The organism is Kitasatospora sp. NPDC059795 (assembly GCF_042732175.1).
Classification (GTDB): Bacteria; Actinomycetota; Actinomycetes; order Streptomycetales; family Streptomycetaceae; genus Kitasatospora.
The window spans coordinates 1-56,053 of record NZ_JBHWID010000011.1 but is presented as its reverse complement, the minus strand read 5'-3'; the positions used below and the strand labels follow the sequence as shown (position 1 = coordinate 56,053).

The window sequence follows — 56,053 nt, the reverse complement described above, 5'->3', positions numbered from 1 at the left end:
TGCTTTCCGTCCGGAAGTACCGTCCCTCCTCGCTCGGCTCGCGCAGCGCCGCGGATCCGCCGGACCGGACGACTGCGGAGGACCAGGCGGCGGAGTCGGCGACGAAGCGGCAGCCCAGCACTCCGGGTGCCGAGGGTTCGCCGCCTCCCGCGGTGAGGACCAGGGCGGCGCCGGCGTCGGAGAACCCGTAGCCGGGGAACGCCCGCGCGAACGCCGCCGCGTCGGGGACGTTCAGCCGGGTGGCATCCGCCGCCCGTTCACCGCAGGCGATCAGCACGGTCCGGTACTGCCCCGTCGAGATCAGCGCCTGGGTGAGCTCGACGGCGTTGAGCACGCTGTTGCAGGCGTTCTTCACGTCCAGCGCCGGGCACGACAGGCCGAACTTGGCCGCGACGACGTGTGCGGTGGCGGGCTCCGTGTGGTCCTGGCAGCTGGCGGCGAAGATCAGCAGGTCGATGTCGTCGGCACTGTGCCCGCTCTCCGCCAGCGCTTTGCGGGCGGCGGCGACCGCCAGGTCGGACGGCTGCTCGTCCGGCGCCGCCAGGTGGACGCCCTCGACGCCGGTCAGCTGGGTCACCAGGCCCGGCGGAGGGCTGAACGAGGCGCTCGCGGCGGCGACTTGCGCCTACCGCTCCGCCATGGGAACCCAGGTCTCCGGCAGTTGGACCGCCACCCCGGCCAGCCGTGCACGTACGGTGATCACGCCAGGACCGTAGCGGCCGGAGCACAACCCGTCGGCCAGGCTCCACCATCGTGATTCACGCACTCACCGGATTGGTCCAACCCCTGCGCGGCACCGGCCGACCGGCGCCCCGCCGTCAGAACTCCGGCAGCCCGCAGAGCCGCGCCAACAGCCGCTCCGCCCGCGACGGCGGACCGGACAGTCCCAGCAGCGCACGCTTGACCGCGTCGCCCACCACGAACGGGGCGCAGGCGTCCAGCTCCGCCTCCACCCGCGCGTCCCGGCCGACGCGATACCTCGCTCTCGGGCGGTCCGCAACCAGGGCCCGGTGCACGGCGGCGGCCGCCCGCTCGGGGCCGACCAGACGGGGCCGGTCGCCGAGGGCCGCGGCGACGGCCCGGTAGCAGTCGGAGAAGCGGGGTGAGACCGCACTCGGTTCGGCCAGCGTCCGGACGGCCTGGTCGACGAGTCCGGTGGTGTGGAACCCGTGCTCGACCAGGACGACCCGCACCCCGAACGGCGCCGCCTCCACCCGCATCGCGTGGTGCAGGACGGCGGCGGCCGCCCGGCTGGCGCTGTACCAGCCGAGCAACGGCAGCACCGCCCGCGCGGCGGCCGAGGAGACCGTGACGATCCGTCCGCCACCGGCCCGACGCATGGCCGGCAGTACCAGGCGGGCGATCCGTGCCTGGGCGAACACGTTGGCCTCCATCAGCCGGCGGGCCTGTTCCTCGCTCGTGTCCTCCACGGCGCGGGCCGCCGCGACCGCGCCATGGTTCACCAGAGCCCAGGGACCCCCGTCCGTCCACCGTCGGACGTCCCCCAGCACCTCCTCGCACGCCCCCGGCTCGGTCACATCGAGCTCCACCGCCCGAAGCCGCACCCCACCGTCCCGCGCCCGCGCCCGCAGCCGCTCGACCCCCGCCCCCGTGCTGCCCGTCGCCACCACCTCGAACCCCGCACCGGCCAGCCGCAGGGCCGCCTCCTCGCCGATTCCGTGATCGGCGTCCGTGACGACGACACTCCGTCCCACGTCTCCACCTTCCCGTTCGCCGCTTCCCGCGGTCGCGGATTCGACCGCACGCCCCACGGTCGGCCACCACGGGCACGACCCGGCGCCGGACACGTCCCGGAACACCCGGACGGCCCGGCTCGACGATCGCGGGCGCGCGGAGCGGGTGAGCGGCGAAGGCGCGGACCGGGGTCCGCGCGGCAGCTGGCATGATCAACACATGGTCGAACGAGTGATCGCCGCATGTGACGGAGCAGCCAAGGGCAACCCCGGGCCGGCGGGCTGGGCGTACGTGGTCGCCGACAGTGCCGCCGTGCCGCAGCGGTGGGAGTCCGGGGCGCTGGGGCACAGCACCAACAACGTCGGCGAGTTGACGGCTCTTCAGCGGTTGCTGGCCGCCACCGACCCCGGGGCGCCGCTGGAGGTGCGGCTGGACAGCACGTACACGCGTGACGCCGTCACCAAGTGGCTGGCGGGGTGGAAGCGCAACGGTTGGAAGACCGCCGGGGGCAAGCCGGTCGCCAATCAGGAGCTGATCCAGCGCATCGACGCGCTGCTGACCGGGCGGGACGTCACCTTCGTGTACGTCGCCGCCCACCAGGTGAACGGCGACCCGCTGAACGCCGTCGCCGACAAGGCCGCCAGCGACGCCGCCCGCACCCAGCAGGGCGCGGCCGGCACCGCGGCCGACCTGCCCGAGCCCGAACCGCAGAGCTCTGCCAAGGCCCCGGCCAAGCCCCGCCGCTCCACTGCCGCGAAGGGCACGGGCCGCACCCTCGCCGCCCGGTTCCCCGGCACCTGCCCGTGCGGCGCCGCCTACCCCAAGGGCGCCACCATCACCAAGGTCGGCTCCGGCTGGGGCCACCCGGACTGCGCCGCCACCCACTGACACCCCCTGGCCGGAGCACCTGGATCGGCGCGCCCGACGTCTACCCTTCGAGGGACTTCGCGGCGTCGCGGATGACGTCGAGGACGAAGGCCGGCTGCGAGAGCATCGGCACGTGGCTGCTGTCGACGGCGTGGGTCTTGGCGCCCATGCGCTCGGCGGAGGCCCGCTCCAGGTCCGGGTGCACGGTCCGGTCGTTGTTCGCGACGATGCACCAGCTCGGCTTGGTGCGCCAGGCAGTGCCGGGCACCTGCTGGTCGAACAGGTCGGGGACCGGCACGGCGCCCACGGCCCGGACGAGCTGCTGCTCGGCCGGCGGCAGATCGCCGCAGAAGTCGCCGGTGCCCGACTCCTTGAGCCAGATCCGGCCGTGGGAGACGTCGATGTGATCGAACACGGGTGTACGGGGGAACTTGTTCTGCTGGTCCTGCGAGGTCTCGTCCTCGTCCGGGCCCAGCGCGGCGATGTAGACCAGTGCGCCCACGCGGTCGTGAACGCCGGCCTTGGTGATCAGGGTCCCGCCGTAGGAGTGACCGACGAGCACGACCGGGCCGGGCACGTAGTCGATGGAGCGGGTGACGCATGCGACGTCGCCTTCGAGCGAGTCGAGGCCGTGCTGCGAGCTGGAGACCGCGTGCCCCTCGGCATGGAGCGCGGGGACGAGCTTGTTGAAGCACGACCCGTCGGCCCAGAGTCCGTGGGCGAAGACGATGCTGGCCTTGCTGGCCATGGGTTCCTCATTTCGTCGCCATCGAGCCATGATGATCCGGCTACACCGGGTCGACACGCTATGACTCATCGCAGTCGGCCGCGACTGCTGGCAACCCGGATCGCCGACGCCGCCCGGACGGAGGCCCCCACCGCTGCGACGAGGAGCAGCTGACCGCACTGGTCAACCGATCGCCGTGATCAGCGGCGGGGGCCGGGTGTCCGGGCGACGGGCCGTCAGGGCAGCGCCGGTGCCGAGCAGCCGTGGCGCTCGGCGGAGTGTCGGGCGAACGCGGCGAGGGCGTCGCGTGCCGAGGCGGTCGTCGGTTCGAGGCGGTTCCCCAGGTACACGGCCGTGCCGCCGGGGCACTTCGCGGTCGCCCAGCTGAGGCTTCCGTCAACCCCCGGCTCGTTCGATCCTCGGGCCAGACCGACGCCGTCCTTGGCCTGAAGGTCAAAGGGCGGGTAGTAGGCGGACAGCCTCAGGCCCACGGTCTTGGGGTCGTCGGGCATCAGGACGGCACAGTCCTCGATCGGTGCGGTGCCGTCGGCCGGGCTTTCGCGGACCTGCCCGGCGACCCCGGCGCAGGTGCCGGTCGCCTTCCCCGGCTGGGCGGTCACGATGTCCGCCCGGCCCGGCACCTGCTCGATCTTCCCGCCGAGTTGGGCGCCGCAGCCCCAGATGTCGTTGGCCCGTTGCGCGGTCCGGGCGCCGATCCTGCCCAGCCGGGCGCGTTGCTCGGCCGATGCGAAGTCGTCCTTCGGGCCGTCGGGATCCCGCGTCGGGTCGGCGGTCAGGCTGACGACCAGCTGCCGGCCGGCCTCCTTCCCAGTGCAGGCCAGTGCCAGCACCAGGTGTTCCCGGCCGTCCCCGCCGGCCGACATCACCCCTGCCCACCCTGCGCCCACCGGCACCACCGGCACGCCCTCGGCACGGACCACGCGGGTGCGCCGGAGCTTGAACAGGGCGTCGTACGCCCGCGGAGTGTCCCAGGCAACGTCGACCAGGAGCGACCCGTACCGGTCCGGCGTCGTCAACCCGCAGTTGGCGAGCCACCCGACCGGCGATATCTCGTACCCGCGCAACCGTCCTGCCCCGTCGAGCAGGTCCTTCACCTCGGCGGTGTCCAACGTTCCCCCGCACAGCCCCTGCAGCGAACGCCCGTCCTGCCACCGGTCGTACCCGCCACCGAAGTACCACCCGCTCGGCACCCCCACCACGAGCAGCACCACCCCGAGCCACGCCCACCGCCGCCGCCGGTCCCGCCCCACCACCGGCCGGCCCGGCGGCATCGGCGGGACAGCAGGCATCGGCGGTACCGGCGCGCCGAACTGGTCCGGCGTCATGCTTGGCCCCTCAGTTGTTCGATGGAGAATCTGTAGGCATTGCCGCGGGTGTTGTCGGCCTCACGCTGGAGCACGTTGACGGACGACCCGTCCGGATCGTCACCGCGCTGCCTGGCCCACTCGGCGATCTGGAGCTTGATCTGGCCCTTCGACTCCAGGTCCTGTCGGCCCACTTCGGCCAGGGCCTCGTTGTCGTTCGCCTTCTTGCTGTCGTTCACGACCGAGGTCAGCCAGGTGTCCGTCAGCGGGTCGATGACGTCCTTGGCCGGCCCGGCCGGAATGTCGGCCACCGCCACGATGCTCTGCACCACCTTGGCGTTCCACTCGACGGCGTCGTTGTCGTCGTCGCGCTTGTCGTACCGGATGTCGTCCCGGATCGCGTCGTACACCGACATGGCGGCGGCGCTCTGCTGGATCTGGTCGCGCTGCTGGGTGTCGCTCGCGCCCGGCGGGATGTCCTGCAGCACCTCCGACACCTTGCGGGTCTCCGCGGTGTGCAGCACGGCGTACGCGTCGGGGTCCTCCGCCGCGCCGCGCATCACCCGGATCAGGGTGCCCTGGTTGAGCGCGATGTGCGAGGAGCCGTCCGGCGTGGTGTAGACGGACCCGTTCACCGCGCCGCCGGGCTGCTTGTCGTTGACACTGCCGAACGCCGTATGGGTGTCGTCCACGTAGTCCGCGAGCATGTTGGCGATCGGACCTTCGAGGCCGCCGGGCAGCTTCTCCTCGCCGGCCTCGGGATCGATCGTCGTCAGGGTCGCCTGGGCCACCCGGGCCTGGGCCTCGGTGTGCCGGCGGTCTCCGTCGGCCTGGCCGGCCGGGTCGCCGGTGGCGGCTGCTTCGAGGGCGGGCCCGAGCGGGCCGGAGGTCGCGTGGAACGTCCCGTTCCCCGCGTCGAGGGGCCACTCGCGGTCCTTGAGGAGGTATGTGAGGTGGTCGTTGGTTCCGCCCGGGCCGGGGTCGAGGAATGCGGTCGCCGCGTCCGGGTTGTTGCCGAGGGCGGCGGCGAATCCCGCCATCGGGTCGGCGGTGGTGCCGCGTTCGGCCAGGTGGTCCCAGTTCGCGGCGGCGCCGTCGAGCTGCCACACGTACCCGGTGGTGGCGCCCTTGCCCGCGCTCCGCTCGGTGTCGATCAGCGCGGTGCCGAACTCGTTGAGGAAACCGCTGTCGTACTCGCCGGTGCGCATCAGGCTGCCCATCAGCTGGAACCCGTTCGGGTCGTAGCCGCCGCCCGCCATCCGTTCGGGGCCGAGTCCGATCATCTCCTTCTTCCAGTCGCCCATCGCCTGACTGTGGCTCTGGGTGGCCGTGCCGAGGGTCTCGCCCAGGGAGGCCTGGAGCTTCGCCATCGTCTCCGCCCGCCCGGGTGTCTGGGCTCCGAGCGGGCCGCCGAACGGATCTCCGTACTGGCCGGGGTCGTTGACGCTCCGCCAGAACTCCATGGTGCCGCGCGCGCCCAGGCCGGTGGCGAACGCCTCCGCGAACGCCGGGTCGCCCTTGCGGGTCTCCAACAGGGCGTTGAGCCTGGCGAGTTCGGCCGGTGACAGCTTCCCGCCCTTGCCGGCCAGGTCGAGCGCCTCCGCGAGGTCGCGTTCGGCGGCCCTGGCCTGGTCGAGGTCGTTGAACGTGTCGGCGTTGAAGCCGTGGTCCCGCTCCCCGTTCGGGTCCTGCGCGAGCGCCCAGGCGGTGGCCCGGTCGGCCTGGGTCGCCTGCGCCAGCACGGCGTTGATCTTCGCTGTCATCAGCATGACGGCCTGCTGGCGGGCCAGCAGTTGGCCGACGCCGTCCGCCTGCTGCGCCGCGTCGAGTTCGGGATGCACGTCGACGACCTCGCCGGTGGCCGTGATCCGCAGTTGGCCTGCGGGGGCCTCCTCCTCGACCAGCTGCCGCAGCCGTTTCTGCGCGTCGCGGAACTCGCCCGCCGCATCGTTCAGCAGCGCGGCGAGGTCCGCCGCCTCCTCGGCCGCGGCGTTCAGCTGGTCGGCGGCCCGGCCGACCCGGGCCTGGGCCTGGGCGGCGGCGCTGCCCTCCCAGCCGGCCGCCATCCGGTTCACCACCTGCTGCATCCACTGGTCGTGCAGTCCGAGGTAGCGGTTGCGCAGCGCGCCCCACGCCTCGGCCGCCGCGGTCACCCGGTCGAGCCTGGCCTCTGTCACGGCCTCGAAGGTGAGCATCCGTCACCACCTCCCGGGCGCGGCGGCGACGACGTGGTGCTGCGCGGCGGTCTCGGCGGCGCTGTAGTTGTCGGCGGTGCGCTGCAGCCGGTCGGCGACGTCGGCGAGCAGGTTGCCGAGGGTGCTCTCCTGATCGTCCCAGCGGATCGAGCGCTCCCGCAGGGCCGGGCCGCTGAGCCAGCCCGACAGTGTCACGTACGCGTCGGTGGTTTCCCCGTCGACGGTCGAACCCGCCGCACGGAAGGATGTCCCGATCTCCCGGACGGACGCGGCCCAGGTGCGCATCTCGTCCGGGGACACCCTGAGTGTGCCTGCCGGAAGATCCGGTATTCGTGCGCCGCCGGTTCCGGTGGTTCCGGTCCGGACAGCGGCTATGGACTCGCCCATGTTCCCCCCATGTGCACTACTGCGAGTCGCCGTTCCGATCTCCCCCGTGACGACTCGGTCAGTACCGTACCAACTCCAGGTCAAGGGATCGGCAACGAACGACCAAACTCGAACTCATCGCTGCACGACGCCAATCGGCCCGGCCCCACCCTGCGCACAGGTGGTCGGGGTGGCTGCCTGGGCGTACCTCGCACGGGTGACGACCGCCCGGACCGGGCTCACGTGGCGTCAGTGTCGACAGCTCGCACCGCAGTTGGAGCGCCGATCCGCGACGTTGCGGGGCGCGCTCGTGAGGCTGTCAACAGGCCGCGCCCCCGACCTCGCTGTGTGGTCCGGGTCACACCGCATGCTCTGCCGTCGTGGGTCGCCACACATACGGAAGGCCAGGAGGTCTCGCTCTCCTTGACGCCGCGATCTCCCAGCAGCACCTCGGGCCAAACCCCGGACCCGCCACCGGAATCGGGGGCCGGGACGGCGGCTTCGCCGCCGCAGCCGTCGCGTCGGCGCCGGGTGCGGGCGTGGTTCCGCGGCCTGTCCGAGGCGAGCAAAATCGCCCTGGTCACCGCCGTGTTCACGACCATCGGTGGAGGGGTCTTCGGCTTGGTCAGCGCCACCCTGAACGGCGGCCCGGAGGGCCCGGCCGGCGCGCAGGCGCCGCAGACGCCGCAGACAACGGCTTCCGGCGGAGCGGGAACACCGTGCGGTTATGCCGCCTGCCGGGCGCGACGTCAGCTTCCGGGCCGGATCGGGTCGCCGGTGCGGAGGGTGCCGCCTTCGACGATGCGGGCGCGCAGGCCGCCGCGGTGGAGGAGTCCGCGCAGGACGCCGGGTCTGGTGAGCTGTTCGAGCCGGGCGCAGGGTTCGCTGAGCGCGATGCCGAGCAGGCGCACGCGGTCTCCGACGGTGAACTCCAGGCCCACGAGTTCGGTCAGCGGGACTCCGCGGCACACCACGTTCCGGCGCGCCTCGGAATGGGTGAGGCGGATGCGGTGCTCGCGTTCCAGCGCTGCCAGGGCGTCGATGTCGAGGAGGGAGATCTCGCAGACGCGGGAGGCTCGGCCGGGAGCCCGTCGCAGTTGTGCGTCGCCGGGGCGGTCCTGGAAGTAGCGGTCGCCTTCCAGGCCGCGGCCGGTGACGGCGACGGCTTCCCGCACCTCGACGAGGGGTGCGCCGTGGGTCGGCGCGAGGTGGAGCGAGACCGCCGTGCCCTGCCACATTCAGTAACTCCCTTCTCCTGCCAGGAAGTTGTCCTCGATGGCGTGCAGCGTGCGGAACTGGTCGGCGCTCAGCTCGGCGACGTCCAGTTCCCGGCCGACGAGGTCTTCCAGGAACAGGATGAACTCCATGAAGGCGAGGGAGTCGATGATCCGGTTCTCGATCAGGTCGAGGTCGGCGGGGATCTCGCCGAGCGCGGGGTTGCGGGCACGCAGCCAGTCGACCACCGGCTTGAGGGAGTCATTCACCGTGGCACTCTCCTTCGTGATCGACGTGATCGACGTGACCGGCGTGACCGGCGTGACCGGCGTGATCGGCCCGCTCGGGGCGGGTCTCGTGCAGCGCGCGTCCGTAGTCGGCGCGGATGCGTTCCACCAGGTCCGCTGCGGATGCGGTGGCGGTGATCCGTTCGCAGGAGTCGCCGCAGTACATCGCCATGTCCGCGATCCGGCCCTCGGTGCGGACGGACGGTACGGCGGCGCTGTACCGGGCCACGGGCAGCCGTCGGCCGCCGGGGCCGGCCGCGGTGGCGATGAACCGGGCCGACCGCCGGGGGCCGGGCGCGGTCAGCGCGTTGCGCAGGACCCGGTGGGGCCGGTTCGGCCAGCCGATGTCGAAGACCGTCGTCACCACGGTGTCCGAGGCTCCGGCCGCGACGATCCGGCGTTTGAATTCCGGGTGCGCCTCGGATTCCCGGGCCGCGGCGAAGAGGGTGCCGGCCATCGCCCCGTCGGCGCCCTCGTCAACGGCCCGGGCGAGGTCGGCGCCGGTGGCGATGCCGCCCGCGACGGCGAGGACGGCGTCGGGGTGGTCCCGGCGGACGGCCCGCAGCAGTGGCAGGGCCGGCAGGGTGCCGAGCAGGTGCCCGCCCGCCTCGACGCCCTGGAGCACGACGACGTCGACGCCCGCGTCGAGGGCCCGGCCGGCGGCGTGCGCGGTGCCGACCTGGACCACCACCGGCAGGCCGGCCCGGACGGCCGTCGCCGTCAGGTCCGGTGCGGGCAGCCCGTAGAACGTCACGAACGCCCGCTCCGGCAGGACGCCGAGGGCCGCGTCGAGTTGGGCCCGGCACCGGTCCGGGGCCAGCACCTCGGGCACCAGGTTGATGCCGAACGGCCGGTCCGTCCGCGCGGCGGTGTCGGCGATCAGTCGGCGGACCTGCTCGGGTGGTGCCTTGTAGAGGCCGAGGACGCCGCCGGCGCCCGCCCGGGAGACGGCGCCGCACAGCTCGGGCCCGGCGACGCCGCCCATGCCGGCCTGGAGCAGCGGCAGGGTCACCCCGAGGCGCCGCTCCAGCCGGGTCGGGAGCGGCGCCGGCCCGGTCACTGCGGCGCTCCGACCTCGACCACCGCGTCCCGGGCGGCGGCGAGGTCGCCGTCGAAGCGCAGGTCCAGGACGTGCAGCCAGCGTTCCAGTCCGAAGGCGACGCAGCCGGTGAAGGCGGGCCTGCCGTCGTGCCGGATCGCGCAGCGCTCCCCGAAGAAGTTGCGGTGGTTGTTGAGCGAGGCCACCGCGGTGCCGTCCGGGGCGAGGAACTCCTCCTTGACCGGCGCGAGGACCTGCAGCACGGCGCGCGGGCTGTCGCGCCGGAAGAAGGGGTCACTGGCCGGGGCGCGGTGCAGTTCGATGCCGAGGCGGTCGGCGAAGGCGGCCACCTCCGTCCGGTGGTGGTCCAGGTGCGCGCGGACGGCGTCCTGGCTGCCGAGGCAGACGATCTCGCGCATGGTGAACCCCCAGAGCCGGCGCAGGCCGTCGTGGTGGTCCTCGTTGCGGTAGCAGTGGGCGACGGTGGTCACCAGGGCCGCGTCCCGGTCGAGCGAGCTGTCGGCGAGGTGCAGGAACGCTCCGTAGCAGGCGGCCGAGGGCAGCAGGTGGGTGGCGTCGGCGAGGTCGTGGGCGGGGACCGGGTCGGTCCCGGCCTTGGCGCTGTCCTGGTCGAGCCGGTCGGGCCGGATCCGGCTGACGGTGCTGCCGAGGTGCGGGAAGTTCTGGAAGTAGTCCAGTTTCCGGAGTTCGGCGGCGGGCAGCAGGGGTGGCAGCGTCATCGGCTCGGCGCCGCGGGCGGTCGCCCAGCCCGTGAAGACGTCGTCGAGCGCGCGCAGCAGGCCGGTGGCGGGCCCGCCGAGCGTCGCGAGGCCGTCCTGGACGGACCAACTGGTGCGGGCGGCGCGGTCGGTGTCGGACATCGTCCTCCTCCGGACGGCGGTCGAACGTGCGGCGGTCGAGCGTGCGGGTGGACGGACGTGCGGATGGACGGGCGTGCAGGTGGACGGGCGGGTCGGCGCGGAGCCGGTTCATGTCTCCGGGACGCCGATCCGCCGGAGGAAGTCCCTGGACTTGCGCAGCACCCGCCGGTGCTCGGCCCGGCGCGCCGGGTGGTCCAGCAGGCGTTTGCGGAAGGCGAGTCCGTCCGGAATCCCGGCGTCCCGGTAGACGGCCGGGTTATAGAGGGAGCCGATGCTCGCGGACAGGTAGCCGTCGAGGTTCCGGCCGATGGCCCGGCGGTCGTCCTCGTCCAGTCCGGCTTCCAGCAGCCGTTCCCAGAGCAGGTGGACCAGCCGGGCCCCGAAGGCGATGTGCCGGCTCTCGTCCTGGTGGTGGATCCGGTTCAGCTGTCGGATGGTCGGGTGCAGCCGCTCGTCCGCGGCCAGCCGCACGTTGTAGTGGTCGACGATCTGCTCGAACAGCAGGATGCGGGCGAAGACCAGGAAGTTCTCCCGTGCCGGGTCGTCGGAGGGAACGGCCAGCTTCAGCCGCTTCTCCGGGTAGATCCGTCCGCCGTACTTGAGGCAGAACGTGGCGAAGAACCACATGTGCTCGTTCTCCTCACCGATGAAGTGGTGGAAGAACTCGGACGGGATCTCGAAGCCGGGGGCGTGGATCCGCCGCATCACCTCGATGAGCAGTTCCCTGATGCCGTGGACGTTCAGGCTGTAGAAGTTGACGCTCTCCCCGCGGCCGAGTGCCCGCAGCTGGTCCGGGGTGAGCCGTTCGACGTACTCCGTGCCGTGGACGGACAGCAGCTCGGGCGAGAACCAGGGTTCGTCCTCGGGGAGTTCGGCCGGCCAGTCGAAGGTGGTGTACGGGTTGTAGTAGTCGCTGCTGGCCCGGGCCGAGAGCCGCTCCAGCAGCTGCCGGAACTCGGTGTCGTCCGTCATGCCCGCCCCCCGGAGCTTCGCCAGGCGATGCCGTCCAGCAGCTTGCGGTGGAGTTCGGGTGTGGACGCCGCCACGCAGGACCGCTGGTTGGCGACGTCCAGTTCGGTGAGTGCGGTGTCGCCGAGCGGCTGCCCGTAGGCGTCGGTGATGACGAGGCCGGCCTGCTCGGCCAGCAGCACCGCGGCGGCGATGTCGTACGGGAACAGGTGCAGCACCCGCCCGTTGCCGACCCGTTGGAACTCGCCGAGCAGCGCGGGGTCGTCGCGCAGCAGCCGGTTGCCGATGTCGACGTACGCGTCGAGCTGACCGGTGATCAGGCGGGAGATGGACCAGGTGGCGCTGTTGAAGACGAACACGCCGCCGGTGTTGGCCGAGAGGTCGATGAGGTGCCCGTAGGCCTCGGTCATCAGGTGGGCGGGGTGGCCGTTGAACTCCAGGGACCAGAACATCCGGGAGAGGTCGGTGGTCCGGGTCGGCGCGGGCACGGGGTGGTCGTAGCCGTGTGCCGCCACCCCGGGGGTGCCGCGCTCGGCGTACAGGTGGGCACCGGTCTTCCACTCCATCAGCAGGGCGTGTTCGACGTCCGCGATGCGGGGGCGGTCGCCGAGCCGGGCGACCGCGACGGACACGGTGGCGGACTCCAGGCCGGCCACGGCGGGCCGGGTGCCGTCGATGGGGTCGACCACCAGGAGGTGTTCGGGGCGGCGGCCGTGGGTGCGCAGGCCGCGGTCCTCGGAGAACACGGCGACCGGCAGGTCGTGGTCGACGACGTACTTCCAGACGGCCCGTTCGGCGACGTCGTCGATGCCGAACTGGGCGTCGCCGCCCGGCGAGTGCCCGCGGACGCCGCGGTTCTCGGACCGGGACCGGCCGGCGGTGATCTCGTCGCGGACGAGCCGGGCGAGACCGAGCAGGTAGTCCTTCATGTCGGTCATCAGGTCGCCTCCGCGGCGAAGAGGGTCTCCAGCCGGTCGCAGAGGAGGTCCGCCTCCTCGGTGGTGATGATCAGCGGCGGCCGGATCTTCAGGACGTTCCCGCGCCCGTAGCGGGAGGTGCGCAGGATCAGGCCGTGGTCCATGCCGCGGTGGGCGAGGTGCAGGGTCAGCGGGGTGTCCGGCCGGCCGTCCCGGTCGACCATCTCCAGGCCGATCATCAGCCCGAGGCCGCGGACGTCGCCGATCCGGGGGTGGCGCGCCGCCAGGTCGCGCAGCCGCTCCATCAGGTGGGCGCCGACGGTCCGGACGTGTGCCAGGAACTCCGGGCGGGAGACGATTTCCAGGGTCTTGTCCGCGGCGGCGGCGGCCAGCACGTTGCCACCGTAGGTGAACGAGTGGTACTCGCCGTCCAGGCCCGCGAGTTCCTCGGTGGTGAGGATCGCGGCGACCTGGGCGCCGGAACCGCCCAGGCCCTTGGCGGTGGTGATGATGTCCGGCCGCACGCCGAAGTGGTCGGCGGCGAACATGTGGCCGGTGCGGCCGATGCCGGTCTGCACCTCGTCGAAGACCAGCACGATGCCGCGTTCGTCGCAGATCCGGCGGAGCGCGGCGAGGTAGCCGTCCGGCGGCACGATGTTGCCGCCCGAGCCGGACACCGGCTCCACGACGATGCAGGCCACACTGCCCGACGAGGCGTGGTCGATGAAGTCGTTGATCCGCTCCGCGCACAGCAGGCCGCAGCTGTCGGGGCTCTGCTTGTAGAAGCAGCGCAGGCAGTACGGGTCCGGGACGTGCGTGATGCCGGCGATCTGCGTCGGGAACGGCGCCCGGCGGAACGCCTCGCCGGACATCGCGGTGGTCATCATGGTCTGGCCGTGGTGGCTGCGGAAGAGCGTGATCACATCCCGCCGTCCGGTGCGCACCTGGGCCATCTTCACGGCGCCCTCGTTGGCGGTCGCGCCGCCCGAGACCTTCAGGTGGACCCGGGTGAGGTTCGGCGGCGACACCGCGACCAGTCGGCGCACCAGCCGCTCCACCGGCTCGGTCTGGAACGTCGAGGTGGCGTGGACCAGCAGGTCCGCCTGTTCCCGCATGGCCTTGACGATCTCGGGGTGCCCGTAGCCGAGGCTGAGATTGAACGTCCCCGAGGCGCAGTCGATGTACGCCCTGCCGTCGGCGTCGTAGAGGTGGATCCCCTCGCCGTGCCGCATCTTGTACTCGCTGACCTGGTAGTAGATCAGGTCCTCGATCTTCCGTGCGTCTTCCACAATTCCTCCCGAGGCCGGGCCGGCGATTCCCGAAAAGAATGCGCCGACCCTTGTTCGACGACCGACAGCGCCCCGGAATTGCTCAGGAGGGCAGAATGAAGGTGAAACTCGCCTGCCACCCCTCCGGGGTTTCCTGCACGTCCATCAGGCATTCGGGGCGGAAATACTTGTCCAGCCGGTTCCGGCGCTCGCCGGGGAAGTACAGCATGGTGGTCAGGACGCCGCCGCCGGGCGGCTGCACCTTCACGTGCAGGTGCCGCGTCCGGCCCGGGTACTCGGCCGGCAGGACGGTCTCCAGCCGCCAGTTCCCCTCCTCGTCGGCGAACTGGTGCCCGCGGAGGGTGAACCCCTCCTCGTCGTACACGCCCTCGTCGCCGACCTGCCAGAAGTCCAGCAGAGCACCCCCGATCGGCTTGCCGTCCGGGTCCACGACCCGGCCCGACAGCACCATCGGGGTCCCGGTCGGGACGTCGGACCGGAAGTTCGTCTTGAACGGTGTGGCCGGCTTGTAGTACGGGCCCTCGGTCTGCGCCGGGGTCGGCGGGATGCCGTTGCACTTGACGTCGGGAGTGATGATCAGGACATCGTTCTCGGGGTTTTCTTCCACCGTTTCCTGCCTTCCATCGGGCCGGTTCTGCACCGGCCGCCGAAGAAGCCGACGGAAAAGTCTGCCGAAATTCGGCACAACGCATTCCTGTCCGCTCAGACTGTCTCTCGTGGATGGCCGTGTCAATAATTCGGACGGGCCGGGAATCAGCGCGGAACGGAGCGGGAAAGGACGTTCTCCGCGGCCGCGCGGCGCAGCATGACGGCGCGGACCCGGTCGAACACCCGGCGGTCCGGCGGGTCGGTCAGGATGTCGGCCAGGGCGAACAGGTCCAGGGCCCGGCTGGTGCGCCGCCAGTCGTCGGGCAGCGGCCCGCCGCCGTCCCGGAAGCCGTCCAGGAACGCCCGGGAGTAGTCCGGCGGGTAGTCGTCCTCGAAGCGCAGCATGTTGCCGACGTCCATCAGCGGCGGGCCGCTGAAGGCGAGTTCCCAGTCGAGGACGGCGGCGACCTCCCAGCGTCCGTCGCGGCCCGGCCCGACCAGCAGGTTCTTGGGATTGAAGTCGTTGTGGACGAGCCGGTGGTCGGCGGCGGCGCGGGCGCAGAGCGGCGCGGCCCGTTCGGCCAGCCGGCGCAGCGTCCGGGCGTCCGACGCGCCGAGCCGGGGCGCCGCCCCGCCCGCCGGTGGGGGGCGTCGCTCCGCGACCGCCAGGCAGTGTTCCACGAAGGCCTGCAGGTCGCTCCGGCCGTCCGGCGGCTGCGGAACGAGCGACGCCTCCTCGAAGCGGCCGGGCCGGGGCAGTTCCCATCCGGAGACCAGGGCCAGGGCCGCGCCGACCGCCCGGCCCAGGTCTGCGGCGGCCGGTCCGGAGGCGTCCGCCAGCGCCTCGGTCAGCGGAACACCCCGGATGTAGCGGTAGAGCAGGGACGGACATCCCGTGGCCGCGCCGTCCGGGTCGGCGGCCACCAGCTCGGGCAGCGGAAGCCGCCCGTGCAGGCGTCGCAGCAGCGCGGCCTCGACCTCGCACGTGTTGCGCCGGACCCCGCTCTCCCCGCCGGGCCGGAAGCGGCGCAGCACGTAGCGGCCGTCCGCCTCGGTCAGCAGCAGGATCAGCTCGTTGTTGCAGCCTCCGAGCAGCCGCTCCGCGCACCGGACGCGTTCCCCGGGCAGGGCCTCGCCGTGCAGCCAGGCGCGCGTACCGACGTCGAGCTCGATGGGGCCGGTCGTCACCACTCCGTCATCCTTCCTGCCGTCCACGTGCTTTCGGGCACGCCGCACCGCAGCCCTGCTGTGCCCCGGGGCCTGTCCGGTCGATCGCGCGCCCGGCAGGATCGGCCGGGCAGGCCCGAGTCCCGGCCGATCGCGGACCGCTCCCCGCCGTGCGGTCAGCGGGTGTTGTGCTGCGCCTCGGCCCGGAACGCCAGGACGAGGCCGCCGGCCGGACCGGCCATCGCGCCGAGTTCCGCCGGCACGACGAAGTCGTCGGCGGCCTGTTCGGGCAGCCCCGGATACCCGCCGAGCTGTTTGAGCAGTTCCGCCCGTACGGCGGGAAGCAGTCCGGGGAGCACCGACATGCCGCCGCCGATCACGATCCGCTCGGGAGCGGTGCAGTAGACGATGCTGCGCAGTCCCTCGGCCAGGTAGCCGGCTTCGAGCTCGACCGCCCGGTGCAGCTCGTCCCCGGTCAGCTGCTCCGCGGGCCGCCCCCACCGGTCCGCGACGGCGGTGCCTCCGGCCATGCCTTCCAGGCAGTCGCCGTGGAAGGGGCAGTTGCCCGGGAAGTCGTCACCGGGCCGCCGGCTCACCGCCACGTGGCCCATCTCGGTGTGGACCAGTCCCCTGACGGGCCGTCCGCCGATGATCGCGCCGCCGCCGATGCCGGTCCCGACGGTGAGGTACACGTAGGTGTCGAGCCCTCGCGCGGCGCCCCACCGTCCCTCGCCGAGGGCCGCGCCGTTGACGTCCGTGTCGATGCCGATCGGTACGTTCAACTCCCGTGCCAGCGAGCCGAGTACGTCGACGTCGGCCCAGCCCGGTTTGGGCGTGTCGGTGGTGAACCCGTACATCGGGAGGTCCGGACGCAGCTCCAGCGGGCCGAACGAGGCGACGCCGATGGCGGCCAGCGGACCGTGCCGCTCCGTCGCCCGGCCGAAGAAGTCGGCGACGCGTGCCAGGGTCTCTCCGGGCTCCCCGGTGGGGAACCTGGCCTGGGCCAGCACGTTCTCGGGCGACGTCCCCACCAGGCAGACCACCTTGGTGCCGCCCGACTCGACCGCGCCGTACAGCGCGGGACGCGGGCTCATCCGGCGACCTCCGGCCAGCCGTCCGGGCCTGCCGGGGCGGTGTCGGACCGGATGACGACCTTCATCGCGCCGTAGCCGGTGCCGTGGCCCGTTCCATGGCCGGCGTCGTGGCCGGTGCCGCGCCCCGTTCCGTCGGCCCCGGCGGAGAGCAGCGCGAAGGCGTCCTGGTAGCGATCGAGCGGGAACTCGTGGGTGACCAGCGAGTCCAACGGCAGGTCGCCGATCAGGTCGACCGCGATCGGGAAGGTGTCCGCCCGGTAGTCACCGGCCCCGATCAGGCTGACGCCGTGGTTGGTCAGGTACAGCGGGCTGATGCTGGGCCGGTAGCTGTCGTCGAAGCCCATGGCGACGACCCGGCCGCCGTCTGCCACCAGTCGCAGCGCCTGCTCGACGGCCGCCCCGGTGGTGTCGAACACGATGTCGGGCCGGCGTCCGTCCCCGGCCTTGACCACCGCTTCGAGCGGGTTCGGCCCGCCGGCGTCGACGGTCCGGTCGACCAGCGGTCCGGCGACGGCCAGCCGGTACGGATCCGACTCGGCGATCACCACCCGGCGTGCCCCGCGCGCGGCGACCAGGGCGGTGAGGAGGCCGATCGGTCCCGCGCCCAGCACGGCCACGGTGTCGCCGTAGCCGACGTCCGCGGCGAGCACGTTGTTGAGGACGCAGGCCAGCGGCTCCACCAGCACGGCGCGCCGGAAGGCGAGGGCGCCCGGCAGCCGTTCGGTGAAACGTTCCGGCAGCACCACGTGCTCGGCGTACGTGCCGTCGCGGTCGACGCCGACCTCGGTGCCCCGCTTGTTCCGGCAGTGGTTGGTCGCACCCCGCCGACAGGGCGGACAACTGCCGCAGTACAGCGTCGGATTGACCACCACCCGGTCGCCGGGACGGACGGACGTCACGTCCGCTCCGACCTCCTCCACCACGCCGACCGACTCGTGTCCGAGGACCACTCCGGGCCGGGCCGGGAAGCGGCCCAGCAGGATTTTGCGGTCCGTCCCGCAGATCCCCGTCCCGACGACCCTCAGCACGACGTCGTCTCGCCCGGACGCCTCCGGACGCGGATGGTCCCGTAACTCGACGGGATGCGGACCGGAATCGGAATGGAAACCGGGACCGAGATATACCAGAGCTCGCACGGCGTCTCCTTGGGGGCCGATGGGCCTACCGCTATCGGGTGCCTGTCACCGATCTGGCTTGCAAGGCGTTCACTGTAGCCTGCACCGTCCTCCCCCGAACCGCCCGTATTTCGGTCATCGTCGGACACCCCCGACCCGTCAGGGGGCGTACGCCCGGCGTGATTCCCGGATCGCGCGCCGAACGGAATTCGGCCCGGTCGGCCCGGCCGAAAAAGACCACGCAGCACAGCCCCACGTTCCACCACCGCCCCGCCCCGGCCTCGCCCACACGCCGGACCTGGGCCTGCCCCGCCCCGCAGCCGGCACCGGGCGGGAGTGGCAGCCACTGGTGAGGTCATTGGGATTCCGGCGGATCACCGTGGTGGCGAGAAATCCGCTCCCGCCCGATCCGATCGGAATCCGGGAATCCTTTCTCCAGCGCCTGCTGCGGCCGGCGGTGGAATTGTGCGTTGCGGTGTCCGCAAGGCCACAAGGGGAAGGGCAACAATGGTGATGACTGCGTGAAACCACGCATTCCGAAGGGAGCTTGCCGTCGTCATATGACGACAGCTTGCCCCCACCCGCCCCGCCCGCAGTACGACCCACCGGGCCGTGATCTTCCACCAGCGGCACTCGGTCCACCGGCCCCCATTGCTGACCCGACCGGATGGCAGCCCGTCCACCCCGGGCGCGGCGGGGTGTCGCTGCGCCGGGGGTGGTCGGGGCCCGGGCTAGGTTCTGGTCCGTGACCGGTAATGACGCGGTCCTGGCGTTGATGGTCGCGACGGCGCTGGGCTTCGATTTCACCAACGGCTTCCACGACACCGGCAACGCGATGGCGACCTCGATCGCCACCGGGGCGCTCCCGCCGCGCGTCGCGGTCGGCCTTTCGGCGGTGCTGAACCTGGCCGGGGCGTTCCTGTCGACCGCAGTGGCGGCGACCATCGCCAGTGGTCTGGTCGCCGCTCACGAGGTCACCCTGACCGTGGTGTGCGCCGGTCTGACCGGCAGCATCCTGTGGAACCTGGCCACCTGGTTCCTCGGGATCCCTTCCAGCTCGTCGCACGCGCTGATCGGCGGGGTGATCGGGGCGACGGTGGCGGCGGCCGGCCCCTCGGTCGTCAAGTGGCAGGAGCTGGTCTCCAAGGTGATCGTTCCCGCCCTGCTGTCGCCGTTCGTGGCCGGCGGCGTGGCCGCCATCGGCACGGTGCTGGTCTACCGGATCACCCGTCGCGTTTCCGAGGGCGCGCGTGGGCACGGTTTCCGGCTCGGCCAGATCGGCTCGGCCTCGATGGTGTCGCTCGCCCACGGCACCAACGACGCGCAGAAGACCATGGGCGTCATCACCCTGGCCCTGATCGCCGACGGCGCGCTGCCGACCGGGGCGAATGCGCCGACCTGGGTGATCGTCTCCTGCGCGCTGGCGATCGGCCTGGGCTCCTACGTCGGCGGCTGGCGGGTGATCCGCACCCTGGGCAAGGGGCTGACCGAGATCGCGCCGGCGCAGGGGATGGCGAGCGAGTCCGCGACGGCCGCCGTGATCCTCTGTTCCACCGACTTCGGCTACCCGTTGTCCACCACGCACGTGGCCACCGGGTCGATCGTGGGTTCGGGGATCGGAAGGAACGGCGCCGAGGTGCGCTGGCGGCTCGCCCGCCGGATGGCGACGGCCTGGCTGTTCACGCTGCCCGCCTCGGCGCTGCTCGGCGCGGTGGCTTTCTGGATCGCGGACGGCATCGGCGGTACGGCGGGCGTGGTGGTCGTCTTCCTCGTGCTCGTGGCGGCCTCGGTCGCGTTCTTCGTCGCCTCCCGCCGTCCGGCCGTGACCCCGGAGAACGTCAATGCCGCCTGGACCGGCTCGGTGATTCCGACGCCTCCCGCCGACGAGGCCGTCCGATGAACGCCTGGATCAACCTGGGCGCCCTCGCGAAGATCGTCCTCGTGGGCCTGCTCACCGGCGCCGGGCTGCCCGCGCTGTTCGCCTGCGCCCTGTGGCTGCTCAACCCCCTCGGCCCGGCCGGCGAGGACGCCGCCGCCCGGCCGACCGCCGGTCCGGCCCGCCGCGCCCTCGCCGGACTGATCCTCGCCCTGGTCCTCGCGGCCATCGGCTGGGGCATCTCCGTCATCGTCGACCGGAGCTGACCGGCCGCTTCAGCGGCCACCCGAACCGTCTCCGATCTCAATACCGTTGACCAGTACCAGAGCTGATTGGGCGTCACTATACTCACCGGCGGTGGACGGCACGCCGTCGTGACGGGCCGCCATCTCGACGCGAGGGGTCCCCCCATGACCACAAGCACCGACCGCCCAGTGGCCGACGTGGAGTCCGCCAACATCGCGCGAATATACGACTATTACCTGGGCGGGCTCTACAACTTCGAGGTGGACCGGCAGAAGGCCGAGCGGATCAGGACGATGCTGCCCAGCGTCGAACTGCTCGCCCGCGCGAACCGGGACTGGCTGCGCCGCACGGTGCGGTTCCTGCTCGCCGAGGGTGTGGACCAGTTCATCGACATCGCGTCCGGGCTGCCCACCGCCGGCAACGTGCACGAGGTGGCGCACGCCCGGAACCCGAAGGCCCGGGTGGTGTACGTGGACCACGAGCCCTCGGCGGTGCTGCACGGCGAGGAGATCCTCGCGGACGAGCCGCTGGTGGCGATGATCGAGGCGGACGGCCGGTTCCCGGAGCAGATCTGGGAGCACCCCCGGGTCCGCGAACTGATCGACCTGAGCCGCCCGGTCGGCATCCTGATGGGCGGCCTGCTGGTGTTCGTCGAGGACAAGGACGACCCGGCCGCCCTGGTGACCCGCTACCGGGACGCCTGCGTGCCCGGCAGCTACCTCGCCATCTCGCACCTCTCGGACGAACTGGCCGACGACGAGACCCGCGCCCAGGTCGGCCGGATGACCGACGCCTACCTCGCCGGCGTGGGCCAGCAGCTCTACACCCGCCCCAAGGACGTGATCGCGTCCTGGTTCGAGGGCATGGAACTCGTCGAGCCGGGCCTGACCCTGATGGCGGACTGGCGCCCCACCCCCGGCCAGGAGGTCGACGCCCAGACGCCGTCGAAGGCCCTGGGCTACGGCGCGACCGCCCGGATCCTCTGACCCGCGGACGAACCCCGGAAGCCCCCGCCCACCACGGCGCGGGGGCACCGGCGCCGACGGCGACACCGCCGCCTGCCGGCGCCCTCGACCTCTCCGCGTCCTGCTCGTGGCGGTCAGTCCTGGCGCCGCGCGCGGATCAACTCGGCGATCCGCCGGACGAGTTCGCTGTCGCTGCGGGCGGCGCCCTCGGCCGCGAGCGCACCGAGGCGTTCGGCCGTGACGGTGTCGTAGGCCGTCTCGGCCTCCCCGCCGGGGACGTGCGCGTACGCGGCGTCGGCCCGGAAGCCGACGACCGCGTCGACGGCCTTGGCGATCAGGAAGGTGAGCAGGAACGAGAACGCGGCCATCGCGAGCACCGCGAGCACCTGCTTGCCCAGCAGGCTCCAGCCGCCGCCGTAGAACAGGCCCTCGCGGCCGCTGATCCGGGCGGTGGCGAACAGGCCGACCATGATCAGGCCGGTGACGCCGCCGACGCCGTGCACGCCGACCACGTCGAGGGTGTCGTCCACGCCGAAGCGGTACTTGAGGGTGACGGCGAACGCGCAGACCAGGCCGGCCACCAGGCCCGTGATCACCGCGCCGAGCGGGTTGATCTCGCCGCAGGCGGGGGTGATGGCGACCATGCCGGCCACGCCCGCGGAGACCACGCCGGTGGTGCTGACGCTCCCGGTGCGCCACTTCTCGACCAGCGGCCAGGTCACCATCGCGGCGGCGCCGCCGAGTTGGGTGTTCAGGAAGGCTGCGGCGGCGGTGCCCTGGTCGTTGAGCGCCGACCCCGAGTTGAAGCCGAACCAGCCGAACCAGAGCAGCGCGACGCCGATCACCACCAGCGGGATGTTGTTGGGCCGTCCCTCCCGCCGGGCCCAGCCGCGCGGGCCGCGCAGGGCGATCGCGACGGCCAGTCCGGCGGCGCCGGAGTTGAGTTCGACGGGCAGGCCGCCGGCGAAGTCGAGCGCGCCGAGCTTGTCGTGGATCCAGCCGTCCGGGGAGAACACCCAGTGCGCGGCGGGCGCGTAGACGATCAGCAGCCAGAGCGGGACGAACACCAGCCAGCCGCTCATCCGGGCCCGGTCGGCGACGGAGCCGCTGATCAGGGCGACGGTGACGATCGCGAAGCCCATCTGGAAGGTGGCGTAGATGTAGGTGGGGATGGCGCCGGTGAGGGTGGTGAGCTGGATGCCGCGGAAGAACGCCCGGTCGACGCCGCCGATCAGGCCGGCCCCGCCGACGTCCGGCCCGAACGCGAGGGTGTAGCCGAGCGCCCACCAGACCAGCGTGCCGAAGGCGAGGGCGGCGAAGCTCATCTTCAGCATCATCAGGATGTGCTTGAGCCGGACCAGGCCTCCGTAGAAGAACGCCAGGCCGGGTGTCATCAGCAGGACCATGGCGGTGGAGGCGAGCAGCCAGGCCGTGTCGCCGGAGTTGTAGGCCGGGGGCATCGGCGGGGGCGCGGAGAGCATGGGCATTTCCTCGGCACTTTCTCGGGGAGGACGGACGTGGCGGCCGGTTCGGCGCTCAGGTCTTGCGCAGGGGCGGCGCGGGCGTGCCGGTGAGCAGCAGGCGGACGGCCCGCCAGGCGGCGTCGAGGGCGGCCGCGGTGCGGATCGGGCTGTCGTCGAGCAGGCGCAGCCAGGCGCCGGACTCCTCGGGGAGGGTGGAGACGCCGTAGGTGGGGCACCGGCCGTCGAGGGCGCGGTGCAGGGTGTCGGCGATCTCGCCGGCGGGGCGCAGGTCGCTGACCACGAACAGGGTGGCGAGGTGGTCGTGTCCGGCGAACACGGCGGGGCCGGTGACGGTGCGTCGGTCGCCGTCGGGGACCAGCCGCTGGGTGTCGACGGCGAGCAGGGTGCCGTCGGGCCGGGTGATCTCCAGGTCGGTGGCGACGACGCGGTAGTCGTGGCGTTCGCCGCGGGCGAGCCGTCCGGCGGTGAGGGTCTCGCCGAGCACCGCGGTCGCGCCGGGGGCGACGGTGACGGTGGTGCGCTGGTAGTAGCGGGCGTCGCGGAACGGGATCAGCGGGTCGGGCAGGTACTCCAGGTACGCGCCGTGTTCGGCGGTCAGGTGGACGAGTTGGCTCGCGTAGTCCTGTTCCATCCGGAACACCTTGGTGGCGGCCTGCGTGGTGAGGTGGACGCGGGTGCCGGGGCCGCAGTGCACGTCGATCCGGTAGCGGTCGGCCTGGGTGATGCCGCCGCCGGTGGCCATCAGGAAGAGGTAGGCGTCGCCGGGGCGGGCGGTGTCGATCCGCAGCGGGCGCATGATCTGCAGCGGGGTCTTCTGGTAGCGCTCGACGAGTTCGGTGCGGCCTGCGCGCACCTGGAAGGCCAGGTCGAGGATGCCGACCTTGGCGGGCGAGCCCGGCGGGAGGGTGTCGGGGCGTGCGGCCCAGCCGGCCACCTCGGCGGGGAGGCGGCCGGTGCTCCAGTGCGCCGGGTCGAGCCGGTCGACCGCCGGGCGGCGTGCGGCGTGGGCCGGGTCGGGGGGCGCGGGGTCCGGCGCCCGGTCGGCCGGGTCGGGGCGGTCGGTGGTCACGGTCGGCCGGGGCGGGGCGGAGGTCATGTCAGATCAGCGCCTTGCGGCGGCCGCCCAGGAACGCGGCGAGGTCCTCGATGCCGGTGCCGTCGAGGGAGTTGGTGAGGATCACGGGCCGGCCGTCGCGGACCTTGTGCGCGTCGGACTCCATCACGCCGATGTCGGTGCGGACGTACTGCGCGATGTCGATCTTGTTGATGACCAGCAGGTCGGACTCGGTGATGCCGGGGCCGCGCTTGCGGGGCATCTTCTCGCCCTCGGCGGTGTCGAGGACGAACACGAAGACGTCGACCAGGGCGGGGCTGAAGGTCAGGGTCAGGTTGTCGCCGCCGGATTCGTACAGCAGGGTGTCGACCTCGGGGAAGCGTTCGAGGAGTTCCGCGCCGGCCGCCAGGTTCATCGTCGGGTCGTCGCGGACGGCGGTGTGCGGGCACGCTCCGGTCTCCACGCCGACCACCAGGTCGGGGTCGAGGATGCCGGCCAGGGTGCGGCGGACGTGCTGGGCGTCCTCCTGGGTGTAGATGTCGTTGGTGATCACGGCGGGCCGGTGGCCCCGCGCGACCAGGACCGGCACCAGCGCCTCGATCAGCGCGGTCTTGCCGGAGCCGACCGGCCCGCCGATCCCGATCCGCAGTACGTTGTCGTCCACTGTGCTCCTTGGGCTGTACGGGGCCGCTTCCGGGTCGTCGTCGATCCGCTGGTCCGGCCGGTGGTGGGTGGTGTGCGGGGCGGTGTGCCGTCCGGCGGCCGCCCCGGCCGTTCCCCGGGCCCGCCGGCCCGGGTGGCGTTCGGTCAGCTGGCGAACAGGCGGGCCTCGGCGCGCTCGTGACGGCCGGACATGATGTCCGACGCGAAGGCGGTCGAGCCGAGGTCGGCCGCTTCCCGGTGCAGTGCGGCCCGCACGGTCTCCTCGATGACGGGGGCGGCGCCGCGCAGCAGCACCTGGGCCTTGCGGTGGTCCGTGAGCCGCAGCCGCAGGGCGGCCCCGGCGAAGCTGGCGCTGAACGCGAACAGGTCGGCGGCCACCGCGTGGGCGGCGGGGACGCCGGCGGCGGCGTACACCACGCCGGCGGCGACGGCCTGACAGCCCGGGACCCGGCGGTCCGTCACCAGCCGCAGGTAGTCGGCGATCACGGGCCGGTCGAAGACCTCGGCGGCCAGGTCGAGCAGTTGGCGGCCGGTGCGGGTGGCGGCCTGGCGGATCTCGCGGCTCAGCTTGCCCGCGTGCAGCCGCCGGTCGACCTGCGCGACGGCCTGCAACTCGCCGTCGGTGGCGGCCCGGTGGGCGAGTGCCAGGGCGGTGGCGTCGCCGGGTCCGACGGCGTGCCGGAGCAGGTCGGCGAGCAGCGCGGGCAGGGTGTCGGGGGTGACGGCGCGGGCCTGTGCGTAGCCCTCCAGGCTGTGCGAGAGGGTGTAGAAGCCGCTCGGGAAGGCGGAGTCGGCGAGTTGCAGGCCGGCCAGCAGGGCGGGCAGTCCCCCAAGCTGCTGCTCGGGGGACTGCCCGGTGCGGTCCGGGTTCCGGTCCGGGCTGGGGAGCATCCGCTACACCACGAAGTACAGGTGGTTGAGCGGCAGCGATTCGGCGGGCTCGATGGTGGCGACCTCGCCGTCCAGGGTGACCTTGAAGGTCTCCGGGTCCACCGCGACCTTGGGCAGCGCGTTGTTGCGGACCATGTTGTGCTTGCCGATGACGCGGGTGCCGCGCACCGGCAGCACCGTGCGGTGCAGGCCGAGCTCCTCGGGGACGCCGGCGGCGATCCCGGCCTGCGACATGAACGTGACGTGGGTGGCCTGCTGGGCGCGGCCGAACTGACCGAACATCGGCCGGTAGATCACCGGCTGCGGGGTGGGCAGGGATGCGTTGGGGTCGCCCATCTGCGCCCAGGAGATGATCCCGCCCTTGATGATCATCTTGGGTTTGGCGGCGAAGGAGTGGATCGGCCAGAGCACGATGTCGGCCAGCTTGCCCGCCTCCAGCGAACCCACGTAGTCCGAAATGCCGGTCGCGATGGCCGGGTTGATGGTGACCTTGGCCAGGAAGCGCAGCACCCGCTGGTTGTCGTTGCGGGCGCTGTCGCCGTCGAGCGGGCCGCGCTTGTCCTTGCAGTGGTGCGCGGTCTGGAAGGCCCGGGTCACGGACTCGCCGACCCGGCCCATCGCCTGCGAGTCGGAGGAGAACATGCTGATCACGCCGAGGTCGTGCAGCACCGATTCGGCGGCGATGGTCTCGGCCCGGACCCGGCTGTCGGCGAAGGACACGTCCTCCGGGATGTCGTGGTTCAGGTGGTGGCAGACCATCACCATGTCCAGCAGCTCGTCCACCGAGTTCTTGGTGTAGGGCAGCGTCGGGTTGGTGGAGGACGGCAGGATGTTGGGCTCGCCGGTGACCCGCAGGATGTCGGGGGCGTGCCCGCCGCCCGCGCCCTCGGAGTGGAAGGTGTGGATGGTGCGGCCGTCGATCGCCGAACGGGTGTCCTCGAAGAAGCCGGACTCGTTCAGGCTGTCGGTGTGGATCGCCACCTGCACGTCGTGCCGGTCCGCCACGCTCAACGCGTTGTCGATCACCGCCGGCGTCGCGCCCCAGTCCTCGTGCACCTTCAACGCGCAGGCCCCTGCGGCCAGTTGCTCGTCCAGTGCGCCGGGCAGGCTGCCGTTGCCCTTGCCCATGATGCCGATGTTGACCGGCACTTCCTCGCACGCCTGCAGGAACCGCGCGATGTTGAACGGGCCCGGTGTGCAGGTGGTGCCGTTCGTCCCGTCCGCCGGGCCGGTGCCGCCGCCGATCAGCGTCGTGATGCCGTTGGTCAGCGCCTGCTGCGCCTGCTGCGGCGAGATCAGGTGGACGTGGGCGTCGATCGCCCCCGCGGTGGCGATCAGGTGCTCGCCCGAGATCGCCTCGGTGCCGGGCCCCACCACCAGGTCCGGGTGCACGTTGTTCTGGGTCTGCGGGTTGCCGGACTTGCCGATGCCCGCGATGAAGCCGTCCTTGATGCCGATGTCGCACTTGACCACGCCGAGGATCGGATCGATCACCACCACGTTGGTGATCACCGTGTCCAGTGCGCCCTGGGCGGCGGTGGCCTGCGGGTCGGAGCCCATGCCGTCGCGCATCGACTTGCCGCCGCCGTACACGATCTCGTCGCCGTACAGGCCCTCGCTGAAGTCCTTCTCCACCTCCACGATCAGGTTGGTGTCGGCGAGTTGGAACCGGTCGCCGACCGTCGGCCCGAACATGTCGGTGTACTGCTGGCGGGACAGGGTCGGCATCAGTGGGCGCCCTTCTTCTTCGTGGGGTTCTGCGGTGCGTCCTGCTGTGCCCGGGCGCCCTGGAAGCCGAGTTCCAGAGCGCGGTGGAAGGCCTCGATCCGGGCGGGGTGCGAGACGACGGAGCCGTTCAGCAGGCCGCTGAAGCCGACCAGCCGGCCGGTGCCGCCGTACTCGCACAGCTCGACCTCGCGGGTGCCGCCCGGCTCGATCCGCACCGAGGTGCCGGCCGGGATGTTCAGGTGCATGCCGAGCGTCTTGTCGCGGTCGAACCGCAGCGCCGGGTTGACCTCGAAGAAGTGGTAGTGCGAACCGACCTGCACCGCCCGGTCGCCGGTGTTGACCACCTCGACCTTGACGGTCCGTCGGCCCGCGTTGATCTCGATCTGTCCATCGCCGTACAGATACTTGCCGAATGTCACTGGTGACTCCTTGCACCCGTCGCCGCGAGGGGACGGGCATCCGGGGACGAGTGGGTGTGCTGCGCCTGCGGGGAGTGGTCGGGGGACCGGCCCTCCCCCGGGCCGTGCCGGTGGTGGTGCTCGTGGTCACCGGGTCCGTGGTGGTGGTCGTGGTCCGCGCCGGGCCCGTGGGTGTGGGCGAGGCCGTGCCCGTCGGCGGCGACCAGCGCCCGCCCGATCCCGTCGTCCCGGTTCTCGCGCAGCCGCCGCACGGCGTCGGCGGCCCGCGCGGACAGCACCGCGGCCAGGGCGGCGGGGCCGAGCAGCGGCCCGGCGTCGGTGACCGACACGCCGTCAGGGGCCGTGGCCCGCCCGGGCGGCAGGAAGGACGCGGACAGCACCGCGACCGCACGCGCCCCGAGCAGGGCGCAGCGCCGCACGCCCTCGCCGGCGTCGAGGTCGTCGCCGAGCAGCGCGGTCTCCACCAGCCGGTGCCGGCCGTGCCGCTGCACCAGGTGGGCGACCCGGAACAGCTCGGCGTCCTGGTACGGGTCGGCGCCGGGCGCGGTGAGCAGCAGCGCGGCGGCGGTGGGGACGGTCGCGGCGGCGGCCCGCAGCCAGCCGACCAGGTGTTCGGACGTGCCGAAGGGCGCGGCGACGGCGACGCCGCCGCGCAGGTCGGGTGGCAGGGCCCGGACGGTTCGGGCGGTGTCCGCGACCAGTTCGGGGTCGCGGCCCAGGGTCATCGGGACGACCGCGACGCCCTGCCGGGCGGGGTCGGCGGCGAGGGCCCGGTACAGTGCGCGGCCGGTGCCGACCACCGCGGTGTCCGGGCCGGTGAGGTGGTGCAGGGCTGCGCCGCCGGCGGCTTCGTGGCCGCAGACCGCGAGCACCCGGATGCGGTCGGCCACCGGTCAGCCGCCGATGGGGTCGTGCACCGAGACCAGCTTGGTGCCGTCCACGAAGGACGCCTCGACCTGGAGCAGCGGCAGCATCTGCCGCACCCCGTCCATGCAGGCGTCCGGGCCGATGACGTGCCGGCCGAGTTCCATGCAGTCCGCGACGGACTTGCCGTCCCGGGCGGCTTCCAGGATCGCCTCGGTGATCAGGGCGACCGCTTCGCTGTAGTTCAGCTTGAGGCCGCGGCCCTGGCGTTTGCGGGCCAGGTCCGCGACCACGTAGACGACGAGCTTGTCGATCTCGCGGGGGGCGAGGTTCATCGGGGACGCCTTCCTCGGAACGGGGGTTCGGTCTGGGTGGGGGGACGGTGGCTGCGCGTGTGTCGCCGGGCGCCGGACGGCCGGCGGGTGCTGGGGCTGCGGGCCGCCCTGCCCCGGCGCCGGGGTCGTACGGCGGCGGGGCGTCAGCCCGCGGGGGCGGGGCGCAGTCTGGGCAGCAGTGGGACGGCGGCCATCAGCGCCCAGGTGGTGAGGATGAACGGCCAGGTGAACGTGTGGCCGTGGAAGGGTTTGAAGAGCGAGGTGATCGCGGCGGTCAGGCCGGTGGACAGGGCGGCGCCGAACAGCGCGTAGCCCGCGTTCCACGGGGTGCCGGCGAGGAAGACCGCGCCGACGGCGATGGCGACCAGGACCGCGTTGTAGCCGTAGATGCCGTCGGCGATCTGCGCGGTGGGCGCGCCGAGCGCCCAGGCGGCGACGATCCCGGCGATGCTTCCGAGCGCCGCGGCGAGCACCACCCGTACCCCCGCGCAGGCCAGGCCGACCAGCATGATCAGGCCGACGTACCAGCTGTTCACCAGGAAGATCTGGGAGACGTTGGTGAAGAAGGCGTGCCACAGGTCGGAGAACGTGATGCCGGTGTCGCCCACGGTCGGGTTGGCCGCCGGTGCCGGGGCGCCGTGCCAGATCCGGGCGAAGGACGGCGCGCCGAGCACCATCACCCCGGAGACCAGGCAGAACGGCGCGGTCAGCGGCGTCAGGCCGTAGGGCTTGGCCAGCACGGCGAGGGTGGCGGTGAGGACGGTGCACACCACGCACCCGACGACCGTGAGGATGTAGGTGGCGACGTGGTGGCCGAGGAAGGTCACCAGCGCGATGCCGGTCAGGCAGCCCGAATACCCTTGCAGGCCCTGGGAGATGGATCCGCGGTCGACGTCGAAGGCGTAGGCGGCGGCGGTGGAGATCAGGGTCCCGAGGGTCGCGAAGAGCCCCGTCCTCCAGCCGGCCGCCCAGAGCCCGGCCAGGATGAACGCGCCGGTGAGCAGCTGCGGTTGCAGGTCGACCTGCCCGACGCCGCGCAGCGAGGAGACCAGGTACGTCAGCGGCTCCCGTTCCAGGATCGGCACGGGGCCCGATCCGGAGCCATCGGGGTCACTTTGCGTCACGTCTTCTCCTGGAGGTCACAGGAAGGCCGGATGACCTGAAATACGGTGATGTGCACCGAAACTGTCCGGCAGTCATGTTTAGCCCGGACGCCTGTCCGGGCGGGTGCCGTGGCGGTCGGTGGTCACCGATGTTCGCCTGTACGGCCCACGTTCGATCCCGAAGAAGGGCGCGTTCCCGATGACCAATCCGTACTTCGGCGCGGCGGACCACCCGGTCCGGCCGCCCGGCCACGCGCATTCCGAGCACGCCCCGGGCGGCTGGTTCCCGGTGGTGCCGGCGGTCGGGGTGGGGGGCGCGCTCGGCGCGGCGGCCCGCTACGGGATCGAGCGGCTCTGGCCGACCACCGGCACCGCGTTCCCCTGGCCGATCCTGCTGATCAACGCCGTGGGCTGCCTGGCCATGGGCGCGCTGCTCACGGTGCTGGCGGACCGCTTCCCCGGCGCGAAGCGGCTCGTCGGCGCCCTGCTCGGCACCGGCTTCCTCGGCGGGTTCACCACGTTCTCCCACTACACCGACAACATCCGGCTGCTGGTGCGCGGCGGCGCCCCCGGCACCGCGGTGGTCTACCTGCTGGTCACCGTGCTGGCCGCGTTGGCGGGCGTCACTCTCGGCGTGTTCGCGGCCCGCGCGGTGGTCGGTGTCCCGGCGCACCAGGAGGCCGCGGGTGCTCACTGACTGGCTGCTCGTCCTGGCCGGCGGCCTGATCGGCGCGCCCGCCCGCTACCTCACCGGAGTCGCCGTCAAGTCCCGCGTGCACAGCCCGTTCCCGTTCGGCACGCTCACCGCCAACGCCGCCGCCTGCCTGCTGCTCGGCTTCCTCTCCGAGGCCTTCCTGCGCGGCCGCCTCGGTACCCACCCCGCGCTCCTGCTCGCCACCGGCTTCTGCGGGGCGCTGTCCACCTGGTCGACGTTCTCCTACGAGGTCTTCACCCTGGCCTCCATCCGCCGGTTCGCCCTCTCCGGGCTGTACCTGACGGTCACTGTGCTGCTCGGCACCGCCCTCTCCTTCGCGGGCGCGGGCATCGCGAGCGCCCTGTGGTGACGGCCCGGCCGGGTGTTCAGGGGGTCGCGTCCGCGGGGGCGTCCGGGCCGCGCGCGATCTCGGGCGGCATGCGCAGACCGTAGCGGGCCCGACCCCCGCTCGAATAATCCGAACGAGTGAATCCGGCGGCGGCTTCGGGCAGCGTGGCGGACCGCCCCGGTGACGCGTTCCCGGTCGCGCCGGGCCCGGTCCGGCGGCGCTCCGGCGGCCCGGCGCGGGGGTGGTCGGCCGAGGCGCACGGGGATCGAAATGTCCCGGTTCGGCACGGGCTCGCCCGGACGGGAATCCGCTTGAACGGGGTGCCGGAACAGCGCCATCATCGGTCGCCGCCCACTCGCACGAGGATCGCCAACTCGACCTGGATCATGCCGAGTTGGGGTGCCTCGGCGAGTCGTGCCCGCGCTTCCGTGTGTCCGTGCAGCGCTTCGCGTCTGGAGGATCCGTGGCCTGTTCCCCCACCCCGACCATCCGCCCCCGACCGCCCGCCCGAGGGGCCCTGACAGCCCGCCCGGAGGTGGGCGCGTGAGTGCGACGACGACGTCGGCCGAGCCGGCCGACGAGGAACTGACGTGGCTGGCCGACGGCCGCCGGGTCGAGGCGATCGAGGCGATCGGCGTCAACGCGATGGCGCGCCGGCTGCCGACGCTCGTCGTGCGCGCCTTCCGGCTCGGCTGGCGCATCGACCGCACCTCGGTCGCGCTGCTGCTGGCCTGTCAGGCCGTGTCCGCGGTGCTGGGCGCGGCCGGCCTGTTCGCGACCACGGGCACCATCTCGGCGCTGTTCGGCCCGGGCCCGGTCGGCGACAAGCTGACCCGTGCCGCGCCGTCGATCCTGGTGATCGCGGCGGCCGCGGGCGCCCGGGCCCTGCTGGGCATCACGATCCGGACCGTCACCATCCACCTGTCGCCGCGCATCTCCCGGGAGGCGGAGGCCGCGGTGCTGCGCGCCACCGTGGCGGCGGAGCTGACGGCGTACGACCACGCCGGCTACAACGACGAGCTGGACGCCGCCGACCGCGGCGCCGAGGTCTGCGTCGACATCGTCGGCGAGGCGCAGAACCTGCTGGCCTCGCTCGCCTCGCTGCTCGGCGCGGCGGGCGTGCTGACGGTGCTCCACCCGGCGCTGCTGCCGCTGCTGGTGCTGGCCGCGCTGCCGCAGGGCATCGCCTCCGTCCATTCCGCCCGGGTGCAGTTCCTGGCGAACCGGGCCACCATCGCCGATCGGCGGGTGCTGGGGAACCTGCGCTGGTACATCCACACCAAGCGCAATGCGGACCAGGTCCGCTCCGACACCATGGGCGAGTTCCTGCTCGCCAAGTACGACGAGGTCGGGCGGCGGCTGAACGTCGTCTCGCGGGCCGCGGCGATGAAGAGCGCCCGGGTGTCGGTGGTCGGGGCGGTCGCCTCCGGTCTCGGGTCGGCGCTGGTGTGGGCGGCGATGCTGTGGCTGGTGAGCACCGGCCGGATGAGCCTGCCGCGCGGCGGTGCGGCGGTGTTCGCGCTGGCCGCGGTGGGCACCAGCCTGCGCGGCATCGTCGGCTACGGCGCGGACCTGTTCCGCACCGGCATGTACCTGGACGACTGGTCGAGCTTCCTCGACACGGCGGGCGGCCACCGTCCCCGCCGCGGCGCCGGGACGCCCGGGGCGCCGGACCGGATCGAGGTGAAGGACCTCTCGTACGCCTACCCGGCGTCCGACCGCAGGGCGCTGGACGGGGTGAGCCTGCACGTGGCGCGCGGCGAGATCCTGGCCCTGGTGGGCGAGAACGGCTCCGGCAAGACCACCCTGTCCAAGCTGCTGGCCGGCCTCTACCTGCCGGACGGCGGCTCGGTGCGCTGGGACGGGCGCGACACCCGCGACCTCGATCCGCACGCGCTGTGGCGGCAGGTCGCGGTGGTCCCGCAGGACTACGCGCGCTGGCCGATGACCTGCCGGGAGAACATCACGCTGGGGCAGCCGACCGCCGAGGGCGACGAGGCGGTGCTGCGCGCCGCGGACGCCTCGGGTGCGGCGGACGTGGTCGCCAAGCTCCGCCGGGGCCTGTCCACCCTGCTGGCGGTGGAGTGGATGGGCGGCGAGGAGCTGTCCGGCGGCCAGTGGCAGCGTCTGGCCATCGCCCGGGCGTTCCACCGCGAGGCCGGGCTGCTGGTGCTGGACGAGCCGACCGCCGCGCTCGACCCGCGCGCCGAGCACCGGATCTTCCAGAACCTGCGGGCGGTCGCCGAGAAGCGGGCGGTGGTGCTGGTCACCCACCGGCTCACCAACGTGGCGGTCGCCGACCGGATCCTGGTCCTGGAGGACGGCAAGGTGCTGCAACAGGGCACCTTCGCCGAGCTGGTGGCCGACCGGACGGGCCGGTTCAGGGAGTTGTGGGACCTGCAGAACGAACGCACGGGCCTCCCCCGGCAGCGCCGGCCGTAGCACGGCCGCCGACGCCCCGCCCGCCGTCCTTCCGGGGCGGCGGGCGGGCGGGTGAATCGTGCGCGCCGACGCCGGGCGTTCGGCGTGTTGGCATTCGAGCTGATTGTCGGAGTCCTAGCCTCCCGGGGGAGGTGGTCACAGATGGTGATCGGAGCGTCACATTCGGACGCCGCTGTCAGGTCTTCACGGCGGCACACACGCGGGCGGTGGCACGGCTCGCGTCGCTGGTGGGGCGCTGCCGCTCTGGGCGGGGTCGTGGTGGCGGGGTCGTCGCTGTGGTCGGTGCCTCCCGCTTCGGCGGCGACGGTGGACATCCGCACGGTGTGCACGGCCTCGACCACCTCGGGCACGACGATCACCCTGACCGGCCACTGCGCCACCACGGACAACCTGACCGTCCCGGACGGCTTCACCCTCGACGGCGGCGGCCACACGATCACCGCGACCGACCCGTCCCCGGCGAACCCGCTGCTGGGCGCGGTGGTGAGCAATGCCGGCGCGACGATGACCATCAAGAACCTGACGGTGCAGGGAAGTTACCTGCCCCGGGCGCCCGGCGACTCCACCACGAACGCGGCGTTCTTCGGCATCAGGTTCCTGTCCGCGTCGGGGTCGCTGTCGAACGTGACGGTCACCGGCATCACCCGGCACCAGACGTACAACTTCGGCCAGGGCATCACGGTGGACGCCACCGCCGGAGGCCCGCAGACCGTGACGGTCACCGACGTCAAGGTGTCGGACTTCCAGAAGAACGGCCTGACCGCCAACGGCGCCGCGACCATGAACGTCACCGGCTCCACACTGGGCCCGCCGGACGAGACCGTCCCGCTGCCCGCGCCGCCGATCACCGGCAACATCGCGCAGAACTCGGTGCAGTACTTCAACTCCAGCGGCAGCTTCACCCACAACTCGGTGGTGACGTACACCGCCAACAACTCGGTGAGCAGCTCCACCGGGATGCTGCTGTTCACCGCGGACAACGTGACCGTCGACCACAACACGTTCACCGGCCCGAACGGCGCGGACATCGGGATCAACGTCACCGGCGGCACCGACATCGTCATCTCGTACAACGACATCGACCGCTCCCCCGTCCAGCCGCCGCTGCGCGACTTCTGGGGGTACGGCGTGGCGGGCTACAGCGGCGCCGCATCGACCACCACGTTGATCTGCAACACCTTCTCCGGGTGGAACCAGAACCTGTTCGGGGGCCTGACCCAGCCGCCGTGCGTCATCACCCCCCGGCTGAAGGACGGGACGGTCGGCGTCGGCTACTCGGACGTGGTCGAGGCGGTCACCGAGAACCCGAACCCGGAGTTCACCTGGACGGTCGTCGCCGGCGACTTCCCGCCGGGGCTGACGCTGAACCCGGACGGGACGATCACCGGCACCCCGACCACCCCCGGCAGCTACACCTTCACCGTCCAGGTCTCGGACCCGGTCGACGGCACCGCGACCCGCCAGTACACCATCGTCGTCTCCGGGCAGGCCCCGGGCGTGTCGCTCGCCAAGACGGCGACCGCCACGGACGACGACGGGCGGCCGATCGACGAGCTCACCGCGGCCGGTGACGTGGTGACCTACCGCTACGACGTGACCAACACCGGCAACGTGCCGCTGGGCGGGCTGACGGTCGACGAGACCGGGTTCTCCGGCAGTGGGACGCTCGGCCCGATCACCTGCTCCCCCACCGCGCTGGGCGACACCCTCCCGGTGGGAGCGTCCACCCACTGCACCGCGACGTACACGGTCACCGAGGCCGACATCGCCGGCGGCGGGTCGCTGCGGAACACGGCCACCGCCTCCGGCGTGGGCCCCGACGGGGCCAGGGCCACCTCCGACCCGGCGAGCACCTCGCTGCCGATCGTCGCGGCCGGTCCCACGCCCACCCCGACGCCGAAGCCGACTCCCGAGCCCACCAAGTCTCCGGGCCACCAGCGCCCCGGGGGCCCGGCGGTCGACACCGGCGGGTCGCCGGCCGACACCGCCGGCGCGCCGTCCACGGCGTGGCAGGCCGCCGGCGCGGTGGCGCTGCTGGTGACCGCCGCGGGCCTGACCACCGTCGCGCTGCGCCGCCGGAGCCGCCGCTGAGGCAGCGAACGCGTCCGGTGCGCCGCCCGCCGACCCTCCGGGGCCGGCGGGCGGCGCCGTCCCCACCCCGGAGGAGGAGCAGCGCCCATGACCGCGGAACGCCACGACGACGCCCCCGGCAGCGGCCGGTCGCGGCGGGCCGGCCGGCTGTTGCCACTGCTGATCGCGGCGTCGCTGGCCGGCGCCGCGCTGCTGGGCCGCAGCGCCCTCGGCCCCCACCCCGGGCGGGCCGCGCCGGCGGGCGTGGACATGAACGGCAGGCCCGTCCAGCTCGACCCCGGCGGGGGTCTGGCCCCGCAGCAGCGGCAGCAGCAGGACGCGAAGCCGGAGGGCGCGGGCCGGTTCGTCGTTCCGTCGGTCGGGCTGGACGTGCCGCTGGGGACGATGAACGAGGTCGCGGGGTCGGTGGTGCCGCCCGGGTTCGCCTCCGCCTTCCTGATCGTCAACCTCGGCGCCCCGACTTCACCCGCGACGGGCACGGTGTACGTGGCGATGCACTCGCTCCGGTGGGGTGCGGTCGGCCCCGGCAACTACCTGTTCGCCCCGGAGACCGGCACGTCGAAGGTCGCACCGGGCGCGGCCGTCTTCGCAGGGGGCGTCCGCTACGTGGTCGACGGGGCCACCGCCGTCCCGAAGGCCGAGCTGCCGGACGCGGACGCGATCTGGGCCGACGTGCCCGGCCGGCTGGTGGTGCTGACCTGCCTGGAGCGGCCCGACAACTCCCCGGCGGTGGACAACTTCGTCATCGTCGCGCACCTCGACCCGTCCGGCGCGGACCCGCGCTGATCCGACCCCCCCGGTGTCCAATGTCCGGCATCCGGTTCGGTGTTGGGGCCGGCGGGTAGGAGCCCCGTGGGCCACGCCCCGGACGGTGCGCCCGAGGCGTGCGCGGGGTGAGTGGCCGCCCCGGCGAAATCTGGTGACCTCCCGTGGCCTCCGACGGAACGGCCCGCACAGCCCCAGCCCCCTCGACGCCCCGGCCCCCGTGGCGGCGGCCCGGGCTGGACGAGGTGCGGCGGCGGGTGGACGGGGTGCTCGACGCGTTCGTCGACCGCAAGGCCGCCGAGGCCCGCCGGGCCGGGCTGCCCGACGACGTGCCGGTCGCCCTGGCGGCCTTCGTCGGGGCGGGCGGCAAGCGAATCCGTCCGCTGCTGTGCGTGCTGGGCTGGCAGGCGGCCGGCGGCACGGGCGCGCGGGGGCTCGACCGGGCGGTGCAGGTGGGGGCGGCGTTGGAGATGTTCCACGCGTTCTGCCTGCTCCACGACGACGTGATGGACGACTCCGCCACCCGGCGCGGGCAGCCGACGGTGCAGCGGGCCCTGGCCGCCCGGTACCGGGCGGGCCGCTCCCGGGAGCTGGCGGACGCCGTCGGCGCCGGCGCCGCGATCCTCGCCGGGGACCTCGCGCTGCTCTGGTCCGACGAGCTCCTCCAGGATCCCGTGCACGGCCCGGACCCGGCCGCCGCCGCCCGCCTGCGGCCGCTCGTCGGGCTGATGCGCGAGGAGGTCATGTACGGCCAGTTCCTCGACCTGATCGCGACGGGCCTGCCCACCGCCGACACCGGGCCGGCGCTGACCGTGATCCGCTACAAGACCGCCAAGTACACCTGCGAGCGGCCGCTCCAGCTCGGCGCCGCCCTCGCCGGGGCGGACGAGACGTTCCAGCACCGGCTGAGCGCGTTCGCGCTGCCGCTGGGAGAGGCGTTCCAGCTGCGCGACGACCTGCTCGGCGCGTTCGGCCGCCCCGAGCAGACCGGCAAGCCCGCCCTCGACGACCTGCGCGAGGGCAAGCACACCGTCCTCGTCAGCCTCGCCCGCCGGTCCGTCACCCCCGCCCGGGCGCCGCTGCTGCACGCCCTGTACGGCAACTCCCGGCTGGACGAGGAGGACGCGGGACGACTGCGGGCACTCCTGCGGGACACCGGCGCGGACCGGGCCGTCGAACGCATGATCACCGAACGGTACGAACAGGCGGCAGCCGTCCTGGACGGCCTGCCGGTACCCGCCGAAGTGCGGGAGCAGCTGCGGGTGCTGGCCGACACGGCCGCCTGGCGGACGTCCTGACCGGCGAGTCGGCGGGCGCGGGCCGGTACGGGCGGTGGCCGGTGCGGGCGGTGGCCGAACACGGTCGGTGGCGGAATGGCGGTCGTTTCGGCGGGGTGATGCTGCGTCAAACTCCTTGCATGGCGAGCTTTCAGGCAAGGAAAGCCATTGGCGACGCCCACGAGCGGCGTGTCGCCCAGGAACTCGAGAACCGCCGGTGGTCCGTGAGCGCATGGGGCCAGGGGATCATGGGGGAGCCGATCCGGCGGGCGTTGCGTGCGACGAACAGTTCCCTCCGGTGGACGCCGGACCTCATCGCCGCGCGGGACGGGCGGATCGTCCTGCTCGACTGCAAGGGCAGCATGACCAGCGCGGCCAGTCGGCGGCACGTCGTGGAGCGGGCGGCGGTCGTGGCGCACCTGCAGCTCGTCGCCTGGACGCAGCTGCCCCTGTACTACGTCTTCGACAATCTCGACCTCCTCGACCCGCACGAGGCGCTCGGCCGCGGCCGGGTCGGGCCCGCGTCCCCGGCCGGGTCGGGCACGCCGTACCTGCTGGTGCCGGTGGCCCGTTCGCTCGGCTTCGACGAGGTGTTCGGGATTCCGCAGGAGCCCGCCGCCTCGGCGGCCTGACGCCCTCCACGGCCGGGGGCCTCCGCGGACGGGGGCCTCCGCCCACCGCCCCTGGCCACGGCGGACGCAGCTTTTGAACGTGTTCACTTTTCGCTGGGCTCACCCCTGCACCATCCAAGGGGAGGGTTCTGATGAAGATCGTGCTGCCCGGGGGCACCGGGAACGTGGGCCGGCTGCTGGAACGGGAGTGGACCGCCGCCGGACACCGGGTGGTGGTCCTGAGCAGGCGGCCGGGGCACGGGGAGGTCCGCTGGGACGGGCGGACGCTCGGCGAGTGGGCCGAGGAGATCGACGGGTGCGACGTGGTGGTCAATCTCGCCGGGCGGAGCGTCAACTGCCGTTACACCGAGGCGAATCTGCGGTCCATGATGGACTCGCGGGTGCAGTCCACCCGGGTGGTGGGCGAGGCGATCACGGCGGCCGCCCGGCCGCCGAAGCTCTGGCTCCAGATGAGCACCGCCACCATCTACGCCCACCGCTTCGACGCGGGCAACGACGAGGCCACCGGCCTGATCGGCGGCGACGAGCCGGGCGTGCCGGGGTACTGGGCCTACAGCGTCGACATCGCCAAGGCCTGGGAGCAGGCGCAGCAGGACGCCGACACGCCGCACACCCGCAAGGTCGCGCTGCGGACCGCGATGGTGATGAGCCCGGGCCGGGGCGGCGCGTTCGACCTCATGTTGCGGCTGGCCCGGCTGGGCCTCGGCGGGCCGGTCGCGGGCGGGCGCCAGTACATGTCGTGGATCCACGGCGACGACCTGGTCCGCTCCCTCGACTTCCTGATCGAGCGCGACGAGCTCGACGGGCCGGTGAACCTCTCCTCCCCCAACCCCGTCCCGTACCGCGACTTCTTCCGGGCGATCCGGACGGCCCGGGGCATCCCGGTGGGCCTCCCCGCGACCCGCTGGATGGCCGAACTCGGCGCGTTCGCCGTCCGGTCGGACACCGAACTGCTCCTCAAGAGCCGCCGCGTCCTCCCGGGCCGCCTGCTGGCGGCCGGCTTCGACTTCCACCACCCGCACTGGCCGGAGACCGCCGCCGACCTGGTCCGACGCATCCGCACCGCGTAGCGCCCTCGGGCCCACTCCCCCGTCGTCCGGGCTCAGGGCGCGGCGGCGGGTCCGACCGGCTGGCGGAGGACGGTTCTGAGCTTTTCGGGGGCGGTCCTGCGGGGGTCGCCGAGGTAGATCTCGTGGTGCTTGTGGGTGGGGCGCAGGGAGTGGGCGGGCAGGTAGGCGTGGTGGAGGTCGTGGAGGGCGGGTGCTTCGTCGTCGTAGGGGCCGAGGTGGAGCAGTTGGGCGCTCGGGCCTTCGTGCAGGGTGAGCCGGCGGACCCGGTCGATCGTCGGGAGTCTCTTCTTGGCGAGTGCGACCTGCCGGGCGTCGTCGATCATCTGCTCGGTGATCCGGTCGGGCAGGCTGATCAGCATGGTCCAGTTCCAGGTGTCCTTCGCCCGGTCGGTGAACGCCTCGGGCTTCTCGGCCCACCACAGGCCCTCCAGCGGGCCGACCACGAAGTCGCCGCCCTCGGCGGTGCTCTTGGCCGCGAACTTCAGGGTGTAGGCGACGGCGTAGAGCGCCTCGACGGCGGCGGCGTACGCGGGGGCGGTGTTGGGGTTCCCGGTGCCGTCGACGGCGAGGAACTGCTGCGCGGGGACGTCGATCACCTCCCAGGCGGTGTTCCTGGGCGCGTAGAGCGCTTTCAGGTCCTTCTTGACGTCGTACGGCGCCATGCGCTGCGAGCCTCCGTTCTGTCGGGCGTCGCCCAGCGATGCCCGGTAGCGGTCCAACCAGGCCTGTTCGGCCCGTAGTTGGCTGAGCGAGTAGTCGAAGATCGCGCGCACGAACTCGGGCGCGGCCGGCCCGGCGGCCTCGGCCCTCGTCACCTCGGCGATCCGTTCGGCGAGTGCCCGGGCGCGCCGTTCCAGGGCGTCGAGCAGCCGGTCGTGGTCGACGGCGGGCCGGTTGGCGAGGCCGACCAGGACGCGCGGGAAGAGCGGGTGGAGTTCGGCGATCGCCTCCTCGGCGGCCGCCGCGCAGGCCCGCCGCCCCTCGGCGGTCGCGCCGAACACCTTGCGCCGTTTGTCGCCCGGGTCGGCGGAGCCCTCGACCTGCTCGATCAGCCCGCGCTCGCGGAGCTTCGTCAGCAGGTAGTAGATCGAGCTGAAGCCGACCTCGGTCCACTCCCGCATGCCGCGCTCGGCGATCACGGCTTCCAGCTGGTACCCGTGCCGGGGCTGCTCCACGAGCAGTCCGAGCAGGGTCAGTTCGGCGGCGGTCAGGCTCGGTTCCATGCCGATATCCTAGCGCTGGAATAGTCGGGCACGGGCCCTCTCCGTGGCAGTGCCTGCGGGTTTCACAGCCGGAAGGTGTGGCTCTGTCCGGGGCGGAGCAGGGTGCTCTCGCCGCGTACGGCGATGCGGACGGGGTCGACGGGGTCCGGATCGAGGGCGACGGTGACGTGTCGGCGGTCGACGGTGATCCGCAGGGTGCGCCGGCCGCGGTGGCGCAGGTCGAGGGTGATGCTGTGCAGGGCGCCGGGCAGGTGCGGGTCGAGCCGGACGCCGTCCTCGCTCGACTCCAGCCCGGTGTAGCAGCGTTGCAGCAGGTCGACGGCGCCGGCCATCGCGCCGAGGTGGATGCCCTCGCGGGTGGTGCCGCCCTGCGCGTCGTGCAGGTCGGCGGTGAGGGCGTCGCGGAAGTGCCGCCAGGAGGCGTGGGGGTCGCAGCGGCCGAGGACCCAGGCGTGGACGACGGAGCTGAGGGTGGAGCCGTGGACGGTGCGGTCGAGGTAGTAGTCGACGGTGCGGCGCATCAGTTCGTCCCCGGCGGGGTGGCCGAGCCGGCGCAGCAGGCCGTGGACCTCGCGGGCGGGGAACAGGTACCAGAGCATCAGGACGTCGGCCTGTTTGGAGGCCCGGTACCGGTTGACGGTGTCGCCCTCGGCTTCCAGGATCCGGTCGAGGCGGCGCAGGTCGGGGTAGCGCCGGTGGTAGGTGTCCCAGTCGAGTTCGGCGAGCCGCCGGTAGCCGTCGAACTGGCTGATCACGCCGTCGTGGAAGGGCACGTGCAGGTGGTGGCCGATGTCCTGCCAGTGGTCGGTCTCCGCGGTGTCGAGGGCGAGCCGTTCGGTGAGTTCGTCGCGCCGGCGGGCGGGGAGGGCGTGCAGGGCGTCGCGGGCGCGGGCGAGGACCCAGGAGGCGAGGACGTTGGTGTAGGCGTTGTCGTCGAGTCCGGGGGCGTCGGCCCAGGGGTAGGCGTCGTGGTACTCGTCCGGTCCGAGGACGCCGCGGATCGACCAGTGGCCGCGGGCGGGGTCGTGGGTGGCGGCGGAGGCCCAGTAGCGGGCGATCTCCAGCAGGGTTTCGGCGCCGGCTTCGGCGAGGAAGTCGTGGTCGCCGGTGGCCCGGTAGTACTCCCAGATGTTGTAGGCGACGGCGGAGCCGATGTGGCGTTGCAGATGGGTGTGGTCGGGCAGCCAGTGGCCGGAGCGCGGGTTGAGGTGCACCCGGGGCGACTGTTCGCGGCCGTCGGCGGCGCTCTGCCAGGGGTAGGCGGCGCCGCGGCAGCCCTCGGCGCGGGCGGCGCGGCGGGCGGCGTCGAGGCGGCGGTGGCGGTAGCGCAGGGCGGCGCGGGCGAGTTCGGGGAAGCGCAGGTCGAGCACGCGCAGGACGAACAGTTCGTCCCAGAAGACGTGGCCGCGGTAGGCCTCGCCGTGCAGGCCGCGGGCGGGGACGCCGACGTCGAGGTCGGCGGAGTGCTCGGACCAGGACTGAAGCAGGTGGAACAGGTCGAGGTGCAGCGGGCCGGGGTCGGGGAAGTCGGCGTCGATCCGGCAGCGTCGCCACAACTGCTCCCAGCGCCGGGCGTGTTCGGCCAGCAGCCGGTCGAAGGCGGGTGCTTCGGCGGCGAGTCGGCGGGCGGCGTCGAGCGGGTCGCCGGTGGCGGGGTCGTGCGAGGTGTGGACGGCGACGACCTTGTCGACGGTGACGGGCAGTCCGGGGGCGACGTCGAAGGCCAGCGTCTGCGCGACCTGTCCGGGGCGGGCCTCGCCGTGGAGTGCGACGCAGCCGGGCTGCACCCGGTGGCGGGCGGCGAGGGCGATGCGCCGGCCCGCGCCGGTGGCCACCTCCAGCCACAACTCGCCTTCGGGGCACGCCTCTTGGCGCAGCGGGGTGAGGTGGTGGCTGTCGAGTCCGGCGTACCGGGGGACGCCCGCGTTGGTGACGGCGCCGTCGAGGGCGGAGCGGACGTCGAGCCGGCCGGACCAGTTCTCGGCGGTGAGTTCGGTCTCCAGTGCGGCGAGGTGCGGCCGGGCCTGGCTGGCGAGGCGGCGCTGGACGAGTCGGGTGCGCCGTCCGGCGGCGTCGACGCAGACCGCCCGGCGGGTCAACACGCCCCGGCGCAGGTCGAGTTCGAGTTCCTGTTCGGCGGGCGGGCCGGCGAACCACTCGCCGTCGGCGGGGCGGAAGGTGACGGGCAGCCAGTTGGGGCAGTTCACCAGGTCCTCGTGGGTGAACACCCGTCCGCCGATGACGGAGTCGGTGCGGTCGTAGCAGCCCGCCAGGTAGGTGCCGGGGTAGTGCTCGCCGCCCGCGACGGCTTCGGGCGCGGCGCCGCGGGTGACCAGGTAGCCGTTGCCGACGGCGCACAGGGCTTCGCGCAGGCCTTCCTCGGCGGGCGCGTACCCGGTGCAGCGGAGTGTCCACGGATCGGGCATCGGGCAGCCGGTCCCGGTCGGGTCGGGTTCCACGGCTCACCTCCGTTCGCGCGCCGGGCCCCTTCCTCAGTGTGCCCACCGATCGGGTGACGGGCAGCCCCGTGGCCGGGGGCGGGCGGTGCGGTGAAGCTGGTAGGTGGGGGCACCGGCGATGGGAGCGAGAGCGATGAAGGCGCTGACGTACCACGGGCCCGGCCGCCGCACCTGGGGCGACGTCCCCGATCCGGTGGTCCGGGACCCGGAGGACGCGGTGGTCCGGGTGGACGCCGTGACGATCTGCGGCACGGACCTGCACATTCTCAAGGGCGACGTGCCGGAGGTCGCCGAGGGCCGGATTCTCGGCCACGAGGCGGTCGGCACGGTCGTCGAGGCGGGCAGCGCGGTGCGCACCGTCGCGGCGGGCGACCGGGTGCTGGTGTCGTGCGTGTCGGCCTGCGGGCGCTGCGCCTACTGCCGGGCGGGCGTGTACGGGCAGTGCCTGGGCGGCGGCGGCTGGATCCTCGGCCACCTGGTCGACGGCACCCAGGCCGAACTGGTGCGGACCCCGTTCGCGGACAACTCGCTGCACAGGCTGCCGGACGCGGTGAGCGACGAGACGGCGCTGATGTTCGCCGACATCCTGCCGACGGCGTACGAGGTGGGGATCCGCAACGGCCGGGTGGGGCCCGGCGACACGGTGGTGATCGTCGGCGCGGGCCCGGTCGGGCTGGCGGCGGTGGCCGCGGCCCGGCTGTACACGCCACGCCGGATCGTCGTGGTCGACCTCGCGGAGAGCCGGCTGGCGGCGGCGAGGGCGGCGGGCGCGGACGAGACGGTGCGGGCCGGCGAGGATGCGGAGGAGGCGGTGCGGGCGCTGAGCCCGGACGGGCTGGGCGTCGACGTGGCGATCGAGGCGGTCGGCATCCCGGACACCTTCGAGCTGTGCACCCGCCTGGTGCGCGCGGGCGGCCGGGTCGCGAACGTCGGCGTGCACGGCAGGCCCGCCGTGCTGCACCTGGAAGACCTGTGGATCCGGAACGTCACCGTCACCACGGGCCTGGTCGACACCAGCTCCACGCCGCTGCTGCTGGGCCTGCTGGAGGCCGGCAAGTTGTCCGTGGACGGGCTGGTCACGCACCGTTTCGGGCTGGACGAGATGCCGGAGGCGTACGACGTCTTCGCCGACTCCGCGGGCAGCGGGGCGCTGAAGGTCGCGCTGTTCCGGACCTGAGAGCCATCGGCTCGGGCGGACCGTCGGCGGACCGTCGGCGGACCTTGCTCGGACCGTCAGCGGACGAGGACGCGTTCGCCGGAGCGCGGCACGACGGCCGTCCAGCCGAGTTCCCGGTCGATCCGGTCGCGCAGGGCCTGGGAGCTGTCCGGTTCGCCGTGCACCAGGTAGGTGGCGGACGGCGCGGGGGCGGGGCGCAGCCAGTCGACGATCTCGGCGGCGTCCGCGTGCGCGGAGAACGCGGGGACGTTGACGACCTCGGCGCGGACGGGCACGTAGCCGCCGTACATCTTCAGCACCCGCGTGCCGTCGACCAGGTCGCGGGCGCGGGTGCCGACGGCGGCGTAGCCGACCACGATCACGGTGTTGCGGGGGTCGGGCAGCAGCCGGTGCAGGTGGTGCACGACGCGTCCGCCGGTGGCCATTCCGGAGGCGGACACCAGGATCGACGGCACGCTGCTGTGCTCCAGTTCGAGCGACTCGGGGAGGGAGCGGACGGCCCGGAACGGTTCGGGGCTGATCGCGGCCTCCCCCCGGGCGAGGACGTCGGGGCGCAGCTCGGGGGCGTGTTCGGCGAAGGCGTCGCGGTAGATCCGCAGGGTGGCGAGCGCCATCGGGCTGTCCACGTACACGGGGGCGCCGGCGGGCAGACGGCCGGCGCGACGGAGTTCGGCGAGCCGGTGCAGCACCACTTCGGTGCGGTCGACGGCGAAGGACGGGATCACGACGGTGCCGCCGCGGGCCAGCGTGCGGTGCAGGGCCTGGGCGAAGTGCTCGCGGGCGGCGGTCTCCTCGTGGGTGCGGTTGCCGTAGGTGGACTCCATCAGCAGCACGTCGGCGCCGGTGAACGGATCGGGCGGGTTGAGCAGGGGGTGGACGGGCCGGCCGAGGTCGCCGCTGGCGGCGAGGGTGCGGCCGTCCTCAAGGGTGAGGTGCGCCCAGGACGACCCGAGGATGTGTCCGGCGGGATGCAGGCGCAGCACCGTCCGGTCGGCGATCTCGATCTCGGAGCGCGGCCGGACGGGGTCGAACAGGCGCAGGGTGCGTTCGACGTCCTCCGCGGTGTACAGCGGCAGGGCGGGGCGGTGCTTGGACCAGCCGTGCCGGTTGGCGTGGTCGGCGTCCTCCTGGAGCAGGTGGGCGCTGTCGCGCAGGATCAGTTCGGCGATCCGGGCCGTGTACGGGGTGGTGAAGATCGGCCCGCGGAAGCCGTCGGCGACCAGGCGCGGCAGGTACCCGCAGTGGTCGAGGTGGGCGTGGGTGAGAACCACGCAGTGCACGTCGGCCGGGTCGAGCGGCAGCGGCCGCCGGTTGCGGCGCCGCAGGTCGGCCAGGCCCTGGAACAGGCCGCAGTCGATCATGATCCGGGCGTGGTCCGTCTCCACCATGAACTTGCTGCCGGTGACGGTGCCGATCCCGCCGAGAAAGGTGAGCAGCCCCGGCCGGGGTGTCGGTGCGGGCTGGTTCTCCATGGCGACCTCCGGGATTCCGCTCCCAGCATCCACCGCCCCACCCCCACCCGCACCGGCCGGCCGGCCGGGCGGGCGGGCGATACGCCCGCCGGCCGGGCGGCGCACCGACGGAGGGGACGGCGACGACGCCCCTACGCACGTCGGCCAGTCAGCTCGGCTGTTGCCGCGTCGACTTGGGCTCGAACTGCCGACATCCGGCATCCCACCGGCTACGACACACCGCGATGGCCGAGCGGCGCGCCCGGCACTCCCGCCTGCACCGGCCGACCGGTTGGGCCGACAACACGTCCCGACCCGCTCATCGGTGCCGGTCCAGCAGGTGGGCCGCTCCCGCTGGGCCGGGGCTCGACCTGTTGGTGCTCGGCCTCCCCCGGGTACGCGGCGGCCTTCCGCCCCTGGACACCGAGCGCCGGTGACCAGGCCCGCCCGCACGGCCGCAGGCAGCCCGCGGCCCCGTCGGCGCATCGCGGTCAGCTGGGCTGGCGGCGTGTCCACTGGGGCTCGAACTGCTGCCACTCGGCGTCCCAGCCTGCGTAGCGGCGGCGGTCGAGCAGGATCGACACGCCCCGCCACGCCAGGATGCTGAGCAGCGGCACGGCGGTGGCGGTGAGCAGGGCGGCCGTCACGGCGACGGCGGCGGCCTCGCCCGCGCCGGCGGGTTGCGGGACGACCTGGCCGTCGTCGTCGAGCCAGATCCGTACGGGGGTGCCGGCGGGTTGGCCCGCGGTGACGACGGCGCTGGCGCGGTGGTCGGCGCCGTCGGTGTTCCAGGCGACGGCGGCACGGGTGGTGGTGACGCCGACGGCGACGGGGACGTCGGCGAGGAGCCGGGCCGTCTGCGGGTGCCGGGTGGCGGCCTCTTCCCGGACGGCCCGGGCCTGATCCTGGTGGACGGCGAGGCCGACGGCGAGCGCGGCGGGGACTCCGCCGATCGCGACCACGAGCAGCAGTCGCGCCGCCCACCACTGCAGGCGGTCGCTGCTCCGCCGCAGGGGGTTCTTCCGTTGCCGCGGGTGCACCTGCATGCCGCCCGCCTCCTCACCGCTCGACCGGGCCTCTCTCCACCCCCAGCCTGTCCCGGACGGCGGCGCAGCGACATGGTCCGGACGGCCCTGTCCGCCCGACGATCGGCCCGGTTCGCCGGGTCCGGTCGTCCTGGCGGCGCGGTCGGAGGACGCTGAAGGAGGGGCTGGAAGGACGGGGCGAACGATGGGTGCGACGGGATCGTCGGGTGTGCGGGACGGCGCGTGGGTGGTGGCCCGCCCCGGGCCGGTGGGCGGCGGGGACGGGCCGCTGGAGTGGGAGCGGCGGCCGCCGCCCGTCCCCGGTGCGAAGGACGTGCTGGTCGAGGTGGAGGCGTGCGGGGTGTGCCGCACCGACCTGCACCTCGCCGAAGGGGATCTGCCGCCGAGGGTGCCGCGGTGCACGCCCGGCCACGAGGTGGTGGGCCGGGTGGCGGCGGTCGGCCCGGACGTCACGGAGTTCGCGGTCGGCGACCGGGCCGGGGTGGCCTGGCTGGCGGGGGTCTGCGGGCACTGCCGGTACTGCCTCGGCGGGCGGGAGAACCTGTGCCCGGCCTCGACGTACACCGGCTGGGACCGGCCCGGCGGCTACGCCGGGTTCGTCACCGCCGACGCCCGCTTCGCCTATCCGCTGCCGGACGGGCCGCCCGCCGAGGAGCTCGCGCCGCTGCTGTGCGCGGGCATCATCGGCCATCGGGCGCTGGCCCGGGCGAACCTCCCGCCGGGCGGCCTGCTCGGCCTCTACGGTTTCGGCGCGTCCGCCCACCTGACCGCGCAGATGGCGCTGGCCCGGGGAGCGCGGCTGGCCGTGTTCACCCGGGGCGCGGCGGCGCGCGACCTGGCGCGGGAGCTCGGCGCGGGCTTCGCGGGTGACTCCTTCGACCCGCCGCCGGAGCCGCTGGACGCGGCGATCCTGTTCGCCCCGGCCGGCGAGCTGGTCCCCGTCGCCCTCGCCGCCCTGGACCGGGGCGGCACCCTCGCCGTCGCCGGGATCCACCTCACCGACATCCCCGCCCTCGACTACCGGCGCCACCTGTTCCAGGAACGCACCCTGCGCAGCGTCACCGCCAACACCCGGGCGGACGGCCGCGACTTCCTCGCCGCCGCCGCCCGCGTCCGCCCGTCGGTCCACCTCACCCGCTACCCGCTGCGCGACGCCCCCACCGCCCTCGCCGACCTCGCGGCGGACCGGGTGACGGGCGTCGCGGTCCTGCTGCCCGACTGGGCGGCTACGGGTGACTCGGGGTCGGGCCGCCGGAGCGAGCGATGACGGGCCGAAGGCCCTCGACAGCGACGTGATCTCCGGCGAACATGGTGGCTGTCCGCGAGTGATGCGGGCGAACAACGTGACAGGGGTGGCGAGTTGGAAGCACGAATCACTGTCGTCGGCGATGACGGTGACGACCTGTCGTCGCTGCACGCGTGGCTGGTCGACGAGGACGGGCTCCGGGGCCGGGCCGGCGTCGAGCGGTGTCCGAGCCGGTGAGCAGCGGAAACGCGGTGATCCTCGAAGCGGGCACACCGTTCGAGAGCCGACTGGCCGACGTCGTCGCCGCATGGGCGGGTCGCGGGAAGTCGGAGGCCTGGCTCGTCACCGGCGCGGCGTTCTTCGCCGTCTACCTCTGGTCCCTCGCCGAGAAGAAGCAGGGCCACGCCCTCAACCCCCTCACCAGCGCCTTCGTCGACGCCTCGCACCAGGGCATCGGCGGCTCCGACGGATGGTCCGACATGCTGTGGGAGCGGGCGCGCTGCGCCTGCCACGGAGAGCGGTGGAAGAAGGAGAACCTCAACGTCTGTCTCAACTGCCTCCGCTACCAGTGCATGTACCTGGACTGGACCTGCGAGGCATGCGGTGGCCGGACGGTCGGCTGAGGTCGGCTGAGGGCTGTCCCGGTTGGCCGAGTGAGACGACAAGGCCCTCGAACGACGCTCCCGGACCCGGCCTGCCCACTGCACGGACCCGGCATCGACCCTGCACCGAGGCAGGTCCACCGACATCGCCACTGGCACGGACTGGTGCCTCACCGTGCCGCCGGTGCCGGCCGGGTGGCGCGGCCCCGGCGGTCAGTCGCCGACGAACCACAGGTAGTGGTGCGGCCCCCGCTGGACGATCTGGCACAACTTGCGTGTCTGGTCGACCCATTCGCCGTCGCAGGCGGGCGGGAGGCGGTCGAGTTCGGCGAGCAGCCGTGGCACCTGACGCTCGTTGAAGACGGCGTCGCCGTACGGGATCAGCGCGCACAGCATCGGGAACTGTGCCGGGTCGAGGTCGGCGAAGGCCGAGGTCCACCGCACCCCGGCCGCTGCCCGGGCCACGATGTCGCCGCTGTCGCCGCGCACCTGCATGTTGATCATCGGGCGAGCGTAGCGGCGGCCGCGCCGTCGCGGCTAGGCGTGGCTCGCCTCGGGTTCCAATGCCGGTGCTGTCGTGGCGGGTTGGCGCATGGTGAGGACGAGGACGGTGAGGGCGGCGAAGAGCGCGGCGGCGGTGAGGCCGGTGACGTGGAGGGCGGCGGTGAAGGCGTCGCGGGCGTGCTGAAGGAGCGTCGCGGCCTGGTCGGCGGGGAGTCGTGGGGCGGTGGCGACCGCGCCGGCCAGGGAGTCGGAGGCGCCGTCCATGCGGTCGCGGTAGACGACGGCGGCGAGGACGCCGAGCAGGGCGAAGCCGAGCGAGCCGCCGAGGTAGTTGCCGGTCTCCGACATGGACGCGGCGGAGCCGGCCCGTTCCGGGGCGACGGAGCCGAGGACGATGCCGGTGCCGAGGGCGAACAGCGGGCCGGTGCCGAGGGCGAGGACGGTGATGCCGGTGATCACGAGCCACAGGGAGCCGTCGACGAGGGCCAGCAGCAGGCCGCCGAGCGCGGAGAGGGCGAGGCCGCCGGCGATCGCGGTGGTCTGCTTCACGCGGCGGGCGAGGGCGGGTGCGGTCATGGTGCCGGCGGCCACGCCGAGGCCCATGGGGGCGAACAGGACGGCCGAGACGGCCGGCGAGTGGTCGAGCACGTTCTGCAGGTACTGGGTGACCAGCAGTCCGGTGCCGGCCATCGCGACACCGGCCAGGACCAGCCCGACCAGCACGGCCGTGAACGGCCGGCTGCGCAGCAGTCGCAGGTCCAACAGCGGTTCCTCGACGCGCAGTTGACGGCGGACGAAGAGCACGCCGAGCACCGCGCCGACGAGCAGCGCGACCGCCGGGACGGTCGACGACCCGCCCGCGACGCCGTCCACGGCCAGCTGCTTGACGCCGTACACCAGCAGCAGCATCGCGGCCAGCGACAGCCCGACGCCGACCGGGTCGAGGCGTCCCGCCCGTTCGCTGCGGAACTCGGGGAGCAGGGCCGGTCCGGCGATCAGCAGCAGCGCCATCGGCGGCACGGCGAGCAGGAACACCGAGCCCCACCAGAAGTGCTGGAGCAGCACCCCGGCCAGCACCGGCCCGAGCGCGCCGCCCGCGAACTGTCCGGTCGCCCAGATCGCGATGGCCCGGCCGCGTTCGCGGTCGTCGCGGAACATGGTGGTGATCAGCGACAGCGTGGACGGGGCGAGGGTCGCGCCGGCGACGCCCAGCAGGGCGCGGGTGACGATCAGCATCAGCGGGTCGACGGCGAACGCGGCCACCACGGACAGCACGGCGAACGCCGCCGCGCCGGTCAGCAGCAGCCGGCGGCGGCCGATCCGGTCGCCGAGGGTGCCCATGGTGATGACCAGGCCGGCCACCATGAGTCCGTAGCTGTCGCTGATCCACAGCTGTTCGACGTTGTCCGCCCCCAGGTCGGCGCTCAGCCGCGGGAGCGCCAGCAGCAGGGCCGTCACGTCCATCGCGACGATGAATGTCGGCAGCATGAGCAGGGCCAGCCCCCACCGTGCCCGGTCGATTCGCATCTCCGAAAGCTCCGTTCCTCTGCGACCCTTCGGGACCGTCTCCCGAGGGTTTCGCCGGGTGGTCGGAGCGGTCGGCCGCTTCTCGACACCTCCGGCCGGGAAGTCCGGGAAATCTCGGAAAGTTTTCCGGCCGGAGGTGTCGAGCGGGCGTCGGCGGCTCCGACCACCGGGACGAGGGGCCCCGGCCGGGGCCTCGGTGAACGAGGAGGAGTGCGTGATGAGGTTCCAGATCGGCCTGCACATCGACCCGGCGGCGATGGACGCCCTGACGGACCGGGAGAAGGCGGAACTCGGCAGCGGGCACGGCCGGTTCATCCAGGAGCTGAAGGACTCCGGGGAGCTGGTCCTGACCCAGGCGCTGGCGGATCCGGCGCAGTCGGTGGTGGTCGCGGTGCGCGACGGGCGGCCGGTGGTGACGGACGGTCCGTTCCTGGCGGCGAAGGAGTTCCTGGGCGGCTGCTACCTGGTGGAGTGCGAGAACCGGGAGCGGGCGATCGAGCTGGCGGCGCGGATCCCCGACGCGGCGATTCCCGGCCTGGGTGTGGAGGTGCGTCAAGTGATCTTCTCCGACGGCGAGTTGAGCGCCTGACAGCTCCACCCGACCGAGGGCCTGGGCGCGTGCGCGCCCAGGCCCTCGGCGCGTTCGCGAGGGGATCCGCCACCCACCCGAACGACGCGCACATGACACGAAATCACGCCCCGGGGCAGGCAGGTCCACATCAACAAAGGGGGCGGTGACTCCACATGCGCCGATCCGGGGGCGCACCTAGCGTGGGGAGAGGACATCGCCGATCCGACGATGACGTCCGTCCTTCCCAAGGAGGCGTATCCGATGCTTGTCGAGACTGTGCCGACCACGGTGACGACGACCGAACTCGGAGTCGTGAAGGCCCTGATGACCGAGGGCGAGTCGACTGTCAGCGGCGCGCCGCTGTACCAGCCCGAGGCCGCCGGCCTGCTGCTGCTCCTCGGTCTGCTCCTGCTCTCCCCGAAGGAGCCCGAGGAGGAGGAGTAGCACCGTTCAGCAGGACCGTTCAGCAGGACCGTTCAGTAGCACCGTTCCCGCATCAGATCCGAGGAAATTCCTAGGAAAGTAGCCCATCCATGCCGTTCGCCGATTCGCCCCAGCGGGAGTTCGCCGCCGCGACCGAGTGGGCGGCAGGCCGCGCCCTCGACGCTCTCACCGGCGCCGAGGGCGCGGTTCTCCTCGCCGCGCCGGAGCCGCAGGCCATGCTCGCCGCCGACCGTGTGCTCGGCCCGGACGTGTTCGCGCCGGGCCTGCTCACCGGCAGTCCGACCCCGCCGGAGACCGCCGCCCGCGTCGCCGAGGCGTTCCTGCTCTTCCCCGCCGACTGGTCCGAGGTGCACGCGTGGCGCGACCTGGCCACCGCCGAACTCCTCGGCCGCGCCGGGCACGACGTGCCGGTGGCCGACCCGCCCCCGCCGCCCGGCCCCGACGAGAGCGGCTGGCAGCGCTGGTCGGTGCTGATGGCGCAGCTCTCCGGCCTGGCCCTGCCGACCCTGGACGGCCCGGTGCAGCAGTTGGCCCGCGAGCACGTGCTCGCGCTGGCCCGGGGCGCGAGCCGTTCGATGCTGCGGCGCGACCACCGCACCGCGACCCGGCTGGCCCGCTGGCTGGCCTGGCTGCAGAGCACCGGCACCCCGCCGCTGCTGGAACTCCGGCCGCTGCTGCGGCATCTCGCGCTGACCGGCGACGGCTCCGCGCGCACCGCCCTCGACCTCGCTGTCGCCGACCGATTGGCCGCCGCATGAACGAGACGCTGTCCGCCGACTGCCACCGGCTCGCCACCCGCTCCTTGGAGTGGCTGCAGAGGACCCACGAGCAGGGCAACGGCCTCCTGCCGCCGGACGACGACATCGACGTCTCCGACCCCAACAACGCGTACAAGCCGATCGGCGAGGCGGCGCTCGCCGCGTCCCTGGTGCTGCGCGAGAAGGCCGTCCTCGGCCCGGCCGAGCGGGACCGTGCGCGCGCGGTGCTCGACTTCGGCTGGCAGCAGTTGCGCCAGGGCGAGCTGCTGTACGAACGGCAGTTCCGGAACATCCTGCTCAGCGACCCGTTGGAGTTGTACGGGCACTTCCACCGTTCCGGCTACCGGCACGCGCCGCTGGACGAACTGCTGGCCGGCCTGGACGGGTTGCGCTCCACGCACGCCCTGGAGGCGATGGCGAACCGGCGGCTGGCCACCGTCAACGCCCGGTACGTGATCGGGCTGGAGAGCCGGCCCGACTGGGACGCCCTCGCGAAGACCACCTGGCTCGGCGAGCGGCCGGAGCCGTGGGCGATCGACTGGATCACCGGCTACAACGTCACGCACGCCGTCTTCCACCTCACCGACTGGGGCGCGGTGCCCGGCCGGCTGCCCGAACCGATGCAGGACTACCTGGCGCTGTGGCTGCCGGTCTGGGTGGACATCTGGCAGGAGACCGGCCAGTGGGACCTGCTCGGCGAGCTGCTGATCGTGGACGCCTGCCTGTCCGAGTCGGTCTGCGATCCGCAGAGTTGGGCGCAGCTCGCGTCCGTCCAGCACGAGGACGGTCTGCTGCCGCGCGACCTGGACCCGGTCGACGAGGATCCGGCGCGGGCCTTCAAGGACAACGAACACACCGCCGTGGTGGGCGTGTTGGCCGGTACCCTGACCCTCGCCCGCGACCGGCGGTGAACCCGCGCCTCGCGGCGCTCGCCGCCACCGTGCCGCCCGACGCGGCCGTCGCGCTCGCCGTCGCCTCCCGCGACGGCGAGCAGTTGCTGTGCCGGGGCCGCACGGACGGCCGCTCCGGCGGGGCCGTGACGCCGGACACCGGTTTCGAGCTGGGCTCGGTGAGCAAGACGTTCACCGCGCTGCTGTTCGCCGAGTCGGTCGCCCGGGGCGAGTCGGGCCTGCGGGACGCCGTCACCGTCGACGGGACGCCGTTCACCCTGCTGCACCTGGCCACCCACACCTCGGGGCTCCCCCGGCTGCCGCCCGGGCTGCGGCGCTCGGCGCTGCCGGTCTGGTTCAGCAACCCGTACGCGGCGTTCCCGGCCGCCGAGTTGGACCGGGCGCTGGCCCGAACTCGCCTGCAGTTCCGCCCCGGTAGCCGGGTGCAGTACTCCAACTTCGGTGTCGGCCTGCTCGGGCGGGTGCTGGCCGAACGGGCCGACTCCACGTACCCGAAGGTGCTGGCCGAGCGGATCACCGGGCCGCTCGGGCTGACCGGCACGGGCTGCGAGCCGGGCGCGGCGGTCGGCCACCGGCGCGGACGCCCGCTGCCGCCGTGGCGGATTCCGGCCCTGCCGGGCGCGGGCGCCGTCCGCTCCACCCCCCGCGACCTGCTGCGTTTCCTCTCCCTGCACCTCGACCCGGCAGCCGCCCCGACCGCCGAGCTGGCGGCCGCGCTGCGCGACGTCCAGCGGCCGCGCCTGGTCAAGCCGCGCTCCGAGGACCGGATCTGCCTGGTGTGGAACCTGCGCCCGACCGCCGACGGCGCGGTGCTCTTCCACTCCGGCGGCACCCGCGGCTTCACCACCTTCGTCGGTTTCTCCCCGGACCGCGGCACGGCCCTGGCCGCCCTCACCAACGCCGGTCCGCGGGTGCACGGCCGGTTCATCCAGACCGCCTACCGGATCTTCCGAGGGCTCTGACAACGGGGAAGGGCCGCCGGCGCGGGGTGCGCCGGCGGCCCTTCGTTCACTGCCGGCGGGTCGGGCGGTGAACAACGGCGAGGTCAACAGCAGTGCGCCTGCGGCGAGCACGCCGACGGCGGCGCGTTTCGGCCTGCCGGGCCGCGAGGCCGCCGCCGTCGCGCATCGGCACGCGCGTGTTCCGCACCGACTCGACCCGCCCGACCGCCTACGGGAGCGCCGGGTGCGCGGATCGGGCCCGGATACTGGCAGCCATGACCCACCGTCACCGGCTCGTCCCCCTCGCCGCGGCCTCGGCCGCGCTGCTGGCGCTCTGCGGCTGCGCGATCGGCAGCACCGGGCCGGTGCTGGCCGGGCAGGCGGCCACCGGCGTCCGGCCGGGCACCCGGCTGTACTTCGTGGACCGGGGCGGCATCCGGCTGGCGCTGCGCGACGACACCCGGCGGGAGGAGCTTCAGGCGGCGCTGGACTCGCTGGTCGCCGGCCCGGATCCGGCCGAGCGGCGCGACGGCCTGTCCACCGAGCTGCCCGCGGGCGGCCGGGTCCGGGCGACCGTCACCCCCGGCGCCGTCACCCTCAGGCTCTCCTGGCCGACGGCCGCGCTCTCCGCCCCGGCGATCCAGCAGCTGGTCTGCACGGCCGAGGACGCCCCGACGGACGGGCCGGCACCGAAGGTGGCCATCGTCGGCAGCGAGGACCCGTCCGCGATCCGGCAGCAGTGCGAGCTGCACCGCACGGGCTGAGGTCACCACACGGGCTGAGGTCACCGCACGGGCCGAGGTCCGGCCGGCGGGAGACGCGCCGGATGAGAAACACAGGCGTCCTTTACCTCCGAAGTTCTGTGTATGGAGGAACCGTCACGCCGGGCGCTCCGGCGGTAAAGAGCGGGCCCAATCTGCCTGCCGCGCATTGCAGTTGACGGAACACCATCACTAGCGTCGGTGATGGCTCAACCGTGCGAATCCCCCGGTGCAGGGGCCCCGGTGCCCCCAGTCCTGCCGCTGCTCCTGCCTGCTCTGCCGCGTGTCCGGCGCATCCGCCGCGAGTTCGGCGCATCCGCCGCGGGCGGCCCCCTCTCCGCAGTGCCCCGACTTCAGGAGGCAGTTCCTTGCGTACCCCCACCGCGCCCACCCTCATCAGTGCCGCCGCGCTCGCGCTCACCGCGTTCACCGGCCTGGCCGCCGCGTCGCCGGCCGACGCCCAGTCCGCGCCCACCACGTACAGCAAGGGCGGGGTCTCCTGGGTGCGGGCGTGCGACACGCTCGCCAAGGGCGACACCATGGGTTGCCACGCGCTGAAGGTCACCAACGCCGTCCAGCACGTCAACGCCCTGGGCGTGACCCCGAACTCCACGCCGTCCGGCTACGGCCCGGCGGACCTGACCGGCGCCTACAACCTGCCGGCCAACGGCGGCGCGGGCGCGACCATAGCGATAGTCGACGCGTACGACGACCCGAACGCGGAGGCCGACATGGCGGTCTACCGCGCGCAGTACGGGCTGCCGGCGTGCACCACCGCGAACGGCTGCTTCAAGAAGGTCAACCAGACCGGCGGCAGCTCGATGCCGAGCGCCAACTCCGGCTGGGCGGGCGAGATTTCGCTCGACCTGGACATGGTCTCGGCGATCGCCCCGAACGCGAAGGTCATCCTGGTGGAGGCCACCAGCGCGACCATGGCCAACCTCGGCAAGTCGGTGAACGAGGCGGTCGCGCTGGGCGCGAAGTACGTGTCCAACAGCTACGGCGGCGGCGAGTCCTCCTCCGACAGCTCGTACGACTCCTCGTACTTCAACCACCCGGGCGTGGCCATCACCGTCTCCTCCGGCGACAGCGCGTACGGCGCCCAGTACCCGGCGGCCTCGAAGTACGTCACCGCGGTCGGCGGCACCTCGCTGAGCCGCAACTCGAGCGCCCGCGGCTGGGGCGAGTCGGTCTGGTACACCAACTCCACCGAGGGCACCGGCTCCGGCTGCTCCGCCTACGACGCCAAGCCGACCTGGCAGAAGGACACCGGCTGCTCCAAGCGCACCGTCGCCGACGTCTCGGCGGTCGCCGACCCGGCCACCGGCGTCGCGGTCTACCAGACCTACGGCGGCAGCGGCTGGGCGGTGTACGGCGGCACCAGCGCCTCGTCGCCGATCATCGCGGGCGTGTACGCGCTGGCCGGGACGCCGTCCTCCGGCTCCTACCCGTCCTCGTTCCCGTACGCGCACACCGGCTCGCTGTACGACGTGACCTCCGGCTACAACGGCAGCTGCTCGCCGAGCTACCTGTGCACCGCCGGCACCGGCTACGACGGCCCGACCGGCCTGGGCACCCCGAACGGCACGGCGGCCTTCACCGGCTGATCGCGCACCGCGCCCGAGGGCGGCGGGGGGGGGGGGGGGGGAAGGTGGCCTTCCAGCGGGGGCCGCGGGGCTTCGGCGCCGGGCGGTCGGGGCACGGCTCGGGACTGTCGCAGCCGGTGGGCCGCCGCCTGTCAGGACACC

General features: G+C 73.2%; 55 protein-coding genes (1 of these 55 cut by a window edge). 23 read left to right on the top strand and 32 right to left on the bottom strand.

Annotation, left to right across the window (positions count from 1 at the left end):
* Together ACFV4P_RS22590 and ACFV4P_RS22585 are read right to left on the bottom strand one after the other, a co-directional pair.
* Window positions 1-577, bottom strand: partial view of a 3-oxoacyl-ACP synthase III family protein gene (locus ACFV4P_RS22590; protein ID WP_380473705.1) — the 5' portion only. It extends 326 nt beyond the left edge of the window; only the first 577 of its 903 coding nucleotides appear in the window; the start codon lies at window positions 575-577; its stop codon lies off the left edge, out of view.
* Window positions 578-818: 241 nt separating this feature from the next.
* The gene (locus ACFV4P_RS22585; protein WP_380473703.1) at window positions 819-1,715 is read right to left on the bottom strand and encodes an SDR family NAD(P)-dependent oxidoreductase; all 897 of its coding nucleotides are present in this window, start codon (window positions 1,713-1,715) and stop codon (window positions 819-821) included.
* A gap of 199 nt (window positions 1,716-1,914) precedes the next feature.
* On the opposite strand from ACFV4P_RS22585, the gene ACFV4P_RS22580 reads away from it, so the two are divergent.
* Window positions 1,915-2,583 (top strand): ribonuclease H, encoded by a 669-nt coding sequence (locus tag ACFV4P_RS22580; RefSeq protein ID WP_380473701.1) that lies wholly within the window; start codon window positions 1,915-1,917, stop codon window positions 2,581-2,583.
* A gap of 40 nt (window positions 2,584-2,623) precedes the next feature.
* On the opposite strand, the gene ACFV4P_RS22575 is transcribed toward ACFV4P_RS22580, so the two are convergent.
* The 15 genes from ACFV4P_RS22575 to ACFV4P_RS22505 all read right to left on the bottom strand — a co-directional run bounded on the left by ACFV4P_RS22575 (window position 2,624) and on the right by ACFV4P_RS22505 (window position 17,649).
* Window positions 2,624-3,310 carry an alpha/beta fold hydrolase gene (locus tag ACFV4P_RS22575; protein ID WP_380473700.1) on the bottom strand — a complete coding sequence of 229 codons (687 nt, stop codon included), beginning with the start codon at window positions 3,308-3,310 and terminating at the stop codon, window positions 2,624-2,626.
* Window positions 3,311-3,525: 215 nt separating this feature from the next.
* Window positions 3,526-4,635, bottom strand: coding sequence for a hypothetical protein (locus ACFV4P_RS22570; RefSeq protein ID WP_380473698.1), 1,110 nt, complete (start codon window positions 4,633-4,635; stop codon window positions 3,526-3,528).
* A complete protein-coding gene (locus ACFV4P_RS22565; protein WP_380473696.1) occupies window positions 4,632-6,809 on the bottom strand; it encodes a DUF6571 family protein in 2,178 nt (725 codons plus the stop codon). Before ACFV4P_RS22565 ends, ACFV4P_RS22570 begins: the two co-directional genes overlap by 4 nt.
* Before the next feature lie 3 nt (window positions 6,810-6,812).
* The gene (locus ACFV4P_RS22560; RefSeq protein WP_380473694.1) at window positions 6,813-7,109 is read right to left on the bottom strand and encodes a WXG100 family type VII secretion target; all 297 of its coding nucleotides are present in this window, start codon (window positions 7,107-7,109) and stop codon (window positions 6,813-6,815) included.
* Window positions 7,110-7,924: 815 nt separating this feature from the next.
* The gene (locus tag ACFV4P_RS22555; protein WP_380473692.1) at window positions 7,925-8,413 is read right to left on the bottom strand and encodes an MOSC domain-containing protein; all 489 of its coding nucleotides are present in this window, start codon (window positions 8,411-8,413) and stop codon (window positions 7,925-7,927) included.
* Window positions 8,414-8,659, bottom strand: a complete 246-nt coding sequence (locus ACFV4P_RS22550) for an acetyl xylan esterase (RefSeq protein WP_073810611.1) — start codon at window positions 8,657-8,659, stop codon at window positions 8,414-8,416.
* Entirely contained in the window at window positions 8,652-9,737 is a 1,086-nt protein-coding gene (locus ACFV4P_RS22545) for an NAD(P)H-dependent flavin oxidoreductase (RefSeq protein WP_380473690.1), read from the bottom strand. The genes ACFV4P_RS22550 and ACFV4P_RS22545 overlap by 8 nt, the downstream gene beginning before the upstream one ends.
* On the bottom strand, window positions 9,734-10,597 hold the full coding sequence (locus tag ACFV4P_RS22540) for a hypothetical protein (protein WP_380473688.1): 864 nt from the start codon (window positions 10,595-10,597) through the stop codon (window positions 9,734-9,736). The genes ACFV4P_RS22545 and ACFV4P_RS22540 overlap by 4 nt, the downstream gene beginning before the upstream one ends.
* 108 nt (window positions 10,598-10,705) lie before the next feature.
* Window positions 10,706-11,569 (bottom strand): diiron oxygenase, encoded by an 864-nt coding sequence (locus ACFV4P_RS22535; RefSeq protein ID WP_380473686.1) that lies wholly within the window; start codon window positions 11,567-11,569, stop codon window positions 10,706-10,708.
* Window positions 11,566-12,504, bottom strand: coding sequence for an inositol monophosphatase family protein (locus ACFV4P_RS22530; protein ID WP_380473684.1), 939 nt, complete (start codon window positions 12,502-12,504; stop codon window positions 11,566-11,568). The genes ACFV4P_RS22535 and ACFV4P_RS22530 overlap by 4 nt, the downstream gene beginning before the upstream one ends.
* Complete coding sequence (locus tag ACFV4P_RS22525; RefSeq protein ID WP_380473682.1) at window positions 12,504-13,772, bottom strand: aspartate aminotransferase family protein; 1,269 nt, start codon at window positions 13,770-13,772, stop codon at window positions 12,504-12,506. The genes ACFV4P_RS22530 and ACFV4P_RS22525 overlap by 1 nt, the downstream gene beginning before the upstream one ends.
* A gap of 82 nt (window positions 13,773-13,854) precedes the next feature.
* Complete coding sequence (locus ACFV4P_RS22520; protein ID WP_073810603.1) at window positions 13,855-14,379, bottom strand: intradiol ring-cleavage dioxygenase; 525 nt, start codon at window positions 14,377-14,379, stop codon at window positions 13,855-13,857.
* Window positions 14,380-14,525: 146 nt separating this feature from the next.
* Entirely contained in the window at window positions 14,526-15,548 is a 1,023-nt protein-coding gene (locus tag ACFV4P_RS22515; RefSeq protein ID WP_380473680.1) for a phosphotransferase family protein, read from the bottom strand.
* A gap of 155 nt (window positions 15,549-15,703) precedes the next feature.
* Window positions 15,704-16,621 (bottom strand): ROK family protein, encoded by a 918-nt coding sequence (locus tag ACFV4P_RS22510; protein WP_380473678.1) that lies wholly within the window; start codon window positions 16,619-16,621, stop codon window positions 15,704-15,706.
* Window positions 16,618-17,649, bottom strand: coding sequence for a zinc-binding dehydrogenase (locus ACFV4P_RS22505; RefSeq protein ID WP_380473676.1), 1,032 nt, complete (start codon window positions 17,647-17,649; stop codon window positions 16,618-16,620). Before ACFV4P_RS22505 ends, ACFV4P_RS22510 begins: the two co-directional genes overlap by 4 nt.
* Before the next feature lie 832 nt (window positions 17,650-18,481).
* Between ACFV4P_RS22505 and ACFV4P_RS22500 the strand changes: the two genes are divergently transcribed.
* The 3 genes from ACFV4P_RS22500 (at window position 18,482) to ACFV4P_RS22490 (ending at window position 20,844) form a co-directional block, all read left to right on the top strand.
* Window positions 18,482-19,636: an anion permease gene (locus ACFV4P_RS22500; protein ID WP_380473674.1), complete on the top strand. Its 1,155-nt coding sequence runs from the start codon at window positions 18,482-18,484 to the stop codon at window positions 19,634-19,636.
* A complete protein-coding gene (locus ACFV4P_RS22495) occupies window positions 19,633-19,878 on the top strand; it encodes a hypothetical protein (protein ID WP_380473672.1) in 246 nt (81 codons plus the stop codon). Before ACFV4P_RS22500 ends, ACFV4P_RS22495 begins: the two co-directional genes overlap by 4 nt.
* Before the next feature lie 144 nt (window positions 19,879-20,022).
* Complete coding sequence (locus ACFV4P_RS22490) at window positions 20,023-20,844, top strand: SAM-dependent methyltransferase (protein WP_380473670.1); 822 nt, start codon at window positions 20,023-20,025, stop codon at window positions 20,842-20,844.
* Between the two features lie 113 nt (window positions 20,845-20,957).
* On the opposite strand, the gene ACFV4P_RS22485 is transcribed toward ACFV4P_RS22490, so the two are convergent.
* The 9 genes from ACFV4P_RS22485 to ACFV4P_RS22445 all read right to left on the bottom strand — a co-directional run bounded on the left by ACFV4P_RS22485 (window position 20,958) and on the right by ACFV4P_RS22445 (window position 29,346).
* Entirely contained in the window at window positions 20,958-22,304 is a 1,347-nt protein-coding gene (locus tag ACFV4P_RS22485) for an ammonium transporter (RefSeq protein ID WP_380473668.1), read from the bottom strand.
* A gap of 55 nt (window positions 22,305-22,359) precedes the next feature.
* A complete protein-coding gene (locus ACFV4P_RS22480; RefSeq protein WP_380473666.1) occupies window positions 22,360-23,403 on the bottom strand; it encodes an urease accessory protein UreD in 1,044 nt (347 codons plus the stop codon).
* A gap of 1 nt (window position 23,404) precedes the next feature.
* A complete protein-coding gene (gene ureG / locus ACFV4P_RS22475; protein WP_380473664.1) occupies window positions 23,405-24,025 on the bottom strand; it encodes an urease accessory protein UreG in 621 nt (206 codons plus the stop codon).
* Between the two features lie 143 nt (window positions 24,026-24,168).
* Window positions 24,169-24,915, bottom strand: coding sequence for an urease accessory protein UreF (locus ACFV4P_RS22470; RefSeq protein ID WP_380473662.1), 747 nt, complete (start codon window positions 24,913-24,915; stop codon window positions 24,169-24,171).
* A gap of 3 nt (window positions 24,916-24,918) precedes the next feature.
* Window positions 24,919-26,643, bottom strand: a complete 1,725-nt coding sequence (gene ureC, locus ACFV4P_RS22465) for an urease subunit alpha (RefSeq protein WP_380473660.1) — start codon at window positions 26,641-26,643, stop codon at window positions 24,919-24,921.
* Window positions 26,643-27,062 (bottom strand): urease subunit beta, encoded by a 420-nt coding sequence (locus ACFV4P_RS22460; RefSeq protein ID WP_380473658.1) that lies wholly within the window; start codon window positions 27,060-27,062, stop codon window positions 26,643-26,645. The genes ureC and ACFV4P_RS22460 overlap by 1 nt, the downstream gene beginning before the upstream one ends.
* Window positions 27,059-27,952 (bottom strand): cobalamin biosynthesis protein CbiX, encoded by an 894-nt coding sequence (locus ACFV4P_RS22455; RefSeq protein ID WP_380473656.1) that lies wholly within the window; start codon window positions 27,950-27,952, stop codon window positions 27,059-27,061. The genes ACFV4P_RS22460 and ACFV4P_RS22455 overlap by 4 nt, the downstream gene beginning before the upstream one ends.
* 3 nt (window positions 27,953-27,955) lie before the next feature.
* Complete coding sequence (locus ACFV4P_RS22450) at window positions 27,956-28,261, bottom strand: urease subunit gamma (RefSeq protein ID WP_380473654.1); 306 nt, start codon at window positions 28,259-28,261, stop codon at window positions 27,956-27,958.
* Between the two features lie 143 nt (window positions 28,262-28,404).
* A complete protein-coding gene (locus tag ACFV4P_RS22445; RefSeq protein WP_380473652.1) occupies window positions 28,405-29,346 on the bottom strand; it encodes an urea transporter in 942 nt (313 codons plus the stop codon).
* 217 nt (window positions 29,347-29,563) lie between these two features.
* Here ACFV4P_RS22445 and ACFV4P_RS22440 point away from each other — a divergent pair, with 217 nt between their 5' ends.
* The 8 genes from ACFV4P_RS22440 to ACFV4P_RS22405 all read left to right on the top strand — a co-directional run bounded on the left by ACFV4P_RS22440 (window position 29,564) and on the right by ACFV4P_RS22405 (window position 38,684).
* Window positions 29,564-30,061 carry a fluoride efflux transporter FluC gene (locus ACFV4P_RS22440; protein WP_380473650.1) on the top strand — a complete coding sequence of 166 codons (498 nt, stop codon included), beginning with the start codon at window positions 29,564-29,566 and terminating at the stop codon, window positions 30,059-30,061.
* Window positions 30,051-30,428 carry a fluoride efflux transporter FluC gene (locus ACFV4P_RS22435; protein WP_380473648.1) on the top strand — a complete coding sequence of 126 codons (378 nt, stop codon included), beginning with the start codon at window positions 30,051-30,053 and terminating at the stop codon, window positions 30,426-30,428. Before ACFV4P_RS22440 ends, ACFV4P_RS22435 begins: the two co-directional genes overlap by 11 nt.
* 522 nt (window positions 30,429-30,950) lie before the next feature.
* Entirely contained in the window at window positions 30,951-32,849 is a 1,899-nt protein-coding gene (locus tag ACFV4P_RS22430) for an ABC transporter ATP-binding protein (protein WP_380473646.1), read from the top strand.
* A 282-nt stretch (window positions 32,850-33,131) separates the two neighbouring features.
* Window positions 33,132-34,940, top strand: a complete 1,809-nt coding sequence (locus tag ACFV4P_RS22425; protein WP_380473644.1) for a putative Ig domain-containing protein — start codon at window positions 33,132-33,134, stop codon at window positions 34,938-34,940.
* A gap of 87 nt (window positions 34,941-35,027) precedes the next feature.
* Window positions 35,028-35,726, top strand: a complete 699-nt coding sequence (locus ACFV4P_RS22420) for a class F sortase (protein ID WP_380473643.1) — start codon at window positions 35,028-35,030, stop codon at window positions 35,724-35,726.
* A 236-nt stretch (window positions 35,727-35,962) separates the two neighbouring features.
* Complete coding sequence (locus ACFV4P_RS22415; RefSeq protein WP_380473641.1) at window positions 35,963-37,003, top strand: polyprenyl synthetase family protein; 1,041 nt, start codon at window positions 35,963-35,965, stop codon at window positions 37,001-37,003.
* 227 nt (window positions 37,004-37,230) lie between these two features.
* Complete coding sequence (locus tag ACFV4P_RS22410) at window positions 37,231-37,614, top strand: hypothetical protein (protein WP_380473639.1); 384 nt, start codon at window positions 37,231-37,233, stop codon at window positions 37,612-37,614.
* 131 nt (window positions 37,615-37,745) lie between these two features.
* Window positions 37,746-38,684, top strand: a complete 939-nt coding sequence (locus ACFV4P_RS22405) for a TIGR01777 family oxidoreductase (protein ID WP_380473638.1) — start codon at window positions 37,746-37,748, stop codon at window positions 38,682-38,684.
* 32 nt (window positions 38,685-38,716) lie between these two features.
* Here the strand turns inward: ACFV4P_RS22405 and ACFV4P_RS22400 are convergent, their stop codons facing one another.
* Together ACFV4P_RS22400 and ACFV4P_RS22395 are read right to left on the bottom strand one after the other, a co-directional pair.
* The gene (locus ACFV4P_RS22400) at window positions 38,717-39,907 is read right to left on the bottom strand and encodes a GyrI-like domain-containing protein (RefSeq protein WP_380473636.1); all 1,191 of its coding nucleotides are present in this window, start codon (window positions 39,905-39,907) and stop codon (window positions 38,717-38,719) included.
* Window positions 39,908-39,969: 62 nt separating this feature from the next.
* Window positions 39,970-42,366, bottom strand: coding sequence for a glycoside hydrolase family 65 protein (locus ACFV4P_RS22395; RefSeq protein WP_380473634.1), 2,397 nt, complete (start codon window positions 42,364-42,366; stop codon window positions 39,970-39,972).
* A gap of 133 nt (window positions 42,367-42,499) precedes the next feature.
* On the opposite strand from ACFV4P_RS22395, the gene ACFV4P_RS22390 reads away from it, so the two are divergent.
* Window positions 42,500-43,543 carry an alcohol dehydrogenase catalytic domain-containing protein gene (locus ACFV4P_RS22390; RefSeq protein WP_380473632.1) on the top strand — a complete coding sequence of 348 codons (1,044 nt, stop codon included), beginning with the start codon at window positions 42,500-42,502 and terminating at the stop codon, window positions 43,541-43,543.
* 56 nt (window positions 43,544-43,599) lie between these two features.
* Here the strand turns inward: ACFV4P_RS22390 and ACFV4P_RS22385 are convergent, their stop codons facing one another.
* Both ACFV4P_RS22385 and ACFV4P_RS22380 read right to left on the bottom strand, forming a co-directional pair.
* Complete coding sequence (locus ACFV4P_RS22385) at window positions 43,600-45,015, bottom strand: MBL fold metallo-hydrolase RNA specificity domain-containing protein (protein WP_380473630.1); 1,416 nt, start codon at window positions 45,013-45,015, stop codon at window positions 43,600-43,602.
* Window positions 45,016-45,485: 470 nt separating this feature from the next.
* Window positions 45,486-46,040 carry a hypothetical protein gene (locus ACFV4P_RS22380; protein WP_380473628.1) on the bottom strand — a complete coding sequence of 185 codons (555 nt, stop codon included), beginning with the start codon at window positions 46,038-46,040 and terminating at the stop codon, window positions 45,486-45,488.
* A gap of 184 nt (window positions 46,041-46,224) precedes the next feature.
* On the opposite strand from ACFV4P_RS22380, the gene ACFV4P_RS22375 reads away from it, so the two are divergent.
* From ACFV4P_RS22375 to ACFV4P_RS22365, 3 genes are all read left to right on the top strand, one after another.
* The gene (locus ACFV4P_RS22375; protein WP_380473626.1) at window positions 46,225-47,307 is read left to right on the top strand and encodes a zinc-dependent alcohol dehydrogenase family protein; all 1,083 of its coding nucleotides are present in this window, start codon (window positions 46,225-46,227) and stop codon (window positions 47,305-47,307) included.
* A gap of 93 nt (window positions 47,308-47,400) precedes the next feature.
* A complete protein-coding gene (locus ACFV4P_RS22370; RefSeq protein ID WP_380473624.1) occupies window positions 47,401-47,523 on the top strand; it encodes a hypothetical protein in 123 nt (40 codons plus the stop codon).
* On the top strand, window positions 47,520-47,909 hold the full coding sequence (locus tag ACFV4P_RS22365; protein ID WP_380473622.1) for a hypothetical protein: 390 nt from the start codon (window positions 47,520-47,522) through the stop codon (window positions 47,907-47,909). Before ACFV4P_RS22370 ends, ACFV4P_RS22365 begins: the two co-directional genes overlap by 4 nt.
* Before the next feature lie 192 nt (window positions 47,910-48,101).
* Here the strand turns inward: ACFV4P_RS22365 and ACFV4P_RS22360 are convergent, their stop codons facing one another.
* A complete protein-coding gene (locus ACFV4P_RS22360) occupies window positions 48,102-48,392 on the bottom strand; it encodes a hypothetical protein (protein WP_380473620.1) in 291 nt (96 codons plus the stop codon).
* A 33-nt stretch (window positions 48,393-48,425) separates the two neighbouring features.
* Window positions 48,426-49,919, bottom strand: coding sequence for an MFS transporter (locus tag ACFV4P_RS22355; protein WP_380473618.1), 1,494 nt, complete (start codon window positions 49,917-49,919; stop codon window positions 48,426-48,428).
* A 217-nt stretch (window positions 49,920-50,136) separates the two neighbouring features.
* On the opposite strand from ACFV4P_RS22355, the gene ACFV4P_RS22350 reads away from it, so the two are divergent.
* The 7 genes from ACFV4P_RS22350 to ACFV4P_RS22320 all read left to right on the top strand — a co-directional run bounded on the left by ACFV4P_RS22350 (window position 50,137) and on the right by ACFV4P_RS22320 (window position 55,912).
* Entirely contained in the window at window positions 50,137-50,508 is a 372-nt protein-coding gene (locus ACFV4P_RS22350; RefSeq protein WP_380473616.1) for a YciI family protein, read from the top strand.
* A gap of 243 nt (window positions 50,509-50,751) precedes the next feature.
* Window positions 50,752-50,934, top strand: coding sequence for a hypothetical protein (locus tag ACFV4P_RS22345; protein WP_073810530.1), 183 nt, complete (start codon window positions 50,752-50,754; stop codon window positions 50,932-50,934).
* A gap of 89 nt (window positions 50,935-51,023) precedes the next feature.
* Complete coding sequence (locus ACFV4P_RS22340) at window positions 51,024-51,692, top strand: hypothetical protein (protein ID WP_380473614.1); 669 nt, start codon at window positions 51,024-51,026, stop codon at window positions 51,690-51,692.
* The gene (locus tag ACFV4P_RS22335; protein WP_380473612.1) at window positions 51,689-52,603 is read left to right on the top strand and encodes a DUF6895 family protein; all 915 of its coding nucleotides are present in this window, start codon (window positions 51,689-51,691) and stop codon (window positions 52,601-52,603) included. Before ACFV4P_RS22340 ends, ACFV4P_RS22335 begins: the two co-directional genes overlap by 4 nt.
* A complete protein-coding gene (locus ACFV4P_RS22330) occupies window positions 52,600-53,565 on the top strand; it encodes a serine hydrolase domain-containing protein (RefSeq protein ID WP_380473611.1) in 966 nt (321 codons plus the stop codon). Before ACFV4P_RS22335 ends, ACFV4P_RS22330 begins: the two co-directional genes overlap by 4 nt.
* 254 nt (window positions 53,566-53,819) lie before the next feature.
* Window positions 53,820-54,308, top strand: coding sequence for a GerMN domain-containing protein (locus ACFV4P_RS22325; protein WP_380473609.1), 489 nt, complete (start codon window positions 53,820-53,822; stop codon window positions 54,306-54,308).
* A 365-nt stretch (window positions 54,309-54,673) separates the two neighbouring features.
* A complete protein-coding gene (locus ACFV4P_RS22320) occupies window positions 54,674-55,912 on the top strand; it encodes a peptidase S8 (RefSeq protein WP_380473607.1) in 1,239 nt (412 codons plus the stop codon).
* The last annotated feature ends 141 nt before the right edge of the window (window positions 55,913-56,053 follow it).

Excerpts from the sequence above, each read along its gene's own strand:
- ACFV4P_RS22510 (WP_380473678.1), bottom strand. The coding sequence starts at position 16,621 with ATGAGCCCGCGTCCCGCGCTGTACGGCGCGGTCGAGTCGGGCGGCACC.
- ACFV4P_RS22565 (WP_380473696.1), bottom strand. The coding sequence starts at position 6,809 with ATGCTCACCTTCGAGGCCGTGACAGAGGCCAGGCTCGACCGGGTGACC.
- ACFV4P_RS22470 (WP_380473662.1), bottom strand. The coding sequence starts at position 24,915 with ATGCTCCCCAGCCCGGACCGGAACCCGGACCGCACCGGGCAGTCCCCC.
- ACFV4P_RS22440 (WP_380473650.1), top strand. The coding sequence starts at position 29,564 with ATGACCAATCCGTACTTCGGCGCGGCGGACCACCCGGTCCGGCCGCCC.
- ACFV4P_RS22535 (WP_380473686.1), bottom strand. The coding sequence starts at position 11,569 with ATGACGGACGACACCGAGTTCCGGCAGCTGCTGGAGCGGCTCTCGGCC.
- ACFV4P_RS22485 (WP_380473668.1), bottom strand. The coding sequence starts at position 22,304 with ATGCTCTCCGCGCCCCCGCCGATGCCCCCGGCCTACAACTCCGGCGAC.
- ureC (WP_380473660.1), bottom strand. The coding sequence starts at position 26,643 with ATGCCGACCCTGTCCCGCCAGCAGTACACCGACATGTTCGGGCCGACG.
- ACFV4P_RS22575 (WP_380473700.1), bottom strand. The coding sequence starts at position 3,310 with ATGGCCAGCAAGGCCAGCATCGTCTTCGCCCACGGACTCTGGGCCGAC.
- ACFV4P_RS22490 (WP_380473670.1), top strand. The coding sequence starts at position 20,023 with ATGACCACAAGCACCGACCGCCCAGTGGCCGACGTGGAGTCCGCCAAC.
- ACFV4P_RS22480 (WP_380473666.1), bottom strand. The coding sequence starts at position 23,403 with ATGACCTCCGCCCCGCCCCGGCCGACCGTGACCACCGACCGCCCCGAC.
- ACFV4P_RS22355 (WP_380473618.1), bottom strand. The coding sequence starts at position 49,919 with ATGCGAATCGACCGGGCACGGTGGGGGCTGGCCCTGCTCATGCTGCCG.
- ACFV4P_RS22555 (WP_380473692.1), bottom strand. The coding sequence starts at position 8,413 with ATGTGGCAGGGCACGGCGGTCTCGCTCCACCTCGCGCCGACCCACGGC.
- ACFV4P_RS22360 (WP_380473620.1), bottom strand. The coding sequence starts at position 48,392 with ATGATCAACATGCAGGTGCGCGGCGACAGCGGCGACATCGTGGCCCGG.
- ACFV4P_RS22325 (WP_380473609.1), top strand. The coding sequence starts at position 53,820 with ATGACCCACCGTCACCGGCTCGTCCCCCTCGCCGCGGCCTCGGCCGCG.
- ACFV4P_RS22410 (WP_380473639.1), top strand. The coding sequence starts at position 37,231 with ATGGGGGAGCCGATCCGGCGGGCGTTGCGTGCGACGAACAGTTCCCTC.
- ACFV4P_RS22345 (WP_073810530.1), top strand. The coding sequence starts at position 50,752 with ATGCTTGTCGAGACTGTGCCGACCACGGTGACGACGACCGAACTCGGA.
- ACFV4P_RS22405 (WP_380473638.1), top strand. The coding sequence starts at position 37,746 with ATGAAGATCGTGCTGCCCGGGGGCACCGGGAACGTGGGCCGGCTGCTG.
- ACFV4P_RS22530 (WP_380473684.1), bottom strand. The coding sequence starts at position 12,504 with ATGACCGACATGAAGGACTACCTGCTCGGTCTCGCCCGGCTCGTCCGC.
- ACFV4P_RS22390 (WP_380473632.1), top strand. The coding sequence starts at position 42,500 with ATGAAGGCGCTGACGTACCACGGGCCCGGCCGCCGCACCTGGGGCGAC.
- ACFV4P_RS22580 (WP_380473701.1), top strand. The coding sequence starts at position 1,915 with ATGGTCGAACGAGTGATCGCCGCATGTGACGGAGCAGCCAAGGGCAAC.
- ACFV4P_RS22570 (WP_380473698.1), bottom strand. The coding sequence starts at position 4,635 with ATGACGCCGGACCAGTTCGGCGCGCCGGTACCGCCGATGCCTGCTGTC.
- ACFV4P_RS22380 (WP_380473628.1), bottom strand. The coding sequence starts at position 46,040 with ATGCAGGTGCACCCGCGGCAACGGAAGAACCCCCTGCGGCGGAGCAGC.
- ACFV4P_RS22335 (WP_380473612.1), top strand. The coding sequence starts at position 51,689 with ATGAACGAGACGCTGTCCGCCGACTGCCACCGGCTCGCCACCCGCTCC.
- ACFV4P_RS22375 (WP_380473626.1), top strand. The coding sequence starts at position 46,225 with ATGGGTGCGACGGGATCGTCGGGTGTGCGGGACGGCGCGTGGGTGGTG.
- ACFV4P_RS22385 (WP_380473630.1), bottom strand. The coding sequence starts at position 45,015 with ATGGAGAACCAGCCCGCACCGACACCCCGGCCGGGGCTGCTCACCTTT.
- ACFV4P_RS22420 (WP_380473643.1), top strand. The coding sequence starts at position 35,028 with ATGACCGCGGAACGCCACGACGACGCCCCCGGCAGCGGCCGGTCGCGG.
- ACFV4P_RS22400 (WP_380473636.1), bottom strand. The coding sequence starts at position 39,907 with ATGGAACCGAGCCTGACCGCCGCCGAACTGACCCTGCTCGGACTGCTC.
- ACFV4P_RS22450 (WP_380473654.1), bottom strand. The coding sequence starts at position 28,261 with ATGAACCTCGCCCCCCGCGAGATCGACAAGCTCGTCGTCTACGTGGTC.
- ACFV4P_RS22340 (WP_380473614.1), top strand. The coding sequence starts at position 51,024 with ATGCCGTTCGCCGATTCGCCCCAGCGGGAGTTCGCCGCCGCGACCGAG.
- ACFV4P_RS22495 (WP_380473672.1), top strand. The coding sequence starts at position 19,633 with ATGAACGCCTGGATCAACCTGGGCGCCCTCGCGAAGATCGTCCTCGTG.
- ACFV4P_RS22350 (WP_380473616.1), top strand. The coding sequence starts at position 50,137 with ATGAGGTTCCAGATCGGCCTGCACATCGACCCGGCGGCGATGGACGCC.
- ACFV4P_RS22540 (WP_380473688.1), bottom strand. The coding sequence starts at position 10,597 with ATGTCCGACACCGACCGCGCCGCCCGCACCAGTTGGTCCGTCCAGGAC.